Below are 57293 nucleotides of genomic sequence, written 5' to 3'. Positions count from 1 at the left end.
CACCCCGTCCGGGCGCGCGGGATCGACTCCGGTGGACTCGAAAGCGGTTCCGACTCGCTCTTGGGTTCGGACTTTACCGGCCTTGCCGGTGGGAGTCCGGGCCTTTTCGGTGGGCAGGATGGTTGAGGGAAGGAGGCGGCATAGCCGCGGGCCGCCGCTCAGGCCCAGGGGCGCCCGGTCCACTCGGACTTTACCGGCCCCGACCTTGGGACGGGGCTGTTCTGCTGTGGCGCTTTTTCCTGGACTCGGACTTTACCGGCCCTGGCCGGGCGGGGCACGGACTTTACCGGCGGTCGGGGATGGAGGGCAGGAAACGAAGGTCACAAATCCTAAACATTAAAGATGGCAATAATGAAGTGGCGACATCCTATCAATACGCCGTTAACCAAAATATCCCCTTAAGGTTTACTGACTCAGATACTCTACTATTTAAACGGTGGTGATGACATTGTAAGGCCGCCGGATGGGACCGGGGCGGTTGCCCCTGTCGAGTATCGCAAAAGTCCCCCCGGTCCTATGCCCTCAGGTCCGGACCATAAGGGGTGCAGGCGCCGCCGGTGTCCGCCCCTGGGCGGCCATCCCATGCCTCCACGAACGACGCACCTGTCCCGTGAGGCAGGAATGGGCCGCCGCAGACAACGGGAGAAAACGACATGAGCGTCAACTCGAACCTTGTCATCCAAGTCGGTACCCTGCCTGATCTGGTCGTCTCCAACGACCCCGCCAACCCCGGCCGTATCATCATGCGATGGTTGGACGGCACCGACGCCAACCAGCAATGGGTGGAGGAGCCGGCGCTGAACGGCTTCTACCTCAAGAACGTCGCCACCGGCACGTATCTGGCCTTCGGCGGCGATGACCAGCCCGTCGGCCTGTCCAGCCATGGCGACATCTGGCAGAAGACCGGGCCCAATCAGGATTTCACCGCCATCCGATTGGCCCTGCGGACATCACAAAACCTGAACGCCCTGGGCGGCCACCCGGCGGTGGGCACCGTCGTTGGCACGTGGGGCTGGGGTGGGGGCGCCGGCAACGAGATCTGGCAGGTCCAGACCGTCAGCGCCGTGTGGCCGCGACCCACCCAGACCTTCTCCTTCGTGTCGGGCATGGCGCCCTATCTGCAGCTGTCCGTCGATCCCAAGAACACGGCCGGTGCCCTGGTGGTGGATGACAACTACGCCACGCAGGCGCCGGCCGCCTTCGTTTTCACCGCCACGCAGTGGATCGGCGGCTTCTCCATCGTCAACAAGGCGTCGGGCCTGCTGGCCTATGTCAGCGGCGACGGCAACGGCTCGTCCCTGCTGCAGCGGGCACCCAACCAGCTGAATGTCGACTCGCTGTGGACCTATGGCGGCAGCGGCGCTTTCCAGGCCATTCGGCCCTGGATCGACTCGGGCCAAAACTGGAACGTCTTCGGCAACCCGCACCCCATCCCCAAGGGCCCGCTGGCCATGGGAACCTGGAGCTGGGGCCACGGCCAGGCCAATGAGATCTGGCAGACCGTGGTGCCCGCGGCCCAGGCCCGCGCGGCCAGCGTCCTGTGGACGGGTGAGGCCGCGCCAGCCGAGGAAGAGGCGGAGTATAATCGGCCCGTGGCCGCCGCCGTGGCCGAAGTCTGGGCCCAGGCACAGGAAAAGGCCGGCGTGGCCGCCCGGGCCAACGGCCATCACTGATCGATGACCGACGGGCGGGATGGCCAGGCTGTCCCGCCCGTCGTTTCGAGAGCGACGATTCGGACCTTACCGGCCCAAAAGACGGAAGGCGGGGCGGTTCCGCAGACCGCCCCGCCTCTTCCTCACAGGCGGCGGATGATGGGAAGGCCGCCTGTCGGTTTCGCCCCTCAGCGCCAGCAGGCCGCCGGCACCGCCTTGCGCACCAGGGTGGCAAAGTCCTCCACCGTGCAGCGGTCGCCGCCACAGGCGGGCAGGGGCAGGTCAACCTTACCCGCCGGGTGGGCCGGCGTCAGGGCGGCGGCTTGCCGCAGATCCTCCAGCGTCTGGTAGTACAGCGCCACCCGGACATAACGCTTGCCCGTGGCGGTGTCGCGGCTGACCTCGAACGCCAGGGTGGTGTCGGGCGCCGTCTTGTCCGGCTGGCCGGGAAGGGTCCAGTCCAGACCCAGCAGGCCGGCCACGTTGGACAGGTTGGTGTCATGCCCCAGGATGGAGATCAGCCTGGCCCCCGCCGGCACGGGCGCCAAGGGGGGCGCCAGGGGTGCGGCCGGCGCCTCCCCCGTCACCCCGGCCACGATCTGGCGGGCCAGCAGCGCGCCGTTGTGGCTGGGGATGTAGGGGGTGCGGCGGGTCAGGTCGGCCTGATAGTCGTGCACCGGCAGGATGGCGGCCAGCGCCTGCGGCGTGCCGGCGCGGCCCCAGCCCACCTGGTCGGCGGGCATGCCCTGCACGTATTCCAGGAAGACGCTTTCGGCCAGCATGGCGCCCCGCGCCAGGGGCCCGTCCACCTTCACCTCCCCGCCCTTGTCCACCACCTTGGCGGGGCCGGTGGCGAAGCAGGCGCCGGCGGGGGAATTGGAGGCGACGCCCGGCGCGCAGGCCTTGGGCGCCACCACCTGCACCAGGGCCGCCAGGGCGGGCGCCACGCTGGCCGGCACGGTGGCAATGTCGCCGCCGTTGGCCGCGATCACCGCCTTGGTGGCCTCGGCGGCGTCCATGGGGCAGGCGCCGCCCGACGCGGCGTCGAACAGCACGTCGGGGCTGTCCGGCGCCAGGCCATGGGCCTTCAGGCCGCAGCCGGGGGCTAGCCCGTCGGCCAGGGCCTGGGCGCTGGCGCGGGTGCGCTGGTCGCCGCTGTCGCCCCAGACGAAGATGCTGTTCTCGGCGGGACAGCTGTTGGCAGTCAGCAGGCCGCGCCAGCGGTACTGGGCGCCCAGGTACAGGCCCAACTGGCGGATGGCGTCGGCGCCATGGGGGGTCAGGATGCCCCGGTCCACGGGCCAGGCCGGCCAGTCCTGGTCCGACAGGCGGCGCAGTTCCGCCAGGCCCTTGGTGGGGCTACGCACGCCGTGGCGCGACAGCATGACAACCCGTTCCAGAACTTCGTGGGAGGCGGAGGCGGTGGTGTCGGCCTGGACGGGGCCAGCCATCAGGCTGGCCGCCAACAGGCCAAGAAACAGGCCTTTTTTCATCACCACCCCGTCACCGACAGGTTGAAGAACACGCTGCGGCCCGGTGTGGTCCAGTACAGCGCGTCGCCGGTGGCGGACTGGGTGCCGGCGAAGCCGTTGATGCGGTGGGTGTCGAACAGGTTGCCGATCTTCAGGCTGGGGGTGACGTCCACCAGGTGATAGCCCAGGTCCTTCAGGCGCCAGCCCACCGAGACGTCGGCGGTGAACACCGGGTGGATGCGATAGGCGTTGGCGAAGTCCGGCTGGCCGGTCTTGGCGTCGGTGGTGTTGTCCTGGCCGTAGAACGGGCCCACCACCTTGCCGATGGCGGAGAAGTACAGGCCCTCGGGGCTGTCGTACATGACGCCGGTGGTGGCCATCCATTGCGGCGTGTTCGCCACCCAGACGTAATTGTCCTTGTACTGGGCGTGGTTCAGGCTGGCGTTGGCGTACAGCGACAGGGCGTCCGTCAGGGCGTATTGCGCCTCCATCTCCAGGCCCTTGTAGATGGCGCCGGACCCGTTGACGAAGGTGGTCTCCGTCGTGCCAGGCACCTGGCTGGTGGAGATGTAGTTGCTGAAGTCGATGTAATAGGCATCGGCGCCCACCATCCAGCGGCCATGCTGCACGGCGGTGCCGACTTGGTAGTTCATGGTCTCTTCCGGCTTGATCGAGGCGATCTTGGCCACCTGGAAGACGTCGATGGGCGGCGCCAGGAAGCCCTTGGCCACCTGGGCGTAGGCGGTCCACCCTTCCTGGATGGTGTAGTGCGCGGCGATGGAGGGCTGGGCCTCGGTATAGGTCTCGCTGTAGTTCAGCGGCGCCGGGGGCTTGGTCTTGTTGTACAGGGCGTCGACGTCGCGGGTGAAGCTGGTGACCTTCACGCCCGGGATCAGGGTCAGGTCCGGCGTGACCTTCCAGTCGAACTCGGCATAGGGCTGCCAGGTGGTGTTCAGGTCGCGGTACTGATAGGTGTAGGGCGTGCCGTACTTGCCTGTGATCAGGATGTTCTGGGTCCAGTCATAGGATTCGGAATGGCGGTGGTCCAGCTGGCGGTCGTACCAGACGCCGGCCTTGATGTCGCCGAAGGACAGGCTGTCGGTCAGGCGCAAGGTGTCGCCGAAGGTGCGGTAGTTGGCGTTGGCCTCCTTGCCCGGGATGTCGCCGGCATAGGTGGCCACCTTCTTGCCCGCGGCGTTGTAGACGGTGACGCCCACATCCTTGGGGTTGCTGTCGCTGGCGTCCGACGATTCCTTGTAATGATGGCCGAAGCCGTTGGTGTAGGCGGTGTTGTCCAGCTTCAGGCCGTCCGTCAGTTCCGACTGCACGCGGATGTAGTCGAAGTCCGAGGTATAGCGGCTGGGCTGGTACTTGTAATAGGACTGGGCCTTGGGGTTGTCGCCCAGGCCCCAATTGTCGCCGTACTTGGCCAGGTCGGCCAGGGTGACGCCCTGGGTGGTGTACTCGAACGAATGGTTCTTGCTGGCCACCAGCGTCACCGTCGTGCGCTCGCCGATGTCCAGCACATCCTTGAAGAAATAGTTGGTGCGCTGTTCTTCCGCCCCGGTCAGGTAGCCGTCGGAGGTGGTGCGCTGCACGTCGAAGAACATGCGGCCCAGCACGGTGCGGCCGGTGTCGACCTCCCCGCCGATGCCCTTGGTGTTCCAGCTGCCATAGGTGCCGTAGGCGGTGACGCCCGGATCTTCCGACGGGGTCTTGGACAGGAAGCCCAGGGTGCCGCCGAAGGTGGCCTTGCCAATGGTGGAGGCCGTGCCGGGGCCCCGGTCCACCTCCGCCTGGCCCATGTCATGGGCCACGAACAGGGCGGAGCTGGTGTGGTGCAGGTCGGTGGCGTCGCCGAAGGGGATGCCATCGAAGGTGATGTTGAACTGGCTGTCCTGGAAGCCGCGCAGGCTCAGCGTTTCCGCCTTGCCCAGGCCGGGGCCGTTGGGGCTCTGGGCATAGACGCTGGGCTGGAACTTCACCATGTCGTCGAAGCTGGACAGCGGGACGATGTTGTCGCGCAGGAAGCCTTCCGGAACAATGGAGGTGGGCTCCGTCGCCTCTAGCGGCACGTTGGAGGGCGAAACGCGCATGACCTTGGCCACCACGTCGATCTCGGTCATGGGCGCGTCCGCATCGGCCCCACCAGAGGGGGCGGGCGCGTCGGCCGCGCGGGCGGGCGGGGCAAGGGCGGCCAGCGCCATGGCCACGGCGGCGGCGCCCATCATCAGTGTGGCCCTGCTCGGGCGGGTTTCCGGCTTCATCGTCATCATCGTCCCCCTTCGTTGATCGCGGCACCTTGGACGGCGCTTTGCAAAGTCGCGTGCCGCGCTGGTACAGTCGGGACGGGATGCGGATCTTGACGGCAGCCTGACGGAAATTTCAGGTATCGCCGATCGCCGCGGCGGCATAAGGCCTTAGACGGTGCCCGTTTTCTTGTGAATTTCATTTGACCAATACATGACGGGATGATGACGGGCCGCCTTGCCTTGACCGCGCTGGACTGCGATGCCGGGGGACTGATTCAGGAACTGGCAGCGCTGGGGTGGGACGCTACCCAGGACGGCGTGCCCGATGTCCGCCTGCTGATCGCCGCCGATGCCGGGGCGCTGCCGCGCCATCTCAGGGAAGAGTGGCCCACCTTGTGCCTGGCCACCGTGGGGGCGGAGGCCGAGTCCGCCCTGCTGCGGGCTGGCGCGCACATGGTGCTGCCTTTGTATACGGCGGCGACGGCGGTGGCGGTGGCCCTGTCGGCGCTGGCCCGGCTGACGGCACCCGGCGACCAAGCCCTGCGCGTGGGCGACCTCGTCCTGCACGTCGATCGCCGGGTGGCCTGGTGCCGGGGGCGGCCGCTGGCCCTGGCGCCCTTGGATTTCGACCTGTTGCTGCTGCTGGCCGAACGGCCCGGGCAGGTGGTGCCGGCGGCGGAACTGCGGGCCCGGCTATGGCCCGATGCGACCGACAGCGCTGGCCGCCTGACGGCGCACATCCACAGCCTGCGCTGCGCCCTGGGGCCGGCCGTGCCGCTGCACACCCGCGGCCACCAGGGCTATGTGCTGGGGACGCCGGCCCCTAAACGGTGAGCTGGGAAACGATAGGCGGGAGCGTTAGGTAGTATACCGGATATCGGTGCTGGCGGCGGCCGCCTAGGGTACCGGCATGGTTCCACCAGGCGGGTGATTCCCATGCGCGCGCTTATCATCGGCAAGGCCTCGCCCGGCGTCGCGCGGCTGTCGCGGCTGTTGAGGGAACGCGGCTGGCAGGTCGACACCCTGGCGGCCCTACCGCCGGCGCCCCGTATGACCGACGTCGTGGTGCTGTCCGATGACACCCGTCAATTGCCCGAGCGCCTGAGCCGCGCACGACGGATCTTCGCCGGCGCCCTGGTGGTGACGCTGGCGGCGGAGCAGGCGGACCGCGCCGCTGCCTTGGCGTTGGGTGCCGATGACCAGGTAGACGCCGCCCTGCCCGGCGATCTGGTGGTGGACCGCCTGCTGGCCCTGCTGCGCCTGAAGCGCCAGGGGCCGCGTCTGGCCTATGTTCTGGATGACCTGACCGTGGATGTGCGCCAGCGCCGGGTGCGCCGCGCCGGCCGCGACATCCTGCTATCCTCACGCGAGTTCCAGCTGCTGGTCCTGCTGCTGCAGGCGGAAGGGGCGGTGGTGCCGCGCAGCGCCATCCTCGACCGGCTGTGGGCCGGTGACCTGGACGTGGCCGACAATGCCGTAGATGCCCTGGCCTCCCGCCTGCGCCGCCGACTGGACGGGCCGGGGCAGCCCCGCCTGCTGCACACCCTGCGCGGCGTTGGCTACTGCCTGCTGTCCGCCGTGATGGAGACCCGGGCCGCCGCCTGATGCCGCCGCCGGCTGTCCATCATGTAGGGGTCCTCATGTCGGGGCCGTCATGTCGCGGCCATGCTCAAGTGGATCAGGGCGGGTACGTTGTCACAGCCCGTCTTTTCCATGACCCGCGCGCGGTGGTTTTCCACCGTGCGGGCGCTGATGCCCAGCTTCCAGGCGATGACCTTGTTGGGATGGCCGGCCACCAGCAGGTCCATGACCTCGCGCTCACGGGTGCTCAAAGTCTCCAGCCGGCTTTGCGCCGCCTGGAATTCCGCCTGGTGGCGCAGGGTGTGGCCGAAGCGCGCCATGGCCGTCTCCACCGCCCGCACCAGGGCGTCGATGGCGAAGGGTTTCTCGATGAAATCCACCGCCCCGGCCTTGAGGGCCGTCACCGCCTTGGGCACGTCACCCTGGCCGGTCAGGATGATCATGGGCAGGGGACAACCGCGCCGCGCCAGCTCCGCCTGCAACTCCAGACCCGTCATGCCCGGCATGTTGATGTCGGCGATGACGCAGCCGGGCACGCTGTCGGCCCCGGCCTCCAGGAAGCCGATGGCCGAGGGGTATGTGGCCACGGGATAGCCTTCGGCCTGGAACAGGGCGCTTAACGCGTCGCGCACCGCCTCGTCATCATCGACGATGGCCAGGGTCAGTTCAGGCTGCGGCATTGGGTGCCTCCTGGGTGGGCGCTTCCTCGGCGGGCAGCACCAAAGGCAGAGAAAACGAGAAGGCGGCACCGCCCAGCGTGCCGGTGCCGGCCCGCAGGCGGCCGCCATGGGCCTCGACGATGCCGCGGCTAATGCTCAGGCCCAGGCCCATGCCCGTGGGCCGGGTGGTGGTGAAGGGCGCGAACAGGCGGCCCGCCACCTCCTCCGCGATGCCGGGGCCGGTATCGGCTACGCGGATGTCGGCCCGGGTCGGGGGGGCCGCTCCGTCTTCCGCCGCCCGCATGTCGATCAGGATGCGGCGGTCGGTGGTGGCCCCGTCGGCCAGGGCGTCCAGGGCGTTGCGCACCAGGTTGATCAGCACCTGTTCCACCTGCACCCGGTCGATGGACAGGATCAAGCCATCCCCGACCACCACGTCCAGCCGCGCGCCGGCGTTGGCCACCTCATCCGCCAGCAGGCGGGCGACGCCGGCCACCAGGTCGCCGGCGGGCACCGGGGCGGTGTCCACCTGGCCGGTGCGGTAGAATTCGCGCAGGTGGCGGATGATGGCGCCGGCCCGCTCCGCCTGGGCGGCGGCTTTGCCCATCAGTTCCAGCGCCTTGGACTGGCTTTCGGATTCCAGGATACGGCGGCAGGCGCCGGTGTAGCTGACGATGGCCGACAGGGGCTGGTTCAGCTCATGCGCCAGGGCGGCCGCCAGTTCCTCCGTCAGGTGGCTGCGGCTGGCCTGCTCGGCGGCGGCGCGGTGCTGGCCCAGGGCCGCGGCGGCGCGCTTGCGGGCGGAGATGTCGCGGATGGTCAGCACGCCCATGACCCCGCCCGTCTCCTCCACCATGGCCAGGGACGATTCCACCGGCAGCGGATGGCCGTCGGCGGCGACCAGCCATTCCTCGCCGCCCTCGCGGCGCAGAAGGTCGGCCAGGGGACGGCCGCGCAGGGTATCCGGCGCCCGGCCCGTCAGGTCGGCCACCAGGCGGTTGACCTCCTCCACCCGGCCGTCGGCGTCCAGGATGACGATGCCGTCGGGCGCCAACTCGATCAGGGTCTTCAACCGCGCCTCGCCCTTGGCCGCCGCCGCGCGCACCCGCTCACGCTCGGAAATCACCGCGCCCAGCAGCAGCCCGGTCATAGCCAGCGACAGCATCAGGATTTGCAGCTTCAGCGCCTGATAGGGCTGGATGTCGCAAACGGCGATGCCCAGGCTGAGGGCGGCCTCCAGCCCGGCCAAGGCCAGCACGGCGCCGGGCAGGCCGCTGCCGGCCGCCACCCACACCAGGGGGATGAACACGGGGTAGAAGCGCGACCCTACTACCCGGGGGAAGATCACCGCCACCGACAGGCAGATGCCGGCAACCTGGCCCAGGATCTGGGCGCGCAGCAGGCGGGCGGGGTGCAGGGGATGCGCCAGGCGCAGCGCCATCAGGGCCAGGGTCGCCACCACGGTGACGCCGGCCACGTCGCCCACCCAGTGCTGCAGGGCCACGGTCAGCGGGTCGGCGGTCATGGCGCGCCCGTCCCAGCCGGTCAGCGTCCATCCCGCCAGGGGCCAGGCCGGCAAAACCCAGGCCAGGGCCAGCAGCAGCAGGCTCTGCCCCAGCGCCCCGGCCATGGTCAGGCCGGCCAGGCGCATGACGCCATCCACATCCTCCAGCACGAAGCCCTCGCCATCCTGGCGCAGGCGGCGGGCCAGCAGCAGGGCGGGCAGGGCGAAGACCAGCGGCTCGGCCAGGGTGGGGATGGCCATGCTGGCGGCCAGGGGATGGCTGGCCGGCACCAGGCCGGCGCGCAGGGCCAGGCCGGCGACGGCCGCCAGCATCACCAGGGGCAGGCGGTGCGCGCCCCACAGCATGACCAGCGCCAGGCCGATGCCCGCGCGCACGTTCCACGGCGCCCAGCCGGGCACGGCCGAGACCAGCAGCGGGTCCAGCAGGCCGGCCAGCGGGTACAACGCCAGCAAGGCCCAAGGCCAACGGGAATTTGACGTCGACAGCAAAAGGCCCCATCACGGACAGGATGAAGGCGGTTCCTTCATCTGCCTGTGATAGGGCCCTTGCGTTACGGTCTTGTGACGCCGTGCCTCATCGGGACGCCGCCTTCGACGGAGTTTTACCGGGAGGCCGTCTTCGACGGCGGGGCCCACTTGGCCAGCCAGTCGACCACGGCCTGCGGGTCCATGTGGCGGGCGTCGGTCAGGTCGAAGCTGGCGTCGCCGTTCACCAGGGTGCCGTCGGCCTCCACCACCAGCACGGTAGGCACGCCCTTGAACTTCGGCACGCCGAAGCGCGCGGGCACGTCCATGTTCTTGGTGTAGCGGCCCACGTCCACCGTCACCAGGACGTAATTCTTGTCCAGGAAGCTGTGGACCTGCGGCAGTTCCACCAGGCCGGCCAGCACGCGGCAATCGCCGCACCAGTTGCCGCCGAAGTCCAGCAGCACGCGCTTGTGCTCCTTCTTCGCCTTGGCCAGGGCGGCGTCCACCTGGGCGTTCACGGCGGCGTTGTCGATGGCCTCGTCATAGGGATAGGGCAGGGGCTGTTTCAGTTCCACATTGCCCACCTGCGGGGCGGCGACCTGGGCGGTGGCCGCGGCGGGGGCCAACAGGGGCAGGGCCAGCAGGGCGGCGACGCCCAGGGCGGAGAGGGTGGTGCGGGCGGTCATCGCAGGCTCCTGGGCTACAAGGGGACAGTCGCACTTTTCCAAGCGCGAATTCAGGTCATTATGCCTGATATGGGCACCAGGGAAAGCCCCGCCAGGGACCTATTCCCACCGCCGGCCGCATGACCGCCCGGCATTTGACGAATAATGGGCATCTGGTTCGGAAGGATTACCACAATGACCAATGTAGATAATAAGGTCATGAGCCGCGCGGACCTGAACCGCGCCTTGCTGGCCCGCCAGATGCTGCTGTCGCGCCATGCCGCCGGCGTGGTCGCGGCGGTGGAGGCGACGGCGGGCCTGCAGGCGCAGGAACCGCGCCCGCCTTTCATCGGCCTATGGTCCCGCCTACTGGGCTTCCGGCGCGACGACCTGCTGGCGGCTTTGCGCGAACGCCACGTGGTGCGCGCCACCCTGCTGCGCGGCACCCAGCACCTTGTCAGCGCTGCCGACTACGCCGCCTGGCGCGGCCTGATGCAGCCGATGCTGACCGCCGCCTTCTTCGGCCTGGGCGACCGCACCCGCCATATCGACCCCCTGCCCATCGCCGCCGTGGCCCGGCCCTTCATGTCCCTGCCCCGCACCTTCACCGACCTGCGCGCCCATCTGGCCCACGCCTTTCCGGATGAGGCGGACGACCGCGCCATGGGGCACGCCGTGCGCTGCCATCTGCCGCTGGTGACGGCGCCGGACGACAGCCCCTGGGGCATCGCCAACGACCCGCTGTACGTGGCGGCGGAGGAATGGCTGGAGCGGCCGGTGGATTTGCAGGGCGACCTGCAGGGGCTGGTGCGCCGCTATCTTGCCGCCTTCGGCCCCGCCACCGCCGCCGACATGCAGGCCTGGTGCGGGCTGAAGGGGCTGAAGCCGGTGCTGGAGTCCATGGCGGCGGAACTGGTGGTGCTGCGGGATGAGAAGGGAAGGGCGCTGTGGGACCTGCCCGACGCCCCCCGCCCGCCGCCGGAGACGCCGGCGCCCGTGCGCTACGTGCCCGCTTTCGACAACCTCATCCTGGCCCACGCCGATCGCACCCGCATCGTGGATGAGGCTTGGCGCCCGCGCATCGTGTCCAAGAACCTTCAGGTCGCGGCCACCTTCCTGGTGGACGGCTTTGTCGCCGGCATCTGGAAAACGGCGCGCAAGGCCAAGCTGGCCACCCTGACGCTGGAGCCCTTCGTTCCTCTGACCATCGCAGATGAGGCGGCCTTGCGCGAGGAAGGGGAGGCGCTGTTGCGCTTCCTGGAACCGGACGCGCCGGCGGTGGAGGTGAAGGTGGTGCCCCCATCTTCCTAGTCCCATGGTCCGTGTTGCGTCGGGGCGCCCCGGGGCGGACCCTGGCCGTCATGGACTTCACCTTCGCCATCGCCGAGCTGGCGGGCGCCGTCGCCCTGCTGCTGTGGGGCGTGCACATGGTGCAAACCGGTGTGCAGCGCGCCTTCGGTGCCCGTCTGCGCGCGGTCCTGGGCCGGGCGCTGGCCAACCGGTTCCAGGCCTTCCTGGTGGGCATGGGCGTCACGGCGCTGCTGCAGAGCAGTACGGCCACCGGCCTGATGGTCTCAGGCTTCGTGGCCGGCGGGCTGGTGGATCTGGTGCCGGCCCTGGCCGTCATGCTGGGCGCCAACGTGGGCACCACCCTGATCGTCCAGGCCCTGTCCTTCAACGTCGCCTCCATCGCTCCCGTGCTGATCCTGGTGGGCTTCCTGCTGTTCCGCCGGGGCGTCAGCCCGTCGCGCGACATGGGCCGCGCCTTCATCGGCCTGGGCCTCATGCTCATGGCCCTGCACCAGTTGCTGGCGATCATCGCGCCCTATGAGGATGCGCCCAGCCTGCGCCTGATCCTGGGCGCCATCGCCACCGAACCGGTGGTGGATGTCATCCTGGCGGCGGCACTGACCTGGGCCGCCCATTCCAGCGTGGCGGTGGTGCTGCTGACCATGTCGCTGGCGGCGCAGGGGGCCGTGCCGCCCCACGCCGCCTTCGCTCTGGTGCTGGGCGCCAACCTGGGCACCGCCATCAACCCGGTGCTGGAGGGGGCCGCCGGTAACGACCCCGCCGCCCGGCGCCTGCCCTTGGGCAACCTGCTGAACCGGGCGGCGGCGGTGCTGCTGGGTCTGGCGGCCCTCGGGCACCTCGGCCGCCTGATGGTGGGGCTGGAACCGGACGTGACCCGGGCGGTGGCCGATTTCCACACCCTGTTCAACCTGGCGGTGGCGCTTCTGTGCTTCCCCTTGCTGCCGTTGTACGCCCGGCTGCTGGCCCGCCTGCTGCCGGCCAGGATGGATGCGGCCGATCCGGGCCGTCCGCTCTACCTCGACCCGTCGGCCCAGGACACGCCGGTGGTGGCCCTGGGCAACGCCGCGCGTGAGGCCCTGCGCCTGGTGGATGTGCTGGAGGCCATGCTGCAGGGCCTGCGCGACGCCTTGGATGAGGGCGACCGGCGCCGCATCGCTGAGACCAAGCGCATGGACGACGTGCTGGATCGGCTGAACACCGCCATCAAGGCCTATCTCTCCACCCTGGACAGCGACGCCCTGTCGGACGCGGACCAGCGGCGGGCGCTGGAAATCCTGACCTTCGCCATGAATATGGAACACGCGGGCGATGTGGTGGACCGCAACCTGATGGGTCTGGCGCGCAAGCGGCTGAAACGCGGCTTGGTTTTCTCGGCCGAGGGGCAACGGGATCTGCTGGCCCTGATCGACAGTCTGATCGTCAACCTGCGCACGGCGGGCTCGCTGTTCATGACCGGCGATGCCCGCGCCGCCCGGCTGCTGGCCGGCGAGAAAGAGGCGTTCCGCCGGCGCGAGAACCAGGCCACCACCGCCCACTTCGCCCGCCTCAGCGCCGGCCGGGTGGACAGCGCGGAAACCAGCGCCCTGCATCTGGACCTGCTGCGCGACCTGAAACGGGTGAACACCCATCTGGCGGAAGCGGCGGCCTATCCCGTCCTGGAACGCTCCGGCGACCTGCTGCCCAGCCGGCTGAAGGGCCATCAGCCGGCGGATACGCGGGAGGATGGGGACTGATCACTTATCCCATTCGCGGATTACCGCCAGCCACAGGGCCAGCGTCTCCGAATGCGGGCTGGTCAGGGGCAGGTTGTCGGTCTTGACCGAGGTCTGGACCATGACCAGCTTGGTCTTGGGGTCGACGAAGATGTACTGGCCCTCGGCACCTAGAAGCGCGAACAGCCGGCGGCCGTCGGGGCTGAGCTTGGGGGGCAGCACCCAGACCTGGTAGCCATAGCCGTAGAGGTGCGCCGCCGTGCCCGACGCCACCTGCGCGTCGGCCGGGTCCAGGGTGGTGGCGGCCAGCAGCCAGTCCTTGGGGATCAGTTGCTTGCCCTCTCACGCGCCGTCGTGGGCCAGCAGGCGGCCCAGGCGGCCATAGTCGCGCAGGGTGGCGTTGAAGCCGGAACAGCCGATCTCCTGCCCGCTGGCGTCCACCTCCCATCGCGCCTCGGCCTCCGCCCCCATGGGCTGCCAGACCTTGGTGGTCAGGTAATCGGACAGGGACCGGCCGGTGGCGTGGCGCACCACGGTAGCCAGCGCCTCACTATCACCGCAGGAATATTGGAAATGGCTGCCAGCGGGGGTGGTGCGGGCGTACTTGGCCAGCGCCGTTCCCTCATCCACCCCGCTGTGGATGTCCTGGTACAGGCCGCGCGGCTCCGCATCCTCGAAGGCCACGCCGGACGACATCTGCAGCAGCGCCTTCAGCGGCGTCTGGCCATAGGCGCTGCCCTTCAGGGTGGGGACGTAGGCTTCGGCCGGGTCGTCGATACCCTTGACGCGTCCGTCGGCGATGGCGGCCCCCAGCAGCAGGCTGACCAGGGTCTTGGCCATGGATTGCGAGGTGAAGCGGTCCTTGTCCGTGCGGCCGTACTGGTACCGTTCCACCAGGATGATGTCGTCCTTCAGGATCAGCAGGCCGGTGGCCGGCACCCGCGCCATGTAATCCGCCAGGCCCAGCACCGGACCGTCCTTCAGGTGCAGGATGTCGGGCACGTAGTGCAGTTCCGGCTCCGCCGCCGCCCGCCGGAAGGCCCAGGGCTTGGCCGCCGCCGGCAGGGTGTGGGTCTTCACCAGGCTGTCGTAATGGCTGAAGCCCCAGACCATGTGGGGCTTCTCATACCAGTTGTCCCAGGTGCCGGCGGGATAACCCTGGGCCTGGCCATAGGCGGCGGCGTCCGGGCCGCCGGGCTCGAAGGTCTGGGCCTTTGCGGAAGGGGCCAGCAGTGACGCCGTCAGCGCGGCGGCGATCAGTCCAGTACGGCGCATCAGGCATCCCCCTCTTCAGATGTCGGGTTGTCCGGCCCCAGGTCGGCATCGGCCAGCCTGTCCATCAGGCCGGCCGCCAGGCGCAGCAGCTCGCGCTCCGTCGGGGTCAGGGTGGTGATCAGGGCGCGGGCCAGGGCGGTGCGCCGGCCGTGCACGTCGCCGAACAGGGCCCGGCGGCCGGTATCGGTGATTTCGATGCGCACCTGGCGGCGATCCACCGCGTCGGGCCGGCGGGCGATGTGGCCTTGTCCTTCCAGGTCGGCCAGCAGGCGGGTCAGCGACTGCGGCTGGATGCGCAGGTAGGCGGCCAAGGCCGTGGCCGTGGCCGGCCCCTCCCGGTGCAACTGGCCCAGCACGCCCAGCTTGGTCGTGCTCATACCCTCCGCCGGCCGGTTGGCCAGTAGGCGGCGGGACAGGGCGGCGGTGCTGCGGTGCAGCCGCCGCGCCGTTTCCAGCGCCGCCGCGAAGATATCGTCGTGTTCGCTCATATACCAAGCTATGGCTTAGTATATTGTCGGGGTCAACAGGGGATTTCTCAGGGATCGGCGACATTTGTGATAAGCCGTCCTTCTCAAAGACCGGGCCGGTGGTTTCAACCGATGGAAAACTCCATCCTGAAACGACCAAGTAAAAAATAAGATTATGATTCCGCTGCGGTGCGGCGAATTTTTGGTGTGATTAAAGGTGGGACGGGATCGCTGCCGTGGCAATTGGTCGCGACTGTGCGCAGATCTTGATTGTCTGGGCCAAATATGCCTTTTTTCATACAACATAAGCGTAAGAATGCCCGCTACGGGGCCCGGTACCGCATATCCTGGTATTCCCATCATAAGACTCGGCTTGGAATTCCCTGATAACGTCATGTGGGCCGTCCCGTGGACCCTTCCATTCAAAATGGCGCCCGGCTTCCTTCTGGCCGCCTTGGAGAAACGACCATGGTGGCGCTTCCCGAAACCGCCAACGGCACCGTCACCGACAGGGCGGGTCCCCAGCCGGGGGAGCGTGGCTTGCGCGCCCGGTGGCGCCGCGCCCGCTTCATGGCGCCGGCCGACATCGGCCTGTTCCTGCGCAGCGCCAAGACGGACGGCGCCATCGGCCGCTGGCGGGGTGAGGTCGGCCAGCGCGCCGCGTTCGAGAACGCTTACGGCACCTTCGGCGACCCGTGGGCATCGGGCAGCGACCGCTATCGCTACCAAGGCTGGAAGTATGACCGCGTCGTCGACTGCCTGCCCCCCGGGCGCCGGTTCAGCCGCGCGCTGGATCTGGGCTGCGGGCTGGGGTTGCTCAGCACCAGGCTGGCGGCCCGTGCCGACGCCGTGGTCGGGATGGATATCGCCCAGGCGGCGGTGGACCGGGCGGCCGCGCGTGCCGCCGCCCACGCCCATGTCAGTTTCCGCCAGGGCGATGTCCTGGACCTGCCGCGCGACCTGGATGGCCAGTTCGACCTGGTGGTGATCGCGGACACGCTCTACTACCTGCCGCCGCCCATCACGCCCGCCCTATTGAAGGGGGTGGCGGCGCGGGTGGCCGACTTGCTGGCCCCCGGAGGCGTCTGCCTGCTGGCCAACCACTACTTCTTCGCCGCTGATCCGGAGTCGCGGCTGTCCCGGCGGATCCATGAGGCCTTCGCCTGGTCGCCGCGCTTCCATCTGGTGCGGGAAAGCCGCCGCCCCTTCTATCTGGTCAGCCTGCTGGACCATCAGCCCTGAGCGGATGGCCCGGCCGCGCCTTCGGCCTGCTGCCGCTGAATCTGGCTCTGCATCCCACGCAGCCAACGGTCGCGCAGGATGGCGGGACGATCGGGATAGCGCTCGTCCAGGAAGTCGGCGGCTGTCACCCGGTCGGCGCGGAAGTGGCGGAAGTCCTGGCGCAACTCGCACCAGGCCACCAGCAGGCGCACGGTCTGAAAATAGGCGACGGTGACGGGCCAGACGACGCGGTCGCTGGGCCGGCCAAGCTCATCGGCGTAGCTCAGGCGGATCTTGCGCCCGGCGTGGATCCAGGCGCGGGTGCGCGCCATGTCCAGGCCATCCGGCGCGGCGGCCGGTGGGTGTGGCGGCATGCGCGTCGCCGGCTCCAGCACATAGGGGCGCAGGCGGTCGGGCACGGCGGCGGCGATCTTGGCGATCAGATCCTGGGCGGCCCGCGCCAGGGCGGGGTCGGCCTGGGTGCTGACCCACTGGGCGCCCAGGACGGCGGCCTCGATCTCATCCGGGGTCAGCATCAGGGGCGGCAGGTCGTACCCCTCGTCAAGCACATAGCCGATGCCCGCCTCCCCCCGGATGGGCACCCGCTGGGCCATCAGGTCGGCGATGTCGCGATAGACGGTGCGCTTGGACGTCTCCAACTCCGCCGCGATGGCGTCGGCCGTCAGGGGACGGCGCGTGCGGCGCAGGATCTGGATGATCTGGAACAGGCGGTCGGCGCGTCTCATGGGGGCATCCTGGTGTCACGCTGCTGACAGCATGTTGGCAGCAGGATGGCAGTAGAACGGGGGCATCCACAAGCCACCGTCCCCCAAGCCACTGCCCCCAAGGAAAACCGCCATGACCGCCACCCAGAGCAACTCCAGCCAGCCCATTACCCTCTACACCGGCGGCGCCCTGTTCGGCCTGCCCGACGCCAGCCCCTTCTGCATCAAGGCGGAGGTGCAGCTGAAGATGGCCGGGGTGCCCTATGTGAAGGCTCAGGGCATGCCCGACCAGGGTCCCAAGGGACAGATCCCGTATATCGAGGATGACGGCACCCGTCTGGGCGACAGCACCTTCATCCGCGCCCATATCGAGAAGACCTACGGCGTGGATCTGGACGCCGGCCTCACGCCCCAGCAGCGGGCGCTGTCCTGGACCATCGAGCGTCTGCTGGAAAATCAGCTGTACTGGACCGTGGTGTACAGCCGTTGGCTGATTCCGGAGAACTTCGCCAAGGGCCCGGCCCAGTTCTTTAACCGCGTGCCGGAAGCCATGCGGGAAACCCTGCGTCAGCAGGTGCTGGAACGGGTGACCAACAATGTGCGCGCCGCCGGTCCCGGGCGTCATTCGGATGCGGAGATCGCGGATCTCTGCGACCGCTCCCTGTCCGCCCTGTCCCTGCTGCTGGGCGACCAGCCCTACTTCCTGGGCGACCGGACCACGGCGGTGGACGCCACGGCGGTGGACGCCACGGCGCTGGGCGTGCTGGCCAGCCTGCTGACGCCCTACTTCGATACGGAGGTGCGTCGCCGGGTGCTGAAGTATCCCAACCTGCTGGCCTACACCGACCGGCTGATGGCGGAATTCTATCCTGATTTCGCCTGGGAACCGGCGGTCGCGGCGGCGTAAAGGAACCGCCGTCAGCTTCGCCTGTTAGGGCCCTGCCTCCATAACCCCAAGGAAGCAGGGCGCCCATGCTGGTTCAGCCGGTGGATTATTTCCTGGCCGCCTGGTTTGTCCTGGCGCTGGCGTCGGCCGTGTATGTCGGTATCGACCAATATCGCCACAACCCGGAACCGCCGGTGATGAAGTGGGGCTTCATCCTCATCACCCTCTATCTCGGACCTCTCGGCCTTTTGCTGTACGTGCTGGTCGACAAGGAACCCCGGCCTGGCGTGCATGAGGCGTTCATCCGGCCCCTGTGGAAGCAGGGGGCCGGCTCCACCATCCACTGCGTGGCGGGGGACGCTACCGGCATCGTACTGGCGGCCGTGGTGACGGCGGCGTTCGGCCTGCCCATGTGGCTGGACCTGATCGTGGAATATCTGTCCGGGTTCGCCATGGGGCTGTTCATCTTCCAGTCGCTGTTCATGCGGTCGGCCATGGGCGGCGGCTATTGGCAGAACGTGCGTGGCAGCTTCCTGCCGGAATTCATCAGCATGAACTTCATGATGGCCGGCATGGCACCGGTCATGTGCTTCCTGATGATGGGGCGCGACATGCGCGCCATGGAACCGGCGGAACTGCTGTTCTGGGGCACCATGGCGCTGGGCGTCGGCGCGGGGTTCGTCACGGCCTACCCCGCCAATGTCTGGATGGTGGCCCGGGGGATGAAGCATGGGTTGATGACCCAGCGGGAAGGAAGCCACCATCGTCATGAGATGAAATCCGACGCCACTGCTTCCCAGGTGGCCGCGCTGGGTGGCGTGTCGCTGCTGGCGCTGGTCACCGGCATGGCGGCGCCGGCCAACTGGCTGAATCTGGACGTGTCGGCGCGCGACGTGGGTGGGGCCATAATGCCACCCGGCATGGTCATGGACCGCGATACCCCGGCCGAAGCGATGCGCGACATGGCCGCCGTGGATCCGCGCCGGGTGACGGCGGCTTTTGGTATCGACGCCATGGGCGACCGTGCGTTGCCCTACCGGCTGGAGGACGGGGTGAAGGTCTTCGACCTGCGCGCGTCCGTCATCCGCTGGACCATCCTTCCCGGCGTCACCGTTGACGCCTATGCCTATAACGGCCAAGTCCCCGGGCCGCGCATCCATATCCGGCAGGGTGACCGGGTGCGCATCAACGTCACCAACGCGCTGCCGGAACCCACCACCGTCCATTGGCATGGCCTGACGGTTCCCAACGCCATGGATGGACCTGCCTGGGTGACGCAGCCGCCCATCCCGTCCGGCGGGCGGTTCAGCTACGAATTCACGGCTGGCCAGCACGGCACCTATTTCTACCACCCGCACGCCAACCCAGACCGCACGCAGGCCCTGGGGCTGTACGGCGCGCTGATCATCGACCCCGCCGACCCTAAGGACGAGGTGCCGGCCGACCATGACTATGTGATCCAGCTGCAGGAATGGCTGCGGCGCGATGGGCTGACCTTCCCCGCCATGCCCATGGACGGCGGCCATCCCAATTATTTCACCATCAACGGTCGTGCCTATCCCGCGACGGAAACGGTGCGCATGAAGGTGGGTGAAACGCTGAAGGTGCGCTTTATCGGCACCAACACCGGCTTCATCCATCCCATGCACATCCATGGCGGGCCCTTCCTGGTCGTGGCCCGCGATGGACAGACGCTGCCGCCGCCCGCGCGGTATGAGGCGGACACCGTGAATGTGGGGCCAGGCCAGCGCTACGACGTCATCTGGACGGCGCGCCTGCCGGGGAAATGGCTGATCCATTGTCATATTCCCCATCACACCACCAACAACAATACCGAATCGCAGGGCGGCGGCGGCTTGATGGTGGTGATCGACGTTCAGCCCTGAGATCCGGTTTCCGTGATGTGCAGGACGGAAACGGACGCCCCCCCATTCGCCTATCCTTCGCGGAACACCAGTTCCAGAAGGATGGCGCCGCCGCCCGCGCTGGGGGGCGTGCGGATGAACAGCCGCCGTTCCCCCAGGTCGGGAAGGTCCATGGTGGAATAGGGGATGGCCAGGCCCTCCAGCCTGGCCCGCAGGGCCCAGTAACGTTCCGACTGGCCATCCATGCGGAAGGCCACATGGTCCAGCATCTCCCCTGCCCGGCCCACCGGGGCGCCCGATCCGGGGATCAGATGCACGATGGGGGCGTCCCCGGCGTACAGCCAGTACCCGGGGAAGTCGAAGGGCGGGCGATAACCAGGCCTCAGGTCCAGCACCCTCTCCAGGAAGGATCGGGTGCCTTCCAGGTCAGCGGTGCGCAGGGTGGCGTGGTCCAGCTGCATGGCCGCCTCCGCCTCAGATCGTCTCGGTTTCGCGCACGGTCAGCGGGCTGCCGGCGGCGAAGCGGGCGATCTCATCCTTGCGCAGGAAGGTCACGCCGGGGTGGCTCTTGGCGTAGGTCAGGAACTTGTCCCACACCCGCACCATCTGCGGCGTGCCGCTGATGCGGTCATGCGCGCTGATGGACATCATGCGGCGGCGGTGGCCCGCCTCCTCATACAGCTGGTCGAAGTCCAGCGTGACCTGCTCCAGGAACTGGGTGGGCGTGTAGTTGCGGCCCTCGATCAGCACGATGTCGTTGTTGCGCAGGGTATAGGGCACCACCACGAAGTCATGGCCGTTCACCTGCTCGATGAAGGGCTCGTCCCGGCTGACGTCATCGATGTGGTAGAGGTAGCCCAGCTCCTGCAGCAGCGGCAGGGTGTAGGGCCCGCGGCGCAGCCAGTTGGCGTTGTAGCCCACCGGCGTCTGGCCGGTGACCTCCGCCACCATGGTGCGGGCGTCGGTCAGAAACTGGCGCTCCTCCTCCCGGCTCATGGCGTATTCGGAACTCCAGCGCGGGCCGTGGCCGGCGGCCTCATGGCCGCGCTTGACGATCTCGCGCGCCAGGTTCGGGTTCTTGCGCACCGCCTCGCCGATCATGTGCGAGGTGACCTTGACGCCGTGCTTGTCCCACAGGTCCAGCATGCGCGGCACGCCCTCGCGATAGCCATAGGCGAACCAGGTGTTGGCGACCGCGTCGCTTGGCACACTGTCGGGGAAGTCCACCTTGGGGAAGGGGCTGTCGGTGCCCTTCAGCGGCTGGCCGCCGGCCTCGAACTGCATGGACACGCTGATGACCAGACGGGTGTCGCCGGGCCAGAAGCCGCCTTGAGATTTGGTCTCCTGGGATTTGGCGGCCGTGGGCTTGGTGGCGGGGGTCTTGGTTTCGGCGGCGCCGGCGGCGGCGCCGCCCATCGCCATGCCGGCGGCCAGCAGGCCGGCACCGGCGCCGGCATGGGTCAGGAAGCTGCGGCGGCTGGCGGTGATGTCGGTGGTCATGGCTGGTTGCTCCTTTTACTGGGCCACCACACCCAACTGGCGCAGCAGGGTCAGGTTGTCTTCGATGTGCCAGTTCTCGGCGATGCGGCCGTCCTGGACGCGGTAGAGGTCGGTGGCGATGAAATCGACCACCTGGCCCTTGCCCGGCACCTCGCCGAAATGGCCAGTGAAATGGCCCTGGAAGCGGAAGTGCACCGTCACCCGGTCACCGGCCACGACCAGCTGTTCGACGCTGGCGGTCAGGTCGGGGATGGCGGCCCGCACGAAGGCGGAGGCGGCCAGCGGCCCCGGCACGCCCTGGGCGCGGCCCGGCGGCAGCGTACGGTCGGTGAAGTCCGGCGCCAGGGCGGCGCGGGCCATGGCCTCGTCGCCTGAGGACCAGAAGGTGGCGTAGCGGCGGGCCGCCAGGATTTCCGCGTCGGCCTGCGCCTTGGGCAGGCTGGCGTCGATGGTCAGGTGTTTGGGCTGGACCAGGGTGTCGGCGGCGAAGGCCACCGGGGTGGCTGCGGACAGCGCCAGGGCCAGGACGGTGCCCCGGACCAGGGAGGGGGACATTTGCGCGCTCCATCAGGGGGTGAATTCGATGGCCTGACGGTACGCGCTTTAGATGTTCGCAAGAATACGCCATAGTCGGCAAGGTCTGTTGTGTTATACGCAAGAATATGGCCGACACTTTTTCCGATATGGCGACCTTCGTCCGCGTGGTTGAGGCGGGCAGCCTGTCCGCCGCGGCCCGCGACCTGGGACAATCGCTGGCCGTCATCAGCCGCCGCGTCAGCGGGCTGGAGGAACGGCTGGGCGTGCGCCTGCTGAACCGCACCACCCGCACCCTGGCCCTGACGGAGGAGGGGGCGGCCTACCACGTCCGTTGCGTCCGCATCCTGGCGGAGGTGGAGGAGGCGGAGATGGAGGCGACCAAGGGCCGCCACACCGCCAGCGGCCTGCTGCGCCTGACTTCCACCGTGGCCTTCAGCCGCCACCTGGCGCCCCTGCTGCAGGAATTCCAGGCGCTGCACCCCGGCTTGCAGGTCCACCTGCATGCCGCCGACACCTTGTTCAACATCATCGACAACGGTTTCGACCTCGCCATCCGCTTCGGCGCGCTGGCGGACAGCAGCCTGATCGCCCGCCAGCTGGCGCCCAACCGGCGGGTCATCTGTGGCGCCCCATCCTATCTCGACCGCCGGGGCCGGCCGCAGGGGGTGGAGGATCTGCTGGTCCATGACTGCCTGCTGTTTGGCGACCCGCCACCCGACCAATGGACCTTCGCCGACGGGCGCAGCGTCCGCGTGCGCGGCCCTCTCAGCAGCAATGACGGCGAACGGGCCCATGCCTGGGCGCGGGCTGGGGCCGGCCTAGTGCTGAAATCCATCTGGGACGTGCATGAGGATATCGCCGCCGGCCGGCTGGAGGTGGTGCTGCCCCATCTGCCGCTGCCGGCCGCCCCGCTGCACGCCGTCTATCCCCATAGCCGCCACGCCGCGGCCAAGGTGCGGCTGTGCGTGGATTTCCTGGCTGACCGCTTGCGGCGGATGACGCCGGCCTTGGCTGATCATTCATGAAAGCGGAATAATGGTATCAGTTCATGGCCATTTTTCCCAGGAACGCTGAAGCGTAATCCTTTGGGTGTCGGGGCCGGCGATGACGCCAAGGCCCTCCTCCCAAAGGAAAGGATGCGCATCATGGCCCGTTTAGCGAACAAGACCGCCCTGATCACCGGCGGCACCAGTGGCATCGGCCTGGAAACGGCCCGCCAGTTCATCAATGAGGGCGCCCGCGTCGCCGTTACCGGCAGCAGCGCCGCCAGCGTGGCCCAGGCCCGTGAGGCGCTGGGCGACCAGGCCCTGGTCATCCAGGCCGACGCGGGCGACGTGGCCGGCCAGCAGGCCATCGCGGCCCAGGTGCGCCAGGCCTTCGGCACGCTGGACGCGGTTTTCATCAACGCCGGCGTGGCCGACTTCCGCCCGGTGGAGGCCTGGGACGAGGCGGGCTTCGACCGCTCCTTCGCGGTGAACGTGAAGGGCCCTTACTTCCTGATCCAGGCCCTGTTGCCCCTGTTGGCCAACCCGGCTTCCATCATCCTGAACACCTCGATCAACGCCCACATCGGCATGCCCAACTCCAGCGTCTACGCCGCCACCAAGGCCGCGCTGATCTCCATGGCGCGCACCCTGTCGGGGGAACTGATCGGCCGGGGCGTGCGCGTGAACGCCGTCAGCCCGGGCCCCATTTCCACGCCGCTTTACGGCAAGCTGGGCCTGGCTGAGGCAGACCTGAAGGCCATGGCCGCCGGCATCCTGGCGCAAATCCCCGCTGGCCGCTTCGGCGACCCGGTGGAGGTGGCCAAGTACGTGGTCTTCCTGGCGTCCGACGAGTCCCGCTTCACCGTGGGCAGCGAGTTGGTCATCGATGGCGGCATGAGTACGCTGTAAGGCCGAAGGACGGCGCCGGGCGGCCTTGATAAGGTCGCCCGGCCCGCCGTTCCTGGTGCTTGAGAGACCCCGTATGACCCTGTCCGTGCCCAGCCGTTTCCCCCGCCTCATCGGCTCGTTCGGTTTGCAGGGCAGCGGTTCGACCTGGGTCTACAACGTCATCCACGCAGTGCTGGAAACATCGGATGTCCGCATCGCCCGCTTCTTCGCCAACGATTTGACGCACGAGAACATCCTGGCGTTGCGCGGGGCGGATGTCGTCCTCGTGAAGGCGCATGAGCCGTCCGCGGCCCTGCTGGCGACCTGCCTGTTCGCGGGCGCTCCGGTCATCGTCACCGTCCGCGACCCGCGCGATGCCGTCGTCTCCCTCATGGAGCGGTTCGGGCATTCCTTCCAGGAGGCGGCGGACGAGGTGCGCAACAGCGCCCGCTATCTGATGCGCCTGGTGGCGGACTGCCCGGTCTGGGTGCTGCGCTATGAAGACGACTTCATGGAGGCGGCGGCCACCGTTTCCAAGATCGCCACCCATGTCGGCGTGGAAATAAGCGACCAGGTTGCCGATGCGATCTTCCAGGCTCACGCCAAGGGCGAGGTGGTGCAGCGGATTGGCCGCTTCATCCAGGAGGGCCGCATGGGCGACGACAACCCGCGCCTGCAGTTCGACGCGGCGTCCCACTGGCATCCCAACCATGTCGGCGACGGCCTGGTGGGAAAGTACGTGGGGAAGCTGACCATCGACCAAATCATGGCCGTCGAGATCGCCGGCCGGGACTTCATGGAACGGTTCGGCTACGTCCCCCTGACCAGCAGCCTGCCCTCCGGCTATGCCATCGACTTCGGCCCGTCGGGGTGCGTGAACCGCAGCGTGGCGCACGGCTTTTTCCGTCCGGAAATCTCAGGCGGTGACGGCGTTATGTGGGCCCGGACGGCGACGGCCAGCGTCGATTATCCCCTGGCTGCCGACGCCACCTGGGCTCGCGGCGCCATCGACCTGGTCCTGGCGCCCGCTTTCCGGCACGCCGCCGGCGAGGCCGAGATGGAAATCCAGGTTTGCGGTCGGATGATTGCGGTGTTGCGGTCGGGGCCGGCGGATGAGGACAAGGTGCGGCTGACCTTCGCGCTGGAGCGGGACGAGATACCGGCCGACGGCCGTCTTGAACTGGTGTTCCGCACCACGAACGCGATGAGCGCCGCCGCGCTGGGCCTGTCCCATGACGACCGCAAGCTGGCCGTCGGCATCCGCCGCCTGGCTGTGGAATACGGCGCCTAGCTGTATTCAACCAGGCTGGCGGACAGGGGGGTGGAGGCCAGCAGGGTTTCGGCGGCGGCGACCACCTCGGCGGGGCTGACCCCGGTTATGCAATGCGCGGTGTGCCGTGACACGCAGCCCTGGGCGCAGGCCGGGTCGGCGGGGGTGGCGGGGCGTACGATGCGGTGCGGCACGCCCACGGGCCCGAAGCGGCGGGGCGCGTTCTCATGGTTGTCCGGCGCCGTCAGCGGATGGCAGGAGATTTCGACCACCGGCACGGCCACGGCCGCCGCCATGTGCATCAGGCCGGAATCGTTGCCGATGTACAGGGCCGCGCGCTCCAGCACGGCGGCCGATTTGCGCAGGTCCAGCCGGCCCGCCAGATTGTGTGCGCGGCTGCCCAGGGCCTGCGCAATGGCGGCGGCGTCGCCGGCCACGTCCGTGCCGCCCAGCAGCGCGAACATCAGGTCGTGACGTCCCGCCAGCGTCCGCGCCGCCGTGACCACCTGATCCACCGGCCAGCGCCGGCGCCCGGTCGAGGCGCCCAGGCCCAGCGCCACCAGGGTGCGGCCGGCCATGGGCGGCACCGTCGTCCAGGCCGTGGCGCGGTCCACCTCGTCCAGGTGGATGTCGCAGCGCGGCTCAGATGATGTCGGGACCGCCCCGCCGCCGCTGACTGCCCGCATCAGCGCGCCCATCACCTCCACCTCGTGGCAGGGGGCGGGAATGGTCACCACGTCCGTCATCATGGCGGTGAAGGCGGCGTTGAAACGGGTGAGGTCGGGCATGCGCGGGCTGGTCAGGCCATAGCGGCGCGGCACGCCGGCCAGCACCGCGAGGTGGTTGGCCAGGTAATAGTCGGGCATCAGGCGGGGGATGATGGTGGCGTCTACCCCCTGCAGGAACGCGACGGCCTGGTCGATCGTGGCCTCCAGCCAGGCCGTGGCTTCATCGGGGGCCAGCCAGGGCAGGCGCACCGGCACCAGCAGCGTGCGGTCGATGCGCGGGTCGCGGGTCACCAGGTCGCGCACGCGGGCCCCCGCCATCAACCCGATTTCGCCTCCGAACCAGGGCCGCAGGGTGCGCAGGAAGGATGTCAGCAGGACGCTGTCGCCGATGGAATCCAGCTTCAGGATGCCCAGCCGGCCCTGCGGCGGCAGGGGACGGGCCCGCTGGTCGGGTGGGATGAAGGGGGCGAGGGCGGCGGCGAGGCGATTGGTCAGACGGGACAGGGCGGCGTCGATGGCGCGCTTGGCCGCGCGCGTCCGGTCTTCGCCATCGTCGGGCGCCTCATCCAGAACGGCGAAGGCGTCGCTCTGCGCGCCACCGGCCAGCGCCAGCAGATCGCGCGCGGCCATGCGGCCCCGGTGCTGGTCGGCGCCGCTGGCTTGGGCCAGGGAGGGCAGGACCAGACCGCCCGCTGGCAGGTTGGCGACGGGCAGGCCGGCCCCGACGGCGCGCAGCACGACATGATGGCCGATCCAGCGGTCCAGCGGAACGGGGGCGTCGCCGACACAGGCGGGCAGGGCGCCCACGGGCAGCAGCACGGGGCCGAAATAATGCTCCGGCCGGTCCAGCCGGTCGGCCCGGTCCAGGCGGTACAGCGGGCCGATCACCGGCAGCAGGCGGACGACCCCGACGTCGGTGGACGCCGGTGGCGGGGAGGCGGGCAGCGCGATCAGGCCATCGTCACTGCACAGCAGCAGGGCCGGTACCGCCATGTCCCGGGCCAGGGCCGCCAGACCGGCGGCGTCGACGGTGTCCCCCTCCAGGACGCGGCACCGCTCGTCCGGAATAACCAGCGGGTGGCCAGGCACTCGCAGGACGGTGACCGGCACGCCGGCTGGAATGCGGCGCAGCAGGTGGTGCATGACGCGCGGGCCCAAGCGCCCCACGCGCAGCACGACGCCGTAAGAACGCGTCAACCCCCATTCCCCCATGGACCATTGTCACTTCAACCCGGAGGCGGTTGGCCCCCGGCCGGATCCGTTAGCGGATCGATGAATGATACGAGGGGGAGCGTATTTACCCGGTGGTAGAGTCGCAATAATTAGTGCGACAAAATGCGTGCTTTACATTTACTGAATTAGTAATAGTCATATAACTCTGCAATTAATATAGCGAATATTATACAGCCTTTAAGTCTATTAAATTAGTAATAATGTGAGCAATTTTACAACTATTTTAGGCCATGTAGGACCGTTAATCGGCGGGTCCAGTACGGTTTCCCAGAGGCAGTGAGATGGTGAAACAAGACAGCGGCTTTCTTGGGGAATCCACGGCGGGCCGAGCGCGCGGCAATAGGCCAGGGCCAGCTCTGCGACCATCAAGCGGATGCGGCGGGCCCTTCACAGGGGGCGGCGGGGAGCAGGGGCTGGAAAGGATTTGCGGAAATGGCAAAGACCCGGCGGTGGCCTCGTGTTATTCACGAGGGCTTCATCCCAGGCAGCGCTCAATTCGTTTGGAATAAGAGGCCGGAAGAACTCGACGGCCTGATCTGACTATTCGTCCGTTACTTGAGACGAATGGCGCGCCCGGAAGGACTCGAACCTCCAACCCCCAGATTCGTAGTCTGGTGCTCTATCCAATTGAGCTACGGGCGCTTTTTCGTCTCACCGGTGTTGGCCGGTGAGGTGGGTGCTTGTAGAGGATGATCGGGGGGGACGCAATAGCTTTTTTGGGTCCCGTTGCATTTTCTTTTCGATGGCCTCTCCCACCCCGCAAGCCGAGCGGGACGCCGGTGCGTCGCGATGCATTGTCCAGACGGCGGGGATGGGCTATCTACCCAATTCTCCACCTTTGTGAACATTTTTGACCGTTTCGCGGAGCGCCGCCCCCATGTCGTCCCATCACGCCGATACCGCCAAGAACTTCCCCGTCACCTGGGAAGAGTTGCACCGTCATGCCAAGGCGCTGGCCTGGCGCATCAGCGACAAGGGGCCGTGGAAGGGCATCGTCGCCATCACCCGCGGCGGCTTGGTGCCGGCCGCCATCCTGGCGCGCGAGCTGAACATCCGCCTGATCGACACCATCTGCATCAGCAGCTACGACCACCAGAACCAGCGCACCGCCCAGAACCTGAAGGCGCCGGTGGCGGTGGAGGGTGAGGGCGAGGGCTGGCTGATCGTCGACGATCTGGTCGACACCGGCAAGACCGCCGCCATCGTGCGCAACATGATGCCCAAGGCGCACTTCGCCACCATCTACGCCAAGCCCGCCGGCCGCCCGCTGGTCGACACCTTCATCACCGAGGTGTCGCAGGACACCTGGATCCACTTCCCCTGGGACTTGAACCCCATCGCCTACATGCAGATCCGCAACGACTGAGCGCTTGTGGCTTCCGACCAGACGAACGGCCCCGCCGGGTACGCCCGGCGGGGCCGTTCGCGTTTCAAGGGAAGCGTGCACCCGTTTGCCTTTTTCCTAGGACGCGACCGCGTCCGCCGGAGGGAGCACCGCAGGGCGCAGCGAGGACAGCCGAGGGCCGGACGGCCCGCTGGCGCCTGAAGCGAACTAAAAACCCCGCGCCCGCAGGGAACCTACTTACTCTCCGGCGCCACCACGTCGCTCAGGTGCGGTGTGTCCGGGTCGGCGATGATGGCGCGCAGGGCCGAGCGGTCCTGCGGCAGCTTGCCCAGAGGCACGTCCATCAGGGTGTCGGCGCGGGTGCTGATGGGCACGGGCTTGCCGTAGATGGCGTTCAGCCGGTCGTATTCCGCGCGGTGGAAGGCATCGTCCTCCTCATAGCTGGGGTAGGCGCGCGGAGTGATGATGATGTCTTCCTGCCGCGTCGCCGTCTCGGCCCCGCGGCGCGGGCCCGGCGCCGGCACGGTCACCGTCTGGGTGGTGGCGGTGGGCTGGGCGGTGGTGGTCTGCTGCGCCCCGGCGGGCGCGGCCAGCAGCGCGCCAGTCAGCAGCACGGAAGTCAGCAGCGCGGCGGTCACGGTTGGGAGGTAGGCAGGGCGGGTCGGCATGGCATCGGTCTCCTCTGATGCCGGCCTCGCGTAAGGCCGGACGGTGAAGGAATCCGCGACCGCGAAGGAAAGGCCGCCCGGGACCCTGGGCGGGTCGCGGGAGGGCGGCGGCGGGTAAGCCACTTGAGACCGTTAATATAGGGAAGCCCGGAACTTATTCCCAGACCGCCAGGGCGCTTATTCCCAACCGCCTAGCAGGGGGCGCATGCGCTTGCTGTCCACGTTGCGGATCTTCTGCCGGCCGTGGACATGGGTGGGCGCGGGCTCGACCGGGCCGCCCGCGCGTACCGGCCGCTCGGCGAAACGGCCCAGCGAGATCATGCGGTCGTACATGACGATGGCGGCGGCCACGGCCACGTTGACGCAGAACTTGATGGGGATCTTGATGACGTGGTCGCAGCGCGCCTGCATGGCCGGCGACAAACTGCCGCGCTCCGGCCCCAGGACGTAGGCCGCCCGCAGGGGGTGGCGGAAGCTGGGCAGGTCCACGGCGTCGTCCGTCAGCTCCACACCCACCAGGGTGCAGCCTTCCGGCAGGGCCATGGCCGAGACGCTGGGATAGGTGTAGAGCGGGACGTGATCCTGGCCGCCCGAGGTGTCGACCCGGTTCATCTCATCCAGGTCCAGGGCGGCGTTCACGGTGAACACAAAGCTCGCCCCGAACGCATGGCCGGAGCGCATGATGGTCCCGATGTTGCCCGACTTGCTGATCCCCTCGGCGCCCAGGGCGAAATATCCACGCATGTCGCGCACCTTGCACAAGGCAAGCCGCTTGGGCAAGGTTCCAGCCCCCCGGGGAACAGGATTGCAGTCATGCCCCGGCCGGGGGAGAACGCGGGCATCAACGAACCCCAAGGGCGGAGCGCCTGGTCATGCACGACCACGACGATCATGAGCATCACCACGGCGACGGCTGCTGCGGCGGGCACGACCATCAGCCCGCCCCCCAGGCCCAGGCGCCCCAAGCCCACGCGACCGTGCGCCAGGTGGACATTCCCGACCGGTCCGACGCGCCCATCCTGGTGGAGGTGACGCGCGGGTCCATGGTGGAATCCCGCCATCGCGGCCGGGTGGTGGTGGTCGATGCCGGCGCCCGTGTGGTGGCCCACTGGGGCGACGTGGACGGCCTGGTCTATCCCCGCTCCTCCAACAAGGCCTTGCAGGCCATCCCCTTGATCGAAAGCGGGGCGGCCGACGCCTACGCCGTGACGGATGAGGAATTGGCGCTCGCCTGCGCCTCCCACCAGGGGGAGGCCATGCACACCGAACGCGTGGCCGCCTGGCTGGACCGGCTGGGCCTGTCGGTGAACGACCTGGAATGCGGCGCCCACCTGCCGACGCATGAGCCCACGGCGGCCGCCCTGCTGGCGGCGGGGCAAAAGCCCACCGCCCTGCACAACAACTGCTCCGGCAAGCACACCGGCTTCCTGGCCGTGGCCAAGCACAAGGGGGAAAAGCTGGCAGGCTACGTCCGGTACCAGCATCCGGTGCAGCAGCGCATCCTGGGCGTCATCGAGCAGGTGACCGGCCATGATCTCAGCCGCGCGCCCTGGGGCGTCGATGGCTGTTCCATCCCCACCATAGGTCTGCCCCTGGGCGCCTTGGCCTTGGGCATGGCCCGCCTGGCCGACCCCGACAGCCTGCCCGACCGGCGGGCGGAGGCGGTGATGCGCCTGCGCCGCGCCTGGGGCAAGCATCCCGAGCTGGTGGGCGGTACCGGCAACTTCGATACCGAGGTCATGCGCGCCGCCAACGCGGCCGTGCTGCTGAAGTCGGGGGCGGAGGGCGTGTGCTGCGCCGTGCTGCCGGAACACGGGCTGGGCATCGCGCTGAAGATCGAGGACGGGGCGCCCCGTGCCGCCGGCCCGGCCATGGCGGCGGTGCTGAAGCGTCTGGGCGTGCTGCCCGACACGGTGTGGGATGGCGTCGCCACCTTGGCCGTCGCCCCGGTCACCAGCCGCAAGGGCGAGATCGTCGGTGAAATCCGGCCCACCGCCGTGGCGGTGGGCTGACCGCTTCCGGATTGATGCGCAAATGAAAACCGCCGCCGAGGTAGCCCCCGGCGGCGGTTTCCGTTTTGGGCTGCCCCGCCCGCTTATTTAGTGGATGGACTCGCCGTGCAGGGCGATGTCCAGACCGTCGCGCTCGATGTCCTCATCGACACGCAGGCCGATCACCAGGTCGATGATCTTCAGCAGGATGAAGGTGATGACGGCGCACCACACGACGGTGAAGGCCACACCCTCCAGCTGGGTCAGCACCTGGCCGACATTGCCCTCGATCAGGCCCAGCTTCGTGTCCGGCGCATCCTTCAGCGTGGCGGCGAAGGCACCCTCGCTGTTGGCAATGGACATCTTGGCGAACACACCGGTCAGGATGGCGCCCACGATGCCGCCGATGCCGTGCACGCCGAAGGCGTCCAGGCTGTCGTCATAGCCCAGGGCGCGCTTCATGGACGTGGCGGTGAAGAAGCAGATGACGCCGGCGGCGATGCCGATGGCGAAGGCGCCAACGGTATCGACGAAACCGGCGGCCGGGGTGATGGCCACCAGGCCGGCGACGGCGCCCGAGATGATGCCCAGGACCGAGGGCTTGCCCTTCAGGGCCCATTCCACGAACACCCAGGCCAGCGCCGCAGCACCCGTCGCCACCTGGGTCACGGTCATGGCCATGCCAGCGCGCGGACCGGCCGTCAGGGCCGAACCGGCGTTGAAGCCGAACCAGCCCACCCACAGCAGCGAGGCGCCGATGAGGCTCAGCACCAGGTTGTGCGGGCTGAAGTCGGCGTTGGGATAACCCTTGCGCTTGCCGATGACCAGGCAGGCCACCAGGCCGGCGATGCCGGCGTTGATGTGCACGACGGTGCCGCCGGCGAAGTCCAGCACGCCCAGCTTGGCCATGAAGCCGTTGGGATGCCAGACGGTGTGGGCCACCGGTGCGTAGACCAGCAGCGACCACAGGGCGATGAACACCAGCATGGAGGAGAACTTCATGCGATCAGCGAAGGCGCCGGTGATCAGGGCCGGCGTGATGATCGCGAAGGTCATCTGGTACATCATGAACACCGGCTCCGGGATCGTCGGGGCCAGGGCGTGGGTACCGGTCGGGTCCATGCCCGCCAGCAGCACGCGGCTGAAGCCGCCGATGAATTCCTTGGCGTCGGCGGCGTCGCTGGCTGCGGTGAAGGACAGGCTGTAGCCCACCAGCGCCCAGATGACCGTCACCAGGCAGGTGATGGTGAAGCTCTGCATCACCATGGCCAACACGTTGAACTTCCGGACCATGCCGCCGTAGAACAGCGCTAGGCCGGGAATGGTCATCATCAGCACCAAGGCCGTGGACATCAGCATCCATGCCGTGTCGCCGCCGCTGATGGTGGGAGCCGTCGCGGCCGCGGCGGGCGCCGCGGCATCCTGCGCCATGGCCAGCGCGGGCAGGCCCGCCGCCAGCGCGCATGCGCCCAGTCCCAGGAAACGCTTACCCAAACCGCTCATGCCATACCCCATCCCAATCACCGCGTTATCAGTCACCGCCGGCGGTCGAAAGCCGTCACCGGCCCGGTCCGCCGGCCATCCGCGAACCCGCACCCCGAAAAGCGCGCGGCCCCCTCTTTCAAACTTCGTGCCGCGATACATCCGAAAGCTGTCCGGGCTTTGGGCGGGGACGAATGATTAAATTATGGGCGGGATTGGCCGGGGAAGCCGCATGCCGGTGCCCCGCTGCTCAAACTCTAGGCTGAATCCCATCAAAATCCGCAATGCATTGATAGCAGGATCAGGGCATTAGGGCAGGATGCCATCAAATACCGGCGCCGCTGACGCCAAACTATGCGGGAATTGCCTAATTTTTAGGCTCGATTCCGGACGTCACCGAATGGGGTGCCCCAAAAGCAACGACGCCGGCGCCACCCCATCGCCACCCCGGGACAGGGCGGAAAGGGGCGGGCGCCGGCGTCGCCAGCAAACTCTCAATCGGCCGTGAGGAAGGCGAGGGTTATTCCTCTTCCTCGTCGGCGTCCTGCTCGATCTGGTTGGCCAGGTCGTGCAGCATGTCCACCACGTCCTGGTGGGTGGTCTCTTCCACCGCCTGGTTGACGGCCACTTCGATCATGGCGACCGCCACATAGGCGGCCAGGGGGCCCGCCTCCTTGAGCGCCGCCTCAAGATGCTTTTCCGCGACGCTCAGCGCCTTTTCGAACAGGGCTTCCGCGGTGGAGTTGTTGGTGTCGCTCATGGCAGACCTTCACTGTGATAATAGGGGTGTATGGATCAGATGATGGGCAGCTATAGCACCCTTGCCGGGTGTCGTCACGCCGCCCTGCTTGCCAAAACCGGTTCCATACCCCTAATCCCTGGGGCTAACCCCGCCCCGTCACAGGAACTTAACGCCCGTGTCCGTCCCGACCCCGTTTCCGTCTGCCTCCAGCGACGCGGCCGCCCCGCCCTTCGACCTGGCAGACGCCGGCAGCTATCGTTTCTGGACGGATGAGCATGTGCGTTTCAATGACCTGGACCCGGTGGGCCATGTCAACAACAACGCCTTCGGGGTCTATTTCGAATCGGGCCGCGTGGCGTTGCACCAGGCCCTGCGCGGCCGGGTGGCTTTCGACCGCCATGCCATCGTGATGCGCAAGATCACCATCGATTATCTGGCGGAGATCGCATACCCCAACGCTGTGCGCATCGGCACCCGCCTGGTGCGCCTGGGCCGCACGTCGTGGACGACGGGCAGCGGCCTGTTCGTTGGCGGCCATTGCCACGCCACCGCCCTGTCCGTCTCCGTTCTGGTGGATGTCGACAGCCACCGCCCCACGCCCATCCCCGATGACCTGCGCCCCGTCATGGAGACCCTGCTGTGAGCCGCCGTTCCTCCCCCGGGCCCACCCCTGCGCGCGGCAAACCTTCCGCCGGCCGCCACCAGTCCCGCCGCCCCGCCGCCCGTCCGCCGGTGGAGCCGCCCACCAGCGGCCCCATCGAGATCACGGTGGAAAGCGTGGGCGCCCTTGGCGACGGTGTCGCCCACTGGCAGGAGACCTATGGGCCGAACCATCGCCTGTTCGTGCCCCAGACCCTGGTGGGTGACCGGCTGATGGTGCGCTTCGCCCAGCAGCGGGGCGAGGGCTGGCTGGTGGAGCCGGTATCGCTGCTGGCCGAGGGACCGGGCCGCGCCGACCCCGCCTGCCGCCACTTCGGCATCTGCGGCGGCTGCACCCTGCAGCATATGGATGCCGACACCTACGGCGCCTGGAAGGTCGAGCAGCTGCGCCACGCGCTCAGCCGCGCCGGCGTCACCGATTTGCCCATGGCCCCGCTGGTGCGCACGCCGCCCCATGCCCGCCGGCGCGCCGTGCTGGCGGCCGCGCGCCGGGGCCGCCGTCTGTGGCTGGGCTTCAATGAGCGCGCCAGCCATCGCCTGGTGGATATCGAGGAATGCGCCGTGCTGGCGCCGCGCCTCATGGCGCTGGTCCCCCCCCTGCGCGCCCTGCTGCTGGAGCTGCTGCCGGATGAGCATACGCTGGACGTGGCGCTGACCCTGCTGGACGACGGGCCGGATGTCCTGCTGGTCGGGCTGCCGCAGCCCGACCTCAACGCCCTGGAAAAGCTGGGCGCCTTCGCCGAGGCTCATGACCTGGCCCGCCTCACCTGGTCCAAGCGGCCGGGCGCGCCGGCGGAGCCCATCGCCCTGCGCCGTACCGGCGTGGTGCGCTTCGGCCCGGTGGCGGTATCGCCCGCCGCGGGATCCTTCCTCCAGGCCAGCGCCGAGGGCGAGGCCGCGCTGGTGGCCGAGGCCCTGGCGGGGGCGATGGGTGCTGCCAGGATAGCCGACCTGTTCGCCGGCAGTGGCACCCTGACCTTCCCCCTGTCCACTCTGGCGCCGGTGCACGCGGTTGAGGGCGATGGAGTCGCCATCACGGCGCTGGAGGCGGCGGCCCGCACGGCGGGCGGCGCCCATCCCGTGACCGTGGAACGCCGCGACCTCTTCAAGGAACCCTTATCCCCGGCGGAATTGTCGGCCTGCCAGGCGGTGGTCTTCGACCCGCCGCGCGCCGGCGCCGCGTCCCAGGCGGCGGCCCTGGCCGCATCCACCGTGCCGGTGGTGGTCGCCATCTCCTGCAACCCGGTCAGCTTCGCCCGTGACGCCGCCCTGCTGCTGGGCGGCGGTTACGTCCTGGAGCGCCTGGTGCCGGTGGACCAGTTCCTGTGGTCCCCCCACCTGGAGGTCGCGGCCCGCTTCCGCCGGCCGTGACGGATGCCGTGATGGATGGGGGCAGCGTTACCCGTCTGCCGCAGTGGCGCTAAAGGTGACGTGGCCGGCCGGTGCAGCGGTGCGGGGACGGCGATGACGTGCTATAACCGCACCCCCGTTGGCGCAATCCAGAAGCGAGTCCGTCAGTCCCATGAGCAAGGCGCTTGAGATCCTGAAGTCCTACGCCCCGGCCACGGTGGCGGAGGAAAACGTGCTGAATGACATCCTGGACCGGCTGGGCCGCCGGACGCTGGACGCCGACACCGCCGTCGAACAGATCATCGACCGCCTGGACTGGCCGCTGGACCGCGCCGCCGCCGAGGTGGATGCTTATCTGGAATAGTTCCTCAGGCGCCGGTTCTTGAGTGTTCCTCAAGCGCCGGCGTCCCCATCCGGGGACTTGGCTTCCTCGCTGCGCCCTGCGGTGCTCGCTGCGGCGGCCACGGTCGTGGCCTTGTCGCTACGCTCCGTGGCACGTCGCTTGTGTCGGAACTGGGCTAGGCCGCGACTGCGGCCGCCGGAGTTTTGCGGGGAGCGGCAGCGGACTGCAAAACGAGAATTAGCCAAGCGCCTGATGGCCCGCCGGCGCCCGAGGCGAACCAACAAACATTACTCGGTAATGCGTATGGTGGGCAGACCAACCCCGGCGGCGGCGCGTTCGCGCAGGATTTCGCGGCGGAAGCGGTAGAGTTCCGCCGGGCGGCCGCCGGTGCGCACTTCCAGGGCGCCTGTGGGTTCCACCAGGCCACCGGCGATCAGCAGGCGGCGGAAGTTCTGCTTGTGCAGGCGTACGCCGGACAGCGCCTCCACCAGGCGCTGCAGCTGGAACAGGGTGAACTGCGGTGGCAGCAGGTCGAACACCACCGGCCGGTATTTCAGCTTGCCCCGCACCCGCCCCAGCGCCGCCGCCAGGATGCGGCGATTGTCCTGGGCCATGGGGATGCCGGTGGCGGCCAGCGCCTCGGGTTGCACCGGGCCGGACCACAGGCCGGCCACGTCGGCCGGCAGCTTGCCGTTCTGCGCCAGGCGGGCCAGCACGGCGCGGTCGCGCGGCGCTTCCGCCACCAGGCCTGCCTCGTACAGCAGCTCATACCGCTCCAGCACCCGTTCATAGTCCCAGGCGTCGTCGTCACGGCTGAAGGTGGTGTGCACCCGGTCGCGGCGTGCCGCCGCCAAATCCGGATCATGCTCGGCCCAGTGCTCCAGCGCCGGCAGCAGGGTGCGGGCGATCATGGCCGGCCGGCCGTCGCGCCAATCCTCCCACGGGAAATAGCTGTACCAGTCGTGCCATTCGGCGGCGCCCGAGCCCGACAGCGGCGCCTCGCGCGTTAGGGCGATGTAGCCGACGGAGACGACACGGGCGTCGCCGTCCACCTCGCGCAGGTCGCGATAGCGGTCGCCGAAGGTGTAGAGCTGCTCGACATAGCCCAGGGGCAGGCCCGTCAGCTCCGTCACCCAGCGGCGCAGGCCCTGTTCCAGGGTGCGGTGACGCTCCGGCGCGAAGGGGCCGAAGGGCAGGGCGTCCCAGTCGCCGCTGGCCTGCTGCTGCGGCGTCGCCAGGTCATGGGTCAGGCGGCGCACCACCAGCACGCGCGGCACCTCCCGCGTCACCGCCACGATCACGGCGGTCAGGCCGATGGACGCGCGCTCGCCCGTGGGCTGCCCAATGGGCTGTGCGTTGGGCTGCTGGCCGGGCTGGGGCTGAGGGGCCTGGGCGCTGGTCACGAGTCTCCCGCCAAATCTGTTTTCGGGGCACCTTTTCCGGACCCGGGGCGGAGGCCCGTCCCGGGGCGCGACAGAATGTGTTGTCCGAGACGCTTTTGACAGCAAGAGAAAGTTCACGGGCACCTGTTAAAAGACGACAATCTGCTTATTGTCCTAGGCCGCAGGATGCCGCTTCGTTTCCCCACCATGATTTGCCTATGGTAGGCCCCGCGAATTAACGGGCCGGCCGCCGTGTGGCAACCACATGTCGTGAGAGAAGGTCCGACTTCGGGAGAGAGACCCATGGCGCTCAAAGCAGAACAGCGCAAATCCGAACTGACCGAGCAGATCGCCGCCAAGGTGCGGGATCGCCTGTCTCGGGAAAAGGCCGCCACGGCGGAGCGTTTCGTCCGGCAGTTCTACGCCAACGTGCCCCCTGACGACATCCTGCGCAGCAGCAGTGATGAGCTGTACGGCGCCGCCGTCGCGATGTGGCAGTTTGGCGCCGTGCGCAAGGCCGGCACAGCCCAGGTGCGCGTCTGCAATCCCAAGGTGGAGCAGGACGGCTGGCATGCCCCCCACACGGTGGTGGAGATCGTCAACGACGACATGCCCTTCCTGGTGGACAGCGTCTCGGCGGAACTGAACCGCCACGGCCTGACGGTGCACCTGGTGATCCACCCGGTGGTGAAGGTGAAGCGCGACGCCGAGGGCCGTCTGGTCGAGCTGTATGAGCCGCACGCCGCCCCCGCCGATGCCAAGGCCGAAAGCTTCATGCATGTGGAGGTCGACCAGCAGACATCTCCCGAACTGCTGGAAAAGGTCCGCGCCGGCCTGGTGCACATTCTGGCGGACGTGCGCGCCGCCGTGGAGGATTTCGAGGCCATGCGCAGCCGCGTGGCCGAAACCATCGACGAGTCGCGGAAGAGCAGCCAGGCCCTGGACGCCGCCGAGGTGGCGGAGGGCGTGGACTTCCTGCGCTGGATCGATGACGACCACTTCATCTTCTTAGGAGTCCGCGAATACCGCTTCGGCAAGGAGGACGGCCAGGACACGCTGGACATCCTGGCCGGCGCCGGCCTGGGCATCCTGCGCGATGACGAGGTCTCGGTCTTCGACGGCCTGCGCTACTTCTCCCAGCTGCCGCCGGACGTGCGCGCCTTCGTGCGCCAGCCGCGCGCCATCATGGTGACCAAGGCCAACAAGGATTCGACCGTCCACCGCCCGGCGCCGCTGGACGCCGTGATGGTGAAGCTGTTCGACGACCAGGGCGTGGAGATCGGCGAGCGGCTGTTCGTCGGCCTGTTCACCTCGGTCGCCTACAACCGCACGGCGCGCGAGATCCCCTACCTGCGCCAGAAGGTGAACCGGGCGCTGGAGCGGGCGGGCTTCGACAAGTCCAGCCACGACGGCAAGGCCCTGCTGCACATCCTGGAGACCTATCCCCGGGATGAGCTGTTCCAGACCAGCGATGACGAGCTGTTCGACATCGCCATGGGCGTGCTGCACCTGCAGGACCGCCAGCGCGTGGCCCTGTTCGTGCGCAAGGACCCGTTCGAGCGCTTCGTCAGCGCCCTGATCTACGTTCCGCGCGATCGTTACGACACCGACCTGCGGCTGAAGCTGCAGGGCATCCTGGAGACGGCGTTCGAGGGCAAGACGACGCAATACCATGTGATGCTGTCGGAAAGCGCGCTGGCCCGCGCCCACATCATCATCCAGACCACCCCCGGCAAGGTGCCGGACTACGACGTCCGCGACGTCGAGGAGACGCTGATCGAGGCGGCGCGCGGCTGGGGCGAACGCCTGCAGCAGGCCCTGATCGACGCCAAGGGTGAGGAGGTCGGGCTGCGGCTGGCCCGCCGCTACCGCCGCGGGACCCTGGCCGAGGGCTACCGCGAGATTTACAGCCCCGAAGCCGCCGTGATGGATATCGAGCGGCTGGAGATGGTGGCGGCCACGGGCCAGATCGCGCTCAACCTGCACCGCCCGGTGGAGGCCGAGCCGCACGAGCTGTTCTTCAAGGTCTATCACGACGGCACGCCGGTGCAGCTGTCCCAGGCCCTGCCCATGCTGGAGGATCTGGGCCTGAAGATCCTGGCGGAAGGCGGCCCGCACGAGGTGCGCATCCCGGGCCGCGAGAAGTCCATCTGGATCCAGGACTTCGAGATGAAGATGGCCAACGGCCAGGCCGTCGAGCTGGACGCGGTGAAGGAGGCGTTCGAGGACGCCTTCATGCGCGTCTGGACCGGGGAGGCCCAGACCGACGGCTTCAACAAGCTGGTGCTGGGGGCCGGTTTGGCCTGGCGCGACGTCACCATGGTGCGCGCCTACGCCAAGTACCTGCGCCAGGCCCGCTTCGACTTCTCGCAGTCCTACATCGAGGACACGCTGGCGGCCCATGTGGGCATCACCAAGCTGCTGGTGCGCCTGTTCCACCTGGCCCATGACCCGGCCATCCTGGCCAAGCTGGGCCGGGAAGAGGTGGACAGCCAGCGCATGGGCCTGGTGGTGGAGATCGACCACGCCCTGGACCAGGTCACCAACCTGGATGAGGACCGCATCCTGCGCCGGATGCTGAACCTCATCCGCGCCACCCTGCGCACCAACTTCTTTCAGAAGGGCGCCGACGGCCAGCCCAAGAGCTATCTGTCGTTCAAGCTGGACAGCCGGTCCATCGATGACCTGCCGCTGCCCCGGCCCATGGTGGAAATCTGGGTCTACAGCCCCCGGGTCGAGGCCGTGCACCTGCGCGGCGGCAAGGTGGCACGCGGCGGCATCCGCTGGTCCGACCGCAAGGAGGATTTCCGCACCGAGATCCTGGGCCTGATCAAGGCGCAGATGGTGAAGAACGCCGTCATCGTGCCCATGGGCTCCAAGGGCGGCTTCGTGGTGAAGAACCCGCCGCCGGCGTCCGCCGGCCGCGAGGCGGCGCTGGCCGAAGGCATCGAGTGCTACAAGACCATGATGCGCGGCCTGCTGGACATCACCGATAACCTGGTGAAGGGCCAGGTGGTGCCGCCCCAGGACGTGGTGCGCCTGGACGGCGATGACCCCTACCTGGTGGTGGCGGCCGACAAGGGCACGGCCACCTTCTCCGACATCGCCAACGGGGTCAGCCGCGACTACGGCTTCTGGCTGGACGACGCCTTCGCCTCGGGCGGCTCTGCCGGGTACGACCACAAGAAGATGGGCATCACCGCGCGCGGCGCGTGGGAAGCGGTGAAGCGCCACTTCCGTGAGCTGGGCCGCGACTGCCAGACCCAGGACTTCACCGTCGTGGGCGTGGGCGACATGTCGGGCGACGTGTTCGGCAACGGCATGCTGTTGTCTAAGCACATCCGTCTGGTGGCCGCCTTCGACCACCGCCACATCTTCCTGGACCCCAACCCGGATGCGGCCAGCAGCTGGGAAGAGCGCAAGCGCATGTTCGACCTGCCGCGCTCCTCCTGGGCGGACTATGACAAGTCCAAGCTGTCCCAGGGGGGCGGCATCTTCGAGCGCGGGGCCAAATCCGTCCCGCTGTCGCCCGAAGTGCGGGCGGCCCTGGGGATCACGGCGGAGCGCCTGACCCCGGCCGAGCTGATGCAGGCCATCCTGAAGGCGGACGTGGATCTGCTGTGGCTGGGCGGCATCGGCACCTATGTGAAAGCCGGGGGTGAGACCAACGCCGAGGTGGGCGACAAGGCCAACGACGCCCTGCGCATCGACGGCCGCCAGGTCCGCGCCAAGGTGGTGGGCGAGGGCGCCAACCTGGGCTTCACCCAGCGCGGCCGTATCGAGGCGGCGCAGGCCGGCGTGCGGCTCAACACCGACGCCATCGACAACTCCGCCGGCGTCGATACCTCGGATCATGAGGTCAACATCAAGATCCTGCTGCGCGACGTGATGGACAAGGGCAGCATGACCCTGCCCCAGCGCGACGCGCTGCTGGCCACCATGACCGACGACGTGGCGGAACTGGTGCTGGCCGACAACTACCAGCAGACCCAGGCCCTCTCCATCGACGAGGCGGTGGCGCCGGACACGCTGGACGACCTGGCCCGCCTCATGCGGCTCATGGAAAAGGCGGGCAAGCTGAACCGCGCCATCGAGTTCCTGCCGACGGATGAGGAGGTGTCGCTGCGCGCCCAGGCCCGCCGCGGCCTGACGCGACCGGAAACGGCGGTGCTGCTGGCCTATGCCAAGATCGACCTGTACGACAAGCTGCTGAACTCCGACCTGCCGGATGATGCCAAGATGGCGGCCGACCTGGTGGAGTACTTCCCGGAAAGCCTGCAGCGGCAATATCCGCAGGCCGTGGCCGGCCACCAGCTGCGCCGCGAGATCATCGCCACCGTGGCCACCAACAGCATGGTGAACCGCGTCGGTCCCAGCTTCGTGGCCGAAATGGTCGAGCAGACCGGTTTGGGCGAGGCCGACGTGGCCCGCGCCTATCATATCGCCCGCGACGCCTATGGCCTGCCGGCGGTGTGGAAGGCCATCGACGCCCTGGACAACCAGGTTCCGGCGGCCACCCAGGCGGCCATGGGCCTGGCCACGCGCCGCCTGCTGCGCCGCGCCGTGCCCTGGACCCTGCTGAACAGCACCCATCCCCTGGACATGGCGGCCGGCATCGCCCGCCTGGGGCCGGCGGTGAAGGTGCTGTCCAAGGCGCTGGCCGACATCCTGTCGCCTGACGCCGCCGCTGACCTGGACGCCAAGAAAGAGGAGCTGGAGCAGGCCGGCGTGCCGGCCGAGCTGGCCCATCACGTGGCGGCCCTGTCCGCCCTGGGGGCCGCCACCGACATCAGCCAGATCGCGGTGGAAACCAACCGGGGGGTGGAGACGGTCGCGGCCGTCCACTTCGCGCTGGGCGAACGGCTGGGCTTCGACTGGCTGCGCGGCCGGGCGGAGGCGGTGAAGACCACCACCCACTGGCAGCGCCAGGCCTTGGGCGCCATCATCGACGACCTCTACGGCCTGCAGGGCCGCCTGGCGGCCCGGGTGCTTGCGGGCGAGGGCGACGATGCGACTGCCTTGATCGACGGCTGGCTGGCCGCCAAGTCCGGTCCGCTGGACCGTATCCAGTCCCTGCTGGCCGAACTGCGCGGCGTGGCGCACCTGGACGTGGCCATGCTGGCCGTGGCCACCCGCCAGCTGCGCGGCCTGACGGCCGGCTGATCGGCTCGCGGTTATCAGCGGCATGGGGCTGGTCCCCATGCCGCTGTAGCTCGCAAGTGCGAGCGCCGGACCTTTCCGGGAAGCGTCAGCGGACTGGAAAGGGAGGAAGCCAAGCGGCCGGATGGCCGCGCCCGGCGATTGAGGGAATAAGTCTTCCCGCCGGGGAACTTTTTCCGTGAATTTCAACCCCGATTCTCCGTCGCCTGCACTGTGGGCGGTGGTGGTGAACTGTCGCTTGCGCAAAGCGTGGCGACCCCATATTTATTGATTTCACATCACCTGCCCGTGCATTGCTAAGATTGTCCGGCTCGTGGTTTCGTTTCCCCGATATCCTTTGGGGGAACCGCTTCCATAGGTGACCTTTGTCCGTGACGTCGGATTACAGAGTCCTTGAGGGCAAGCGCCTGCTGCTGGTGATTTCCGGCGGCATCGCGGCATACAAGTGCCTGGAACTGATCCGCCGGCTGAAGGAACGCGGCGTTCGCGTCCGCGCCGTTTTGACCGAGGGCGCGCAGCAATTCGTAACACCTCTGTCGGTGGCCGCCCTGTCGGAGGAGAAGGTCTACACTGACCTGTTTTCCCTGACCGACGAGTCGGAGATGGGGCACATCCGCCTGTCGCGCGAGGCCGACCTGGTGGTGGTGGCCCCGGCCAGCGCCGACATCCTGGCGCGCATGGCCGCCGGCATGGCCAATGACCTGGCGACCACGGCGCTGCTGGCCACCGACAAGCCGGTGATGGTGGTGCCGGCCATGAATGTCATGATGTGGACCAACCCGGCCACCCAGGCCAACGTCCGCACGCTGGAGGGGCGCGGCATCCGCCGCCTGGGGCCCGCCGCCGGCGACATGGCCTGCGGCGAGGTCGGCTCCGGCCGCATGGTGGAACCCATGGAGATCGTGGCCGGCATCGCCGCCTTCTTCTCGGAACGGCAGGGGCCGAAACCCTTGACCGGCCGCCGCGCGGTGGTGACCAGCGGGCCCACCCATGAGCCCATCGACCCCGTGCGCTATATCGCCAACCGCTCATCGGGCAAGCAGGGCCATGCCGTGGCGGCGGCCCTGGCGGCGCTGGGCGCCGACGTGACCCTGGTCAGCGGCCCCGTGACCCTGGCCCACCCGCCCGGCGTGCGCGTGGTGCGGGTGGAGACGGCCGCCGAGATGCTGGCCGCCAGCCAAGCGGCTCTTCAAGCACCCGACGGGCCGGCCGACATCGCCGTCTGCGCCGCCGCCGTGGCCGATTGGCGCGTGGCGGCGGCCGCGGGCGACAAGGTGAAGAAGGGCCCGGATGGCCCGCCCACCCTGACCCTGGCCGAGAACCCCGACATCCTGGCCACCTTGTCCCAGGCTGGCCCGGCGCGACCCCGCCTGGTGGTGGGCTTCGCCGCCGAGACGCGCGACGTGCTGGCCTACGCCGCCGCCAAGCTGGCTAAGAAGGGCTGCGACTGGATTGTCGCCAATGATGTGGCGACGGGAACCGGCACCTTCGGCGGTGACGACAACCAGGTGCACCTGCTGCGCCGGGGTGCGGCGCCCGAAGCCCCTCTCGTTGAGACCTGGCCGCGCCTGTCCAAGACCGAGGTGGCGGCACGCTTGGCCCAGGCCATCGCCGATACCCTGTCGCCCCATACCGCCCTTTCAACAAGCAACAACAGTCCGGAACCCGTTTGATGACCGAAGCCGTTACCGTTGCCGTCACCCGTCTGCCCCATGGCCACGACCTGGACCTGCCGGCCTATGCCACCGTCCAGGCCGCCGGCCTGGACCTGATGGCGGCCGTGTCGGCCCCGGTGGTGATCCCGCCCCTGGGCCGCGCGCTGGTGCCCACGGGCCTGGCCATTTCCCTGCCGGTGGGCTTCGAGGCGCAGGTGCGCCCGCGTTCCGGCCTGGCGCTGAAGAACGGCGTCACGGTGCTGAACGCGCCGGGCACGGTGGATGCCGATTACCGCGGCGAGGTGGGCGTCATCCTGGTGAACCTGGGGGACCAGCCCTTCACCGTCGAGCGCGGCATGCGCATCGCCCAGATGGTGATCGCCCGCCACGAGCGCGCTCAGTGGAAAGAGGTGGACAGCCTGGATGAGACCGCCCGGGGGGCGGGCGGCTTCGGCTCCACCGGCGTCGCCGCCAGCAAGAGCTGATAAAAATGGGAGAAGGGATGCTGCGGATTTCCAAGAAGCTGATGTTCGCCATCGAGGTGGTGCTGGACATCGCCTACAACGCCGGTTCCGAACCCGTGCAGTCGGGTGAGATCACGGCGCGGCAGGGCATCCCCAAGCGTTACCTGGAACAGGTGCTGCAGGCCCTGGTGCGGGCGGGCATACTGGCTGGCGTACGCGGCCCCCGGGGCGGCTACCGCCTGGCCCGTGAACGCCGCCGCATCACGGTGGGCGAGATCGTGCGCATCGTCCGCGCCCTGGAACAGGCCACCGATCCCATGGAAGAGGCGGTGGGGGCCGAGCTGGGCCGGCAGGTGGTGCGCCCGCTGTGGGCCGAGCTGCAGGACGACTGCATGCGCCGCCTGGACCAGACCACCATCGAGGATTTGTGCCTGCGCGCCCACCGTGCCGGCATCGAAAGCGAAGCGACCCACAAGCTGGACTTCAGCATCTAAGGAAGGGATCGAACCATGGCTGACACCGCCCCCACCGCCGCCTTCCGCGGCCGCGTTTACGACAGCATCCTGGAAACCGTGGGCGCCACGCCCCTGGTGCGCCTGAAGCGCCTGGCCGCCGCCCACGGCGTGAAGGCCGACATCATCGGCAAGTGCGAGTTCTTCAATCCGCTGTCCAGCGTGAAGGACCGCATCGGCCTGGCCATGATCGAGGCCGCCGAGGCCGACGGCCGCATCTCCCCCGACCGCACCCTGCTGATCGAGCCCACCTCGGGCAACACCGGCATCGCGCTGGCCTTCGTGGCTGCGGCCAAGGGCTACCGCCTGATCCTGACCATGCCGGAAAGCATGTCGGTGGAACGCCGCCGCATGCTGAAGCTGCTGGGCGCCGAGATCGTGCTGACCCCGCCGGCGCAGGGCATGAAGGGCGCCATCGCCAGGGCGGAGGAATTGGCCGCCGAGGCCGGCGACGCCTACATCCTGCAGCAGTTCAAGAACCCGGCGAACCCGGAAATCCACCGCCGCACCACGGCCGAGGAAATCTGGACCGACACTGCCGGCGGTGTTGATTTCCTGATCTCCGGCGTGGGCACGGGCGGCACGCTGACCGGTGTGGCCAGCGTGATCAAAGAGCGCAAGCCCAGCTTCAAGGCCGTGGCGGTGGAACCGGAGGACAGCCCCGTGCTGTCCGGCGGCCTGCCGGGCCCGCACAAGATCCAGGGCATCGGCGCCGGTTTCGTGCCCGACATCCTGGACACCCATCTGATCGATGAGGTGCTGCGCATCTCCAACCAGCGCGCCTTCGAGACGGCGCGCGAGGTGGCCAAGCTGGAAGGTGTCGCCGTCGGCATCAGCTCCGGCGCCGCCCTGGCCGCCGCCTTAGAACTGGGCGCCCGCCCGGGGAACGAGGGCAAGCAGATCGTCGTGATCCTGCCCAGCTTCGCCGAGCGCTACCTGTCCACCGGCCTGTTCGACGGGCTGGATTGACAGGCCTGGATCGGCGCTAAGGGGGGCCGTCACAGCGCCGGCCCCTTTTTCCTGTACATCCTGTCCCACGGTTTTAGTTTTACCTAGGCCGCGACTGCGGCCGCCGGAGATTTTCGGGGAGCCGAAGGCGGACTGAAAATCGAGGACAAGCCAAGGGGCGGATGCCCCGCCGGCGTTTGAGGCAACTCAAGACTCCGCATATGGACTTCACAGACTCTCAAATCGAGCGCTACTCCCGCCACATCATCCTGAAGGAGGTGGGCGGGGAGGGGCAGGCCAGGCTGCTGGCCAGTTCCGTCCTGGTGGTGGGCGCCGGCGGCCTGGGCGCGCCCGTGCTGCTGTACCTGGCGGCGGCCGGGGTGGGACGCATCGGCATCGTCGACGACGACACGGTCGACCTGTCCAACCTGCAGCGCCAGGTGGTGCACGACATGGCCTCGCTGGGCCAGGCCAAGGTGGACAGTGCCGCCGCGCGGATTCGCGCCATCAACCCCGACGTGGTGGTGGAGGTGCACAGGACGCGCCTGGCCCCCGACAACGTCCGGCAGCTGATCCGGGCCTATGACATCGTGGCCGACGGGTCGGATAACTTCACCACCCGCTTCCTGCTGAACGACGCCTGCTATTTCGAGCGGCGCCCCCTGGTGTCGGCCGCCATGCTGCGCTTCGACGGCCAGATTTCCACCTTCAGGGCCCATGAGGGCCACCCCCATCCCTGCTACCGCTGCGTCTTCCCCGAACCGCCGCCGCCGGGCCTGGTGCCCTCCTGTTCCGAGGCCGGGGTCCTGGGCGCCCTGGCCGGCACGGTGGGGTCCCTGCAGGCGCTGGAGGTCTTGAAGGAACTGCTGGGCATCGGCGACAGCCTGTCCGGCCGCCTGATGCTGTACGACAGCCTGGGCGCCTCCTTCCGCACCGTGCGGGTGAAGCCCGACCCCGACTGCCCGCTGTGTGGCAGCCACCCGACTATCACCGCCCTGCCTGGTGAAGAGGGGCCGGGGGAAGAGACGGCATGACGACCACTCAACCAGGGCTTTCCATCGTGCTGCACTCGGGCGGCTTCGACCGGGTGCATTACGCCTTGGTCATGGCCACGGCGGCGGCGGCCATAGGCCGCCCCACCCTGCTGTTCGTCACCGGTCGCGCCCTGCGCCTGTTGCTGGCGGACGACGGCTGGACCGGCCTGGACCCGGCGGACGACGGCAGCACCGCCATCGAGCGCGAGCGGCGGTTCGCGGAAACCAATGTCGCCACCCTGGCGGAGCTGGCCGAGTCGCTGGATCCCCTGGGGGTGCGCGTCATGGCCTGTGAGATGGGCTGGCGCGTGCTGGGCCTGGACAAGCCGGCCCTGCGTCCCGATGTGACGGTGGAAACGGCGGGTGTGGTGACGCTGTTGCAGGCGACCCCGCCGGGCGCCCATCTTATCCACCTGTGATCCGCCCAGCCTGAAAGCGCCCCGCCATGCCTGAATTGCCCGAGGTCGAAACCGTGGCCCGGGGCCTGGCCCTGAAGATGGAGGGCCGCACGCTGGTGCGCGTGGCCCAGCACCGCCCCAACCTGCGCACGCCCTTTCCGGCCGGCTTCGCCCAGCGCCTGACGGGCCGCCGCGTGGCCGGCATCGGCCGCCGGGCCAAGTATGTGCTGGTGCGTCTCGACCCTGTTTCCGGTTCGGGGGACGATACCCTACTCATCCACCTGGGCATGTCGGGCAGCATGGTGGTCAGCCGGGGGCCGGCGGGCGCGCCCGGGGCGCACGACCATGTGGTCATGGAAACGGACGACGGCGCCGTCGTCACCTTCAACGACCCCCGCCGCTTCGGCCTCATGGACCTGATCGCGGACGGGCAGGTGGACAGCCACCCCCTGCTGGCCAAGCTGGGGCCGGAGCCCCTAGGCAATGAATTCGACGCGGACACGCTGTCCGCCCGCCTGGCCGGCAAGATGACGCCCATCAAGGCGGCGCTGCTGGACCAGCGCGTGGTGGCCGGCCTGGGCAACATCTATGTCTGCGAGGCGCTGTTCCGTTCCGGCATCAGCCCGGAACGGTCGGCCGCCAGCGTGGCGGGCAAGGACGCTCAGCGGCTGGTGCCGGCCATCCGCGACGTGCTGACCGAGGCCATCGCGGCGGGTGGATCCTCCCTGCGCGACTACGTCCAGTCGGATGGCGAGTTGGGCTACTTCCAGCACTCCTTCGCCGTTTATGGACGGGAGGGCGAGGCCTGCCCCGGTTGCGACTGCGACGTGGCCCGCACGGGCGGCGTGCGGCGGCTGGTGCAGGCCGGCCGGTCCAGCTTCTTCTGCGCACGGCGGCAGCGCTGACGCATGCGGCCTTGGCCGTTGATGGGCGGCCCGGCATGCTTCACCTTATCGCCCAGCGAACCTTACCGGCCGAACCTTGCCGGCCCCTGGCCCCCCGCGTGAGCCCTGAATGCGCCTTGCCCTTGCCGCCGCCGTTTCCATCCCCCTGCTCTTGGCCGCCGGGCCGGGCGACGCTGGGCCGGTGGAGCCGGGCTTTGTGCCGGGGGTGGAGGATTTGCCCCTGATGCCGGGGCTGATGGCGCCGGCCAACGCGGCGGTGGTTTTCGACCAGCCGGAGGGCCGCATCGTCGAGTCGGCGGCCCAGGGCGACGTCAGCGCCGCCGCCATCACCGCCTTCTACGCTCAGACCCTGCCGCAGTTGGGCTGGCGCCCCGCCGGCAACGACCGCTGGGCGCGCGAGGGGGAAAGGCTGGAGATCACGGCGACCCGCGACGGCATGGGCAGCCGGGCCGAAACCGTGGTGCACTTCATTCTGCGCCCGCAGTAGCCCCCCTTTGAAGCGCTTCCCAAGAGAAAGGGTATGTTTAAAGTAAAAGACGCATGATCTTGGGGTGCGGCGACAGAATCGCCCATATCTGGTTTTAGACTCGTTGAATCCGGGGGGCGGGGATGTTCAAAGCAAGGGCTTGCTCGGCGGATTTTGGTCTAGTCTGGCGCGGTTTTTAGGGCCGTGCCGCTTGACGGTTTCGTGGGGAGGGGGTATAAGCCCGGCCTTCCACGGCAAGGGTCGTGTTCGAAAAGGGTTTGTCATGGCTAATCATAAGTCCGCTGAAAAGCGTATCCGTCAGACGGAAGTCCGTACCGAAGTGAACCGGGCCCGCGTGTCCCGTATCCGTACCTTCGTGAAGAAGGTTGAGCTGGCCCTGGAAGCCGGCGACAAGGCCGCCGCCGCCGAGGCGTTCAAGCTGGCCCAGCCGGAAATGATGCGTGGCGTCTCCAAGGGCGTGCTGCACCGCAACACGGTGTCGCGCAAGATTTCCCGTCTGTCTCTCCGCATCAACGCTCTGGGCTGATAAGCCGGCCGCGCCGATCGCGCGGGCCCTCGGGGCCCGGCGCATGAGGCGGGGTCCCAGCTCTTGACCGTGGATTGGATGAGGCCGCGTCCTGCCGGACACCGGCGGGGGCGCGGCCTTTTCCTTGTCCGCCCGTCGTTACTGCGTTCATCCTCACCTATTCTTCCAGAATAGTCCGAAGGGCCGGTGACGGGCGGCGGGCACGAGCATCATTCGGTCTTTTTTGCTTGTTCCCTTTTCGAGCCTATTGCGAGTCCCGGACGGCCCGACTAGCATCTCCGGATGTGCGGGGTCGTTCTCCTCGATGAAGTAATCAAGCGGCGGAAACGCCCGCGCAAACCGATGGCAGATGTACATTGATGCTGACGCTTGGCGCTCTACATCACTCTGGCGTTGGTGGATTTCTGAATCTTTGAAGAAGATCATGCGTCTACGGGAGATTCTTTAAAATGAATCCCGTGAGGTGCGCGGTTTTGTTTGCGTGTGTGGGTTTTGGTCTGCCTGGGTATTTCAGCGGAATGGTGCCGGACGGGGCGGGGCGATGCCTCAAGCCCGGTGTCGGCAAACGTTCCGGTGGGAGGAAAGGTGGTCACGGAACCAGCCGGGACAGGGCCGACGACAGGGGCTGACGAAGCGGGGTTAGGGCGGCGTTGGAAAGGGCGGGACCTTGGGTGGTCCTCCGCCTTTGTCCATCATCATCCGTCGTGCCGGCTGTCCGGCCGGCTCCCATGCCTTCGTTCGGCTCCAGGCTCGTCGCCCGGACCTCCGGCCTTCATGAGGCGTCTGCCGGGGTGATGCATCCCGGGATGACCTGTCTCATGGGGGAACCGGGCTTTCCCGGCATAAGGTTCCGGTCCGATTTGATCCGGTTGTCAGGCCGGCTGTCGTTGGCCGGTGTCGTCTTATTTGATTGTCCGGGTCCGGAAGGCGTTGGGGCAGGAGCGAAGCGGGAATGTCGGTTCAGGCATCTCTGGATCAGCAATGGGCGCGCATCAGCGGGCGCCTGAAGGACGAGGTGGGTGAAACCGCGTATCGCAGCTGGCTGAAGCCGCTGACCGTTGAGGATTTCATCGGCGGCCAGGTGCGCATCGTCGTGCCCACACGCTTCATGCGCGACTGGATCCGCACCCACTACGCCGATCGCATCCGCGCCCTGTGGACTGGCGAGAATCCCGGTGTGCAGTCCGTGGAAATCGTCGTGGCCCCCCCGCGCAACGACGCCTCGCTCGGCGGCGCCCTGACCACCGGCCCGCGCGCCGCCGCCAACGCCACTGCCGGGCCGCTGGCGGAAACCGGTATCGATCACCTGCCCACATATGATGAGGTCCAGGCGTCCGCGTCCCTCAACGGTGGCTTGCATGGCGGCCTGAACGGGGCGGCCGAGGCGCCGGCCCTGCCGGCCTTCATCGCCGGCAATGGCCTGGGGGAGGAACGCGACGACGTCTCGGCCCTGCTGGACCCGCGCTTCACCTTTGAGAATTTCGTGGTGGGCAAGCCCAACGAGCTGGCGTTCGCCGCCGCCCGCCGCGTGGCCGACGCCAACGCCGTGACCTTCAACCCGCTGTTCCTTTACGGCGGCGTGGGCCTGGGCAAGACCCACCTGATGCACGCCATCGCCTGGCACATCCGCAAGAAGGACCCCGCCCGCCGGGTGATCTACCTGTCGGCGGAAAAGTTCATGTACCAGTTCATCCGGGCGCTTCGGTACAAGGACACCATGGCGTTCAAGGAGCAGTTCCGCTCCGTCGACGTGCTGATGATCGATGACGTGCAGTTCATCAGCGGCAAGGACAGCACCCAGGAAGAGTTCTTCCACACCTTCAACGCCCTGGTGGACCAGAACCGCCAGGTCATCATTTCCGCCGACAAGAGCCCGTCCGACCTGGAAGGCATGGAGGAGCGCCTGCGTTCCCGCCTCGGCTGGGGCCTGGTGGCCGACATCCACCCGACGACGTACGAGCTGCGCCTGGGCATCCTGCAGTCCAAGGGCGAGCAGATGCGGGTGCAGATTCCGCAGAAGGTGCTGGAGTTCCTGGCCCACAAGATCACCTCCAACGTGCGTGAGCTGGAAGGCGCCCTCAACCGCATCGTGGCGCATGCCGAGCTGGTGGGCCGCGCCATCACCCTGGAAAGCAGCCAGGAAGTGCTGCATGACCTGCTGCGCGCCAGCAACCGCCGGGTGACCATCGAGGAGATCCAGAAGAAGGTGGCGGAGCATTACAACATCCGCCTGGCGGACATGAGCTCCGCCCGCCGCGCCCGCGCCGTCGCCCGCCCGCGCCAGGTGGCGATGTATCTGTCCAAGCAACTGACCGCCCGCTCCCTGCCCGAGATCGGCCGCAAGTTCGGCGACCGCGACCACACCACCGTGATGCACGCCGTGCGCAAGGTGGAAGAGCTATGCGCCACCGACCCGACCTTCTCCGAAGACGTGGAACTGCTGCGGCGCATGCTCGAAGGCTGAGGTTTTCGTTCGCCCTCAGGTGGCGGGCGCGGCCTAGCCGCCCTTGACGGGCTGCTGCGATTTCCTCAAATGTACCTGATCCGTTCTTCCACCTGATCGGGACATTGCCCTGACCTCTCCCCTGGCGATCTCACTGCCCCAAGCCCTGGCCTTCCGCCTGGACCGCCAGCATCTGCTGGCCCCGACGGCCGACATGCTGACGGCGGCCCGCACGCTGCTGGGCGCCCAGGCCCAGGTGCACTCCGCCGCCATCCTGCAATTGCGGGCGCGCACGGCCGCCCTGGCCGACGCCGAGGTGGCCGGGGCTCTCCATGACAGCCGCAGCCTGGTGAAGCTGTGGGCCCAGCGCTCCACCCTGCACCTGATGCCCACGGCCGACCTGGGCGATCTCTTGGCCCTGCGCCGCCTGAAGCAGCCGGAGTACCACGCCTGGTACAGTCGCGAGGGCCTGCCCCCAGAGCGGGTCGCGGTGCTGATCGACGCCGTGGTCCAGGCGCTGGCCGACGGGCCGCACAGCCGCATGGACCTGTCCCGCCGCCTGGTGCCGCAGCTGGGCGACTGGGCCCAGCCCTGGCTGGAGCACAGCTGGGGCGGGGTGCTGAAGCTGGCCTGCGCCCTGGGCCATCTGTGCCACGGCCCCCCGCGTCCCGACGATAACGAGGCCGCCTTCGTGGGCCTGCCCGCCTGGCTGGGCCAGGCGCCCGTGGTGCCGGCGGATAGCGCGCATGGTGTGGCGAATTTCCTGCGCCGCTATCTGGCGGCCTATGGTCCGGCAACGCCGTCCGACTTCCGCAAGTTCGCCGGCATTCCCGCCGGCCCCTGCCGCCAGGCCTTCCAGAACCTGGCCGGCGAGCTGCTGGCGGTGGAACTGGACGGCCGCCCGGCCTACGCCCTGGCCCGAGACGAGGAAGCCTTGCGGCGGGCCGAGATGCCGGCCGGCCACTTGGCAGTGCTGCCCCTGTTCGATCCCTGGCTGCTGGCCCATGCCGACACCGCCCAGGTGGTGGACGCCAGGCACCGGACCGCCATCTACCGCCAGGCCGGCTGGATCTCCGCCGTGGTGCTGCGCCAGGGGCGGGTGGCGGCGACCTGGACCCATCGCCGCCTGGCCGTCCAAGGCCAGCCGGTGTGGGAGGTGGAGCTGGCGCCCCTGAGCCGCCTCACCAAGGCGGAACGGCGGGTCGTCCTGGACCGACTGCGCCACCTTTCGGGCGGTCTGGACGTGCGATACGCGGGCGGATGATCCCCCTTTCGGACAGGCGGCGACTCGGCCTTCCGAATGCCTCTGGAATCGGTCGAAAACGCTGTCGCCGCGCGGGGCTTGTGCTATGGTGACCACCCCTTTTTCCAGGCCCTGTGGGGGGGCCTTGGGGGATTTAAGGCAAACAATCGCCGCGCCTCACAGGGGCGACGGGTCAGCACAAGCGGAACGGCATGAAGATCACCATCGAACGCGCGGCTTTGCTCCGGTCTCTCGGTCATGTTCAGAGCGTGGTGGAGCGTCGGAACACCATTCCGATCCTGTCCAACGTCCTGCTGAAGGCGGAAAACGGTGAGCTGGCGCTGACCGCCACCGACATGGATCTGGAGATTGTGGAATCCGTGCCGGCCGACATCGCGCGTCCCGGTTCCGCCACGGCCCCCGCCCACACCCTGTACGACATCGCCCGCAAGCTGCCGGATGGCAGCCAGGTGGAACTGGACTTCACCGCCGACACGCTGACCCTGCGGTCCGGCCGGTCGCAGTTCCGCCTGGGCGCCCTGCCGGTGGAGGACTTCCCCGTCATGGCCGGCGGCGACGCGGGCCACCGTTTCACCCTGTCGGCCAGCGACCTGAAGATGCTGGTGGACCGCACCAAGTTCGCCATCTCCACCGAGGAGACGCGCTACTACCTCAACGGCATCTACCTGCACGCCTCCAAGGCCAAGACCGGTGCCGCCGAAATCCCCGTGCTGCGCGCCGTGGCCACCGACGGCCACCGCCTGGCCCGGGTGGAGATGGCCCTGCCGGACGGCGCCAGCGGCATTCCCGGCGTCATCATTCCGCGCAAGACCGTGATCGAGGTGCGCAAGCTGCTGGACGAGGCGGCGGACCGCATCGAGGTGCAGCTGTCCGACACCAAGGTGCGCTTCGCCTTCGACAGCATCGTGCTGACCAGCAAGCTGATCGACGGCACCTTCCCGGACTATGAGCGCGTCATCCCCACGGGCAACGACAAGGTGATGGAGGTCAACGCCGGCCAGTTCGCCGCCGCCGTCGACCGCGTTGCCACCATCTCCACGGAAAAGAGCCGGGCGGTGAAGCTCAGCCTGGACCGCGGCATCCTGACCCTGTCCGCCTCCAGCCCCGAGGCGGGGTCCGCCACGGAGGAGATCGAGGTCAGCTACGATAACACCGCGCTCGAGATCGGTTTCAACAGCCGCTACCTGCTGGACATCACCCAGCAGATCGAGGGCGATGGCGTGCGCTTCACGCTGGCCGACGCCGGCTCGCCCACCGTGGTGCGCGACGTGGCCGACGGTTCGGCCCTCTACGTCCTCATGCCGATGCGCGTTTGAGGTCCTGGGGTCCCCGGGGCGGCGGTAGCGGTTGCTGGCCAATATGGGCGCCATGTCCACAGAAGAGCCGCCCCTGACGGGGAAGCCGGAGGGCACCCCTCATGAGCATGGGGGGGCGGCGTCCGCGCCAGTCGCGGCGCTGGCCGTTACGCGGTTGACCGTCACCCGCTTCCGCTCCTACGCCCAGGCCCGCCTGACGCTGGACCGGCGGCCGGTGGCGCTGACCGGCCCCAATGGTGCCGGCAAGACCAACCTGCTGGAGGCGGTCAGCTTTCTCGCCCCCGGCCGCGGCCTGCGCCGCGCCAAGCTGGGGGATGTGGAACGGCTGCAGGCCCCGGGCGAAACCTGGGAGACGCCGGGCTGGGCGGTGGCGGCGGAGGTGCAGACGCCGCTGGGTGCCGTGGAGATCGGCACCGGCCGCGACCCCGCCGGGGCGCCGGGCAGCGAGCGCCGCGTGGTGCACATCGATGGCCGCCCGGCCAAAAGCCAGATGGCGCTGGCGCAATATGTTTCCTGCGTCTGGCTGACGCCGCAGATGGACCGCCTGTTCGTGGAGGGCGCCGCCGGCCGCCGCCGCTTCCTGGACCGGCTGGTGTTCGGTTTCCATCCCGAGCATGCCGGCCACCTCAGCCGCTTCGAACAGGCCATGCGCGACCGCATCCGCCTGCTGCGCGAGGGGGGCGACCCCTCGTGGCTGACGGTGCTGGAGGATCAGATGGCGACCAACGGCATCGCCGTGGCCGCCGCCCGCCGCGACGTGACCGCCCGCCTCGCCGCCGCTTGCCGCCGGGGCGTGGGGCCCTTCCCGGCGCCTGGCCTGGCGCTGACCGGCACGCTGGACGGCTGGCTGGCCGACCGGCCGGCGGTGGAGGCGGAGGACACGCTGCGCCGGGCCCTGGCGGAGGCGCGGCGGATCGACGCGCACGCCGGCACCACCACGGTGGGGCCCCACCGCAGCGACCTGGCCGTGACCTATCTGGCCAAGGGCATGCCGGCGGATCTGGGCTCCACCGGGGAGCAGAAGGCCCTGCTGATCGCCATCGTGCTGGCCAACGCCCGGCTGATGGCGGCCGAGGGCGGGGCGCCGCCCCTGCTGCTGCTGGACGAGGTGGCCGCCCACCTGGATGCCGAGCGCCGCACGGCCCTGTTCCAGGAGGTGCTGGCCACCGGGTCCCAGGCGTGGATGACAGGGACCGACGCCGCCACCTTCGCCGAGCTGGGGGCCGCCGCCAGCCACGTCCGGGTGGTCCCGGATGAAACCGGCGGCGGCGTGGTGGTGGGCGCCGGATAGGCCCCCTGGCGCTTTCGAGAGTCCGCGGAATGGGGGGCTGCGATCCCCCTTGGTTATGACGGTTTTGCCCCTGGGCGACGCGATATCTGGTAGAGTGTATCCATGGCACAAGAAGCTCTGACGACCCCCGACTCCGCCGCCGAGGATTACGGCGCCAGCTCCATCAAAGTGCTGAAAGGCCTTGATGCGGTGCGCAAGCGTCCCGGCATGTACATCGGCGACACCGACGATGGTTCCGGCCTGCACCACATGGTGTATGAGGTCGTGGACAATGCCATCGACGAGGCGCTGGCCGGCTATTGCACGCGGGTGGACGTCATCCTGAATCCCGACGGCTCCTGCACCGTGCGCGACGACGGCCGCGGCATCCCCGTGGACATCCATGCGGAGGAAGGCGTGTCGGCGGCCGAGGTTATCATGACCCAGCTGCACGCCGGCGGTAAGTTCGACCAGAACAGCTACAAGGTCTCCGGCGGCCTGCACGGCGTGGGCGTGTCCGTGGTCAACGCCCTGTCGGAAATCCTGGACCTGCGCATCTGGCGCCAGGGCCGGGTGTGGGAGATGCGTTTCGCCCATGGCGAGGCCCAGGCGCCGCTGGCCAACACCGGCGTCGCCCCGTTGAAGGCGGACGGCCGTCCCCTGTCGGGGACGGAGGTGACCTTCCTGCCGTCCAAGGCCACCTTCACCAAGACCGAATTCGACTACCAGACGCTGGAACACCGCCTGCGTGAGCTGGCCTTCCTGAACTCCGGCGTCACCCTGTACCTGACCGACGCGCGGGGCGTGGAGCCCAAGTCGTGCGAGCTGCATTACGAGGGCGGGCTGGAGGCCTTCGTGCAGTGGCTGGACCGGTCCAAGACGCCGCTGCACAAGCCGGGCATCGCGCTGCGCGCCGAGCGGCAGAGCGACCTGGGCGGCACCATCGGCGTGGAAGTGGCGCTGCAATGGAACGACAGCTATCACGAGAGCACGCTGTGCTTCACCAACAACATCCCGCAGCGTGACGGCGGCACCCACCTGGCCGGTTTCCGCGCGGCGCTGACCCGCACGCTGAACAACTACGCCAACGAAAGCGGCATCGCGAAGAAGGAGAAGGTGAACCTCTCCGGCGACGACATGCGCGAGGGCCTGACCTGCGTGCTGTCGGTGAAGGTGCCCGACCCCAAGTTCTCCAGCCAGACCAAGGACAAGCTGGTCTCCTCCGAGGTCCGCCCGGTGGTGGAGGCGGTGGTGGCCGACGCCCTGGCGACCTGGCTGGAAGAGCATCCGGGCGACGCCAAGCGCATCATCGGCAAGGTGGTCGAGGCCGCCGCCGCGCGCGAGGCCGCGCGCAAGGCGCGCGAGCTGACGCGGCGCAAGGGCGCCTTGGACATGGCCTCGCTGCCCGGCAAGCTGGCGGACTGCCAGGAACGCGACCCGGCGCTCAGCGAACTGTTCCTGGTCGAGGGTGACTCGGCCGGCGGCTCCGCCAAGCAGGGCCGCTCGCGGCAGTTCCAGGCCATCCTGCCCCTGCGCGGCAAGATCTTGAACGTGGAGCGCGCGCGCTTCGACAAGATGCTGTCCTCGGCCGAGATCGGCACCCTGATCGCGGCGCTGGGCACCGGCATCGGGCGTGAGGAGTTCAACGCGGAAAAGGCGCGCTATCACAAGGTCATCATCATGACCGACGCCGACGTGGACGGCGCGCACATCCGCACCCTGCTGCTGACCTTCTTCTATCGCCAGATGCCCGAGCTGATCGAGCGCGGCTACCTCTACATCGCTCAGCCGCCGCTGTACCGCGTGAAGCGCGGCACGGCCAAGGAACGCTACCTGAAGGACGACCGGGCGCTGGACGATTACCTGATCGGCCAGGGCCTGGAGGACGTGACCCTCAGGGCGCAGGACGGCACCGAGCGCCAGGGCGGCGAGTTGCGCGACGTGGTGGAGCAGGCCCGCGCCGCCCGCCACCAGCTGCAGGCCCTGACCCGCAAGGTGGGCAATGCGTCCGTGGTGGAACAGGCGGCCGTGGCCGGCGCCCTGTCCATGACCCTGCTGACCGACGACGCG

At 68.6% G+C, this 57293-nt stretch carries 49 protein-coding genes and 1 tRNA gene (1 of these 50 running past the window's edge); 31 read left to right on the top strand and 19 right to left on the bottom strand.

All coding sequences use genetic code 11. From position 1 onward, the window contains the following. Positions 1-653: 653 nt before the first annotated feature. Positions 654-1673: an RICIN domain-containing protein gene (locus Y958_RS13165; RefSeq protein WP_088872325.1), complete on the top strand. Its 1020-nt coding sequence runs from the start codon at positions 654-656 to the stop codon at positions 1671-1673. A 167-nt stretch (positions 1674-1840) separates the two neighbouring features. On the opposite strand, the gene Y958_RS13160 is transcribed toward Y958_RS13165, so the two are convergent. Further along, the gene (locus Y958_RS13160) at positions 1841-3145 is read right to left on the bottom strand and encodes a histidine-type phosphatase (protein WP_088872324.1); all 1305 of its coding nucleotides are present in this window, start codon (positions 3143-3145) and stop codon (positions 1841-1843) included. Beyond that, positions 3145-5400: a TonB-dependent receptor gene (locus Y958_RS13155; protein WP_244909299.1), complete on the bottom strand. Its 2256-nt coding sequence runs from the start codon at positions 5398-5400 to the stop codon at positions 3145-3147. The genes Y958_RS13160 and Y958_RS13155 overlap by 1 nt, the downstream gene beginning before the upstream one ends. Positions 5401-5616: 216 nt before the next feature. Between Y958_RS13155 and Y958_RS13150 the strand changes: the two genes are divergently transcribed. Both Y958_RS13150 and Y958_RS13145 read left to right on the top strand, forming a co-directional pair. Further along, positions 5617-6210: a winged helix-turn-helix domain-containing protein gene (locus Y958_RS13150; RefSeq protein WP_186291191.1), complete on the top strand. Its 594-nt coding sequence runs from the start codon at positions 5617-5619 to the stop codon at positions 6208-6210. 102 nt (positions 6211-6312) lie between these two features. Next, positions 6313-6981, top strand: coding sequence for a winged helix-turn-helix domain-containing protein (locus Y958_RS13145; RefSeq protein ID WP_088872322.1), 669 nt, complete (start codon positions 6313-6315; stop codon positions 6979-6981). 47 nt (positions 6982-7028) lie between these two features. On the opposite strand, the gene Y958_RS13140 is transcribed toward Y958_RS13145, so the two are convergent. From Y958_RS13140 to Y958_RS13130, 3 genes are all read right to left on the bottom strand, one after another. After that, a complete protein-coding gene (locus Y958_RS13140; RefSeq protein ID WP_088872321.1) occupies positions 7029-7637 on the bottom strand; it encodes a response regulator transcription factor in 609 nt (202 codons plus the stop codon). After that, complete coding sequence (locus tag Y958_RS13135; protein WP_088872320.1) at positions 7624-9594, bottom strand: ATP-binding protein; 1971 nt, start codon at positions 9592-9594, stop codon at positions 7624-7626. Before Y958_RS13135 ends, Y958_RS13140 begins: the two co-directional genes overlap by 14 nt. A gap of 149 nt (positions 9595-9743) precedes the next feature. Then, positions 9744-10295: a thioredoxin family protein gene (locus Y958_RS13130; RefSeq protein ID WP_088872319.1), complete on the bottom strand. Its 552-nt coding sequence runs from the start codon at positions 10293-10295 to the stop codon at positions 9744-9746. A 198-nt stretch (positions 10296-10493) separates the two neighbouring features. Between Y958_RS13130 and Y958_RS13125 the strand changes: the two genes are divergently transcribed. Then, positions 10494-11585 carry a winged helix DNA-binding domain-containing protein gene (locus Y958_RS13125; protein WP_088872318.1) on the top strand — a complete coding sequence of 364 codons (1092 nt, stop codon included), beginning with the start codon at positions 10494-10496 and terminating at the stop codon, positions 11583-11585. A gap of 50 nt (positions 11586-11635) precedes the next feature. Further along, the gene (locus tag Y958_RS13120; protein ID WP_088872317.1) at positions 11636-13318 is read left to right on the top strand and encodes a Na/Pi cotransporter family protein; all 1683 of its coding nucleotides are present in this window, start codon (positions 11636-11638) and stop codon (positions 13316-13318) included. Here the strand turns inward: Y958_RS13120 and Y958_RS13115 are convergent, their stop codons facing one another. The 3 genes from Y958_RS13115 to Y958_RS13105 form a co-directional block, all read right to left on the bottom strand. After that, the gene (locus tag Y958_RS13115; RefSeq protein ID WP_088872316.1) at positions 13319-13570 is read right to left on the bottom strand and encodes a hypothetical protein; all 252 of its coding nucleotides are present in this window, start codon (positions 13568-13570) and stop codon (positions 13319-13321) included. It lies immediately after the preceding gene. 69 nt (positions 13571-13639) lie between these two features. Further along, a complete protein-coding gene (locus tag Y958_RS13110) occupies positions 13640-14572 on the bottom strand; it encodes a serine hydrolase domain-containing protein (RefSeq protein ID WP_088872315.1) in 933 nt (310 codons plus the stop codon). After that, positions 14572-15060 carry a MarR family winged helix-turn-helix transcriptional regulator gene (locus tag Y958_RS13105; RefSeq protein ID WP_088872314.1) on the bottom strand — a complete coding sequence of 163 codons (489 nt, stop codon included), beginning with the start codon at positions 15058-15060 and terminating at the stop codon, positions 14572-14574. The genes Y958_RS13110 and Y958_RS13105 overlap by 1 nt, the downstream gene beginning before the upstream one ends. A 447-nt stretch (positions 15061-15507) precedes the next feature. Between Y958_RS13105 and Y958_RS13100 the strand changes: the two genes are divergently transcribed. Further along, positions 15508-16281 (top strand): class I SAM-dependent methyltransferase, encoded by a 774-nt coding sequence (locus tag Y958_RS13100; RefSeq protein ID WP_088872313.1) that lies wholly within the window; start codon positions 15508-15510, stop codon positions 16279-16281. Here the strand turns inward: Y958_RS13100 and Y958_RS13095 are convergent. Then, positions 16272-17006, bottom strand: a complete 735-nt coding sequence (locus tag Y958_RS13095) for a helix-turn-helix transcriptional regulator (protein ID WP_088872312.1) — start codon at positions 17004-17006, stop codon at positions 16272-16274. The genes Y958_RS13100 and Y958_RS13095 overlap by 10 nt on opposite strands. A 112-nt stretch (positions 17007-17118) precedes the next feature. Between Y958_RS13095 and Y958_RS13090 the strand changes: the two genes are divergently transcribed. Beyond that, entirely contained in the window at positions 17119-17892 is a 774-nt protein-coding gene (locus Y958_RS13090; RefSeq protein WP_088872311.1) for a glutathione S-transferase family protein, read from the top strand. Between the two features lie 65 nt (positions 17893-17957). After that, complete coding sequence (locus Y958_RS13085) at positions 17958-19757, top strand: multicopper oxidase domain-containing protein (RefSeq protein WP_088872310.1); 1800 nt, start codon at positions 17958-17960, stop codon at positions 19755-19757. A gap of 50 nt (positions 19758-19807) precedes the next feature. On the opposite strand, the gene Y958_RS13080 is transcribed toward Y958_RS13085, so the two are convergent. The 3 genes from Y958_RS13080 to Y958_RS13070 are packed head-to-tail and all read right to left on the bottom strand — an operon-like array spanning position 19808 to position 21791. Beyond that, positions 19808-20197, bottom strand: coding sequence for a VOC family protein (locus tag Y958_RS13080; RefSeq protein ID WP_088872309.1), 390 nt, complete (start codon positions 20195-20197; stop codon positions 19808-19810). Positions 20198-20210: 13 nt separating this feature from the next. Then, positions 20211-21236, bottom strand: a complete 1026-nt coding sequence (locus Y958_RS13075) for a polysaccharide deacetylase family protein (protein WP_088872308.1) — start codon at positions 21234-21236, stop codon at positions 20211-20213. A 15-nt stretch (positions 21237-21251) separates the two neighbouring features. Then, positions 21252-21791, bottom strand: coding sequence for an ester cyclase (locus Y958_RS13070; protein WP_088872307.1), 540 nt, complete (start codon positions 21789-21791; stop codon positions 21252-21254). Positions 21792-21919: 128 nt separating this feature from the next. Between Y958_RS13070 and Y958_RS13065 the strand changes: the two genes are divergently transcribed. The 3 genes from Y958_RS13065 (at position 21920) to Y958_RS13055 (ending at position 24938) form a co-directional block, all read left to right on the top strand. Continuing rightward, on the top strand, positions 21920-22798 hold the full coding sequence (locus tag Y958_RS13065; RefSeq protein ID WP_088872655.1) for a LysR family transcriptional regulator: 879 nt from the start codon (positions 21920-21922) through the stop codon (positions 22796-22798). Positions 22799-22918: 120 nt separating this feature from the next. Beyond that, positions 22919-23668, top strand: coding sequence for an SDR family oxidoreductase (locus tag Y958_RS13060; protein WP_088872654.1), 750 nt, complete (start codon positions 22919-22921; stop codon positions 23666-23668). Positions 23669-23741: 73 nt separating this feature from the next. Beyond that, positions 23742-24938 carry a sulfotransferase family protein gene (locus tag Y958_RS13055; protein ID WP_088872306.1) on the top strand — a complete coding sequence of 399 codons (1197 nt, stop codon included), beginning with the start codon at positions 23742-23744 and terminating at the stop codon, positions 24936-24938. On the opposite strand, the gene Y958_RS13050 is transcribed toward Y958_RS13055, so the two are convergent. Together Y958_RS13050 and Y958_RS13045 are read right to left on the bottom strand one after the other, a co-directional pair. After that, positions 24935-26842: a glycosyltransferase family 9 protein gene (locus Y958_RS13050; RefSeq protein WP_145727599.1), complete on the bottom strand. Its 1908-nt coding sequence runs from the start codon at positions 26840-26842 to the stop codon at positions 24935-24937. The two genes, Y958_RS13055 and Y958_RS13050, sit on opposite strands and share 4 nt — an antisense overlap. A 601-nt stretch (positions 26843-27443) precedes the next feature. Then, positions 27444-27520, bottom strand: a tRNA-Arg gene (locus tag Y958_RS13045). A gap of 235 nt (positions 27521-27755) precedes the next feature. On the opposite strand from Y958_RS13045, the gene gpt reads away from it, so the two are divergent. Beyond that, positions 27756-28244 carry a xanthine phosphoribosyltransferase gene (gene gpt / locus Y958_RS13040; protein ID WP_040845989.1) on the top strand — a complete coding sequence of 163 codons (489 nt, stop codon included), beginning with the start codon at positions 27756-27758 and terminating at the stop codon, positions 28242-28244. Between the two features lie 212 nt (positions 28245-28456). On the opposite strand, the gene Y958_RS13035 is transcribed toward gpt, so the two are convergent. Together Y958_RS13035 and Y958_RS13030 are read right to left on the bottom strand one after the other, a co-directional pair. Then, positions 28457-28891: a hypothetical protein gene (locus Y958_RS13035; RefSeq protein WP_088872304.1), complete on the bottom strand. Its 435-nt coding sequence runs from the start codon at positions 28889-28891 to the stop codon at positions 28457-28459. 177 nt (positions 28892-29068) lie between these two features. Beyond that, positions 29069-29671 (bottom strand): TrmH family RNA methyltransferase, encoded by a 603-nt coding sequence (locus Y958_RS13030; RefSeq protein ID WP_425465800.1) that lies wholly within the window; start codon positions 29669-29671, stop codon positions 29069-29071. 92 nt (positions 29672-29763) lie between these two features. Here Y958_RS13030 and Y958_RS13025 point away from each other — a divergent pair, with 92 nt between their 5' ends. Then, positions 29764-30903 (top strand): asparaginase, encoded by a 1140-nt coding sequence (locus Y958_RS13025; RefSeq protein WP_088872303.1) that lies wholly within the window; start codon positions 29764-29766, stop codon positions 30901-30903. Positions 30904-30990: 87 nt separating this feature from the next. Here Y958_RS13025 and Y958_RS13020 read toward each other — a convergent pair whose 3' ends face one another. Both Y958_RS13020 and Y958_RS13015 read right to left on the bottom strand, forming a co-directional pair. Next, entirely contained in the window at positions 30991-32385 is a 1395-nt protein-coding gene (locus Y958_RS13020) for an ammonium transporter (protein ID WP_425600663.1), read from the bottom strand. A 499-nt stretch (positions 32386-32884) separates the two neighbouring features. Continuing rightward, a complete protein-coding gene (locus tag Y958_RS13015; RefSeq protein WP_040843696.1) occupies positions 32885-33124 on the bottom strand; it encodes a hypothetical protein in 240 nt (79 codons plus the stop codon). 157 nt (positions 33125-33281) lie between these two features. Here Y958_RS13015 and Y958_RS13010 point away from each other — a divergent pair, with 157 nt between their 5' ends. The 3 genes from Y958_RS13010 to Y958_RS13000 all read left to right on the top strand — a co-directional run bounded on the left by Y958_RS13010 (position 33282) and on the right by Y958_RS13000 (position 35480). Next, positions 33282-33749: an acyl-CoA thioesterase gene (locus tag Y958_RS13010; RefSeq protein ID WP_244909298.1), complete on the top strand. Its 468-nt coding sequence runs from the start codon at positions 33282-33284 to the stop codon at positions 33747-33749. Beyond that, positions 33746-35137, top strand: coding sequence for a class I SAM-dependent RNA methyltransferase (locus tag Y958_RS13005; RefSeq protein WP_145727600.1), 1392 nt, complete (start codon positions 33746-33748; stop codon positions 35135-35137). The genes Y958_RS13010 and Y958_RS13005 overlap by 4 nt, the downstream gene beginning before the upstream one ends. Before the next feature lie 151 nt (positions 35138-35288). Further along, complete coding sequence (locus Y958_RS13000; RefSeq protein ID WP_040848183.1) at positions 35289-35480, top strand: hypothetical protein; 192 nt, start codon at positions 35289-35291, stop codon at positions 35478-35480. A gap of 266 nt (positions 35481-35746) precedes the next feature. Here Y958_RS13000 and Y958_RS12995 read toward each other — a convergent pair whose 3' ends face one another. Beyond that, positions 35747-36862: an NUDIX hydrolase gene (locus tag Y958_RS12995; RefSeq protein ID WP_338039039.1), complete on the bottom strand. Its 1116-nt coding sequence runs from the start codon at positions 36860-36862 to the stop codon at positions 35747-35749. 282 nt (positions 36863-37144) lie between these two features. On the opposite strand from Y958_RS12995, the gene Y958_RS12990 reads away from it, so the two are divergent. The 15 genes from Y958_RS12990 to gyrB all read left to right on the top strand — a co-directional run. After that, the gene (locus Y958_RS12990) at positions 37145-42004 is read left to right on the top strand and encodes an NAD-glutamate dehydrogenase (protein ID WP_088872302.1); all 4860 of its coding nucleotides are present in this window, start codon (positions 37145-37147) and stop codon (positions 42002-42004) included. 368 nt (positions 42005-42372) lie between these two features. Then, positions 42373-43674, top strand: a complete 1302-nt coding sequence (gene coaBC, locus Y958_RS12985; protein ID WP_088872649.1) for a bifunctional phosphopantothenoylcysteine decarboxylase/phosphopantothenate--cysteine ligase CoaBC — start codon at positions 42373-42375, stop codon at positions 43672-43674. After that, positions 43674-44141 carry a dUTP diphosphatase gene (dut, locus tag Y958_RS12980; RefSeq protein WP_186291189.1) on the top strand — a complete coding sequence of 156 codons (468 nt, stop codon included), beginning with the start codon at positions 43674-43676 and terminating at the stop codon, positions 44139-44141. Before coaBC ends, dut begins: the two co-directional genes overlap by 1 nt. 17 nt (positions 44142-44158) lie before the next feature. After that, positions 44159-44614 carry an RrF2 family transcriptional regulator gene (locus Y958_RS12975; protein ID WP_004273531.1) on the top strand — a complete coding sequence of 152 codons (456 nt, stop codon included), beginning with the start codon at positions 44159-44161 and terminating at the stop codon, positions 44612-44614. Positions 44615-44629: 15 nt separating this feature from the next. After that, positions 44630-45601, top strand: a complete 972-nt coding sequence (gene cysK, locus Y958_RS12970) for a cysteine synthase A (protein ID WP_040848093.1) — start codon at positions 44630-44632, stop codon at positions 45599-45601. Positions 45602-45801: 200 nt separating this feature from the next. Then, positions 45802-46614 (top strand): HesA/MoeB/ThiF family protein, encoded by an 813-nt coding sequence (locus Y958_RS12965; protein WP_088872300.1) that lies wholly within the window; start codon positions 45802-45804, stop codon positions 46612-46614. Next, positions 46611-47033, top strand: a complete 423-nt coding sequence (locus tag Y958_RS12960; protein WP_040848097.1) for a DsrE family protein — start codon at positions 46611-46613, stop codon at positions 47031-47033. Before Y958_RS12965 ends, Y958_RS12960 begins: the two co-directional genes overlap by 4 nt. Before the next feature lie 26 nt (positions 47034-47059). Beyond that, on the top strand, positions 47060-47917 hold the full coding sequence (gene mutM / locus Y958_RS12955; RefSeq protein ID WP_088872299.1) for a bifunctional DNA-formamidopyrimidine glycosylase/DNA-(apurinic or apyrimidinic site) lyase: 858 nt from the start codon (positions 47060-47062) through the stop codon (positions 47915-47917). 109 nt (positions 47918-48026) lie between these two features. Continuing rightward, the gene (locus tag Y958_RS12950) at positions 48027-48404 is read left to right on the top strand and encodes a hypothetical protein (RefSeq protein WP_211098499.1); all 378 of its coding nucleotides are present in this window, start codon (positions 48027-48029) and stop codon (positions 48402-48404) included. 262 nt (positions 48405-48666) lie between these two features. Continuing rightward, on the top strand, positions 48667-48930 hold the full coding sequence (rpsT, locus tag Y958_RS12945; RefSeq protein WP_088872298.1) for a 30S ribosomal protein S20: 264 nt from the start codon (positions 48667-48669) through the stop codon (positions 48928-48930). A 952-nt stretch (positions 48931-49882) separates the two neighbouring features. Further along, on the top strand, positions 49883-51394 hold the full coding sequence (dnaA, locus tag Y958_RS12940; RefSeq protein ID WP_088872297.1) for a chromosomal replication initiator protein DnaA: 1512 nt from the start codon (positions 49883-49885) through the stop codon (positions 51392-51394). A gap of 193 nt (positions 51395-51587) precedes the next feature. Then, positions 51588-52637 carry a winged helix DNA-binding domain-containing protein gene (locus Y958_RS12935; RefSeq protein ID WP_088872296.1) on the top strand — a complete coding sequence of 350 codons (1050 nt, stop codon included), beginning with the start codon at positions 51588-51590 and terminating at the stop codon, positions 52635-52637. A 191-nt stretch (positions 52638-52828) separates the two neighbouring features. Beyond that, positions 52829-53953 (top strand): DNA polymerase III subunit beta, encoded by a 1125-nt coding sequence (gene dnaN / locus Y958_RS12930; protein ID WP_088872295.1) that lies wholly within the window; start codon positions 52829-52831, stop codon positions 53951-53953. Between the two features lie 52 nt (positions 53954-54005). Beyond that, complete coding sequence (gene recF, locus Y958_RS12925; RefSeq protein ID WP_088872648.1) at positions 54006-55244, top strand: DNA replication/repair protein RecF; 1239 nt, start codon at positions 54006-54008, stop codon at positions 55242-55244. 102 nt (positions 55245-55346) lie between these two features. Next, positions 55347-57293 carry the 5' portion of a DNA topoisomerase (ATP-hydrolyzing) subunit B gene (gyrB, locus tag Y958_RS12920; RefSeq protein ID WP_088872294.1) on the top strand. Its footprint extends 576 nt past the window's final position, so only the first 1947 of its 2523 coding nucleotides appear in the window; its start codon is at positions 55347-55349; its stop codon lies off the right edge, out of view.

Origin of the sequence: Nitrospirillum viridazoti CBAmc, from assembly GCF_000730165.1 — a bacterium.
Classification (GTDB): domain Bacteria; phylum Pseudomonadota; class Alphaproteobacteria; order Azospirillales; family Azospirillaceae; genus Nitrospirillum; species Nitrospirillum viridazoti.
Note: the sequence above shows the minus strand (reverse complement) of the source record. Positions and strands in the feature narration are given on the sequence as shown.

Coding starts and splice junctions, on each gene's coding strand:
- Y958_RS13165 (WP_088872325.1), top strand. CDS start 654: ATGAGCGTCAACTCGAACCTTGTCATCCAAGTCGGTACCCTGCCTGAT.
- Y958_RS13160 (WP_088872324.1), bottom strand. CDS start 3,145: ATGAAAAAAGGCCTGTTTCTTGGCCTGTTGGCGGCCAGCCTGATGGCT.
- Y958_RS13155 (WP_244909299.1), bottom strand. CDS start 5,400: ATGATGACGATGAAGCCGGAAACCCGCCCGAGCAGGGCCACACTGATG.
- Y958_RS13145 (WP_088872322.1), top strand. CDS start 6,313: ATGCGCGCGCTTATCATCGGCAAGGCCTCGCCCGGCGTCGCGCGGCTG.
- Y958_RS13140 (WP_088872321.1), bottom strand. CDS start 7,637: ATGCCGCAGCCTGAACTGACCCTGGCCATCGTCGATGATGACGAGGCG.
- Y958_RS13130 (WP_088872319.1), bottom strand. CDS start 10,295: ATGACCGCCCGCACCACCCTCTCCGCCCTGGGCGTCGCCGCCCTGCTG.
- Y958_RS13125 (WP_088872318.1), top strand. CDS start 10,494: ATGAGCCGCGCGGACCTGAACCGCGCCTTGCTGGCCCGCCAGATGCTG.
- Y958_RS13120 (WP_088872317.1), top strand. CDS start 11,636: ATGGACTTCACCTTCGCCATCGCCGAGCTGGCGGGCGCCGTCGCCCTG.
- Y958_RS13110 (WP_088872315.1), bottom strand. CDS start 14,572: ATGCGCCGTACTGGACTGATCGCCGCCGCGCTGACGGCGTCACTGCTG.
- Y958_RS13105 (WP_088872314.1), bottom strand. CDS start 15,060: ATGAGCGAACACGACGATATCTTCGCGGCGGCGCTGGAAACGGCGCGG.
- Y958_RS13100 (WP_088872313.1), top strand. CDS start 15,508: ATGGTGGCGCTTCCCGAAACCGCCAACGGCACCGTCACCGACAGGGCG.
- Y958_RS13095 (WP_088872312.1), bottom strand. CDS start 17,006: ATGAGACGCGCCGACCGCCTGTTCCAGATCATCCAGATCCTGCGCCGC.
- Y958_RS13090 (WP_088872311.1), top strand. CDS start 17,119: ATGACCGCCACCCAGAGCAACTCCAGCCAGCCCATTACCCTCTACACC.
- Y958_RS13085 (WP_088872310.1), top strand. CDS start 17,958: ATGCTGGTTCAGCCGGTGGATTATTTCCTGGCCGCCTGGTTTGTCCTG.
- Y958_RS13080 (WP_088872309.1), bottom strand. CDS start 20,197: ATGCAGCTGGACCACGCCACCCTGCGCACCGCTGACCTGGAAGGCACC.
- Y958_RS13075 (WP_088872308.1), bottom strand. CDS start 21,236: ATGACCACCGACATCACCGCCAGCCGCCGCAGCTTCCTGACCCATGCC.
- Y958_RS13070 (WP_088872307.1), bottom strand. CDS start 21,791: ATGTCCCCCTCCCTGGTCCGGGGCACCGTCCTGGCCCTGGCGCTGTCC.
- Y958_RS13065 (WP_088872655.1), top strand. CDS start 21,920: ATGGCGACCTTCGTCCGCGTGGTTGAGGCGGGCAGCCTGTCCGCCGCG.
- Y958_RS13060 (WP_088872654.1), top strand. CDS start 22,919: ATGGCCCGTTTAGCGAACAAGACCGCCCTGATCACCGGCGGCACCAGT.
- Y958_RS13055 (WP_088872306.1), top strand. CDS start 23,742: ATGACCCTGTCCGTGCCCAGCCGTTTCCCCCGCCTCATCGGCTCGTTC.
- gpt (WP_040845989.1), top strand. CDS start 27,756: ATGTCGTCCCATCACGCCGATACCGCCAAGAACTTCCCCGTCACCTGG.
- Y958_RS13035 (WP_088872304.1), bottom strand. CDS start 28,891: ATGCCGACCCGCCCTGCCTACCTCCCAACCGTGACCGCCGCGCTGCTG.
- Y958_RS13025 (WP_088872303.1), top strand. CDS start 29,764: ATGCACGACCACGACGATCATGAGCATCACCACGGCGACGGCTGCTGC.
- Y958_RS13020 (WP_425600663.1), bottom strand. CDS start 32,385: ATGAGCGGTTTGGGTAAGCGTTTCCTGGGACTGGGCGCATGCGCGCTG.
- Y958_RS13015 (WP_040843696.1), bottom strand. CDS start 33,124: ATGAGCGACACCAACAACTCCACCGCGGAAGCCCTGTTCGAAAAGGCG.
- Y958_RS13000 (WP_040848183.1), top strand. CDS start 35,289: ATGAGCAAGGCGCTTGAGATCCTGAAGTCCTACGCCCCGGCCACGGTG.
- Y958_RS12990 (WP_088872302.1), top strand. CDS start 37,145: ATGGCGCTCAAAGCAGAACAGCGCAAATCCGAACTGACCGAGCAGATC.
- dut (WP_186291189.1), top strand. CDS start 43,674: ATGACCGAAGCCGTTACCGTTGCCGTCACCCGTCTGCCCCATGGCCAC.
- Y958_RS12975 (WP_004273531.1), top strand. CDS start 44,159: ATGCTGCGGATTTCCAAGAAGCTGATGTTCGCCATCGAGGTGGTGCTG.
- cysK (WP_040848093.1), top strand. CDS start 44,630: ATGGCTGACACCGCCCCCACCGCCGCCTTCCGCGGCCGCGTTTACGAC.
- Y958_RS12965 (WP_088872300.1), top strand. CDS start 45,802: ATGGACTTCACAGACTCTCAAATCGAGCGCTACTCCCGCCACATCATC.
- Y958_RS12960 (WP_040848097.1), top strand. CDS start 46,611: ATGACGACCACTCAACCAGGGCTTTCCATCGTGCTGCACTCGGGCGGC.
- mutM (WP_088872299.1), top strand. CDS start 47,060: ATGCCTGAATTGCCCGAGGTCGAAACCGTGGCCCGGGGCCTGGCCCTG.
- Y958_RS12950 (WP_211098499.1), top strand. CDS start 48,027: ATGCGCCTTGCCCTTGCCGCCGCCGTTTCCATCCCCCTGCTCTTGGCC.
- rpsT (WP_088872298.1), top strand. CDS start 48,667: ATGGCTAATCATAAGTCCGCTGAAAAGCGTATCCGTCAGACGGAAGTC.
- dnaA (WP_088872297.1), top strand. CDS start 49,883: ATGTCGGTTCAGGCATCTCTGGATCAGCAATGGGCGCGCATCAGCGGG.
- Y958_RS12935 (WP_088872296.1), top strand. CDS start 51,588: ATGCTGACGGCGGCCCGCACGCTGCTGGGCGCCCAGGCCCAGGTGCAC.
- dnaN (WP_088872295.1), top strand. CDS start 52,829: ATGAAGATCACCATCGAACGCGCGGCTTTGCTCCGGTCTCTCGGTCAT.
- recF (WP_088872648.1), top strand. CDS start 54,006: ATGTCCACAGAAGAGCCGCCCCTGACGGGGAAGCCGGAGGGCACCCCT.